This window comes from Paenibacillus naphthalenovorans, from assembly GCF_001465255.1.
Lineage (GTDB): Bacteria > Bacillota > Bacilli > Paenibacillales > NBRC-103111 > Paenibacillus_G > Paenibacillus_G naphthalenovorans.
On the sequence record NZ_CP013652.1, the window covers coordinates 2987665 to 3044963 of the forward strand.

60 protein-coding genes and 1 pseudogene (2 of these 61 only partly in view) are annotated in these 57299 nt (G+C 51.2%); 27 read left to right on the forward strand and 34 right to left on the reverse strand.

Annotated features, from left to right (window positions below):
• From IJ22_RS14660 to IJ22_RS14685, 6 genes are all read left to right on the forward strand, one after another.
• Positions 1–293: the 3' portion of a hypothetical protein gene (locus tag IJ22_RS14660; RefSeq protein WP_062409349.1), read on the forward strand. 61 nt of this gene lie to the left of the window's left edge; only the last 293 of its 354 coding nucleotides appear in the window; its start codon lies off the left edge, out of view; the stop codon is at positions 291–293.
• Positions 271–492, forward strand: a complete 222-nt coding sequence (locus tag IJ22_RS14665; protein ID WP_062409350.1) for a hypothetical protein — start codon at positions 271–273, stop codon at positions 490–492. The genes IJ22_RS14660 and IJ22_RS14665 overlap by 23 nt, the downstream gene beginning before the upstream one ends.
• Before the next feature lie 683 nt (positions 493–1175).
• On the forward strand, positions 1176–1394 hold the full coding sequence (locus IJ22_RS14670; RefSeq protein ID WP_062409351.1) for a DUF2188 domain-containing protein: 219 nt from the start codon (positions 1176–1178) through the stop codon (positions 1392–1394).
• A gap of 102 nt (positions 1395–1496) precedes the next feature.
• Positions 1497–2468 (forward strand): hypothetical protein, encoded by a 972-nt coding sequence (locus IJ22_RS14675; protein ID WP_062409352.1) that lies wholly within the window; start codon positions 1497–1499, stop codon positions 2466–2468.
• 156 nt (positions 2469–2624) lie between these two features.
• Positions 2625–3644: a tyrosine-type recombinase/integrase gene (locus IJ22_RS14680; RefSeq protein WP_062409353.1), complete on the forward strand. Its 1020-nt coding sequence runs from the start codon at positions 2625–2627 to the stop codon at positions 3642–3644.
• Between the two features lie 646 nt (positions 3645–4290).
• A complete protein-coding gene (locus IJ22_RS14685; RefSeq protein ID WP_145862538.1) occupies positions 4291–4593 on the forward strand; it encodes a hypothetical protein in 303 nt (100 codons plus the stop codon).
• A gap of 110 nt (positions 4594–4703) precedes the next feature.
• Here IJ22_RS14685 and IJ22_RS14690 read toward each other — a convergent pair whose 3' ends face one another.
• Complete coding sequence (locus IJ22_RS14690) at positions 4704–5912, reverse strand: ankyrin repeat domain-containing protein (protein WP_062409355.1); 1209 nt, start codon at positions 5910–5912, stop codon at positions 4704–4706.
• Between the two features lie 232 nt (positions 5913–6144).
• Here IJ22_RS14690 and IJ22_RS14695 point away from each other — a divergent pair, with 232 nt between their 5' ends.
• Both IJ22_RS14695 and IJ22_RS26075 read left to right on the forward strand, forming a co-directional pair.
• Positions 6145–6498: a helix-turn-helix domain-containing protein gene (locus IJ22_RS14695; RefSeq protein ID WP_062409356.1), complete on the forward strand. Its 354-nt coding sequence runs from the start codon at positions 6145–6147 to the stop codon at positions 6496–6498.
• A gap of 864 nt (positions 6499–7362) precedes the next feature.
• Positions 7363–7572: a hypothetical protein gene (locus IJ22_RS26075; RefSeq protein WP_145862539.1), complete on the forward strand. Its 210-nt coding sequence runs from the start codon at positions 7363–7365 to the stop codon at positions 7570–7572.
• A gap of 492 nt (positions 7573–8064) precedes the next feature.
• Here the strand turns inward: IJ22_RS26075 and IJ22_RS14700 are convergent, their stop codons facing one another.
• On the reverse strand, positions 8065–9297 hold the full coding sequence (locus tag IJ22_RS14700; RefSeq protein WP_145862540.1) for a hypothetical protein: 1233 nt from the start codon (positions 9295–9297) through the stop codon (positions 8065–8067).
• Between the two features lie 68 nt (positions 9298–9365).
• On the reverse strand, positions 9366–9956 hold the full coding sequence (locus tag IJ22_RS14705; RefSeq protein WP_062409358.1) for a hypothetical protein: 591 nt from the start codon (positions 9954–9956) through the stop codon (positions 9366–9368).
• A 791-nt stretch (positions 9957–10747) separates the two neighbouring features.
• Here IJ22_RS14705 and IJ22_RS14710 point away from each other — a divergent pair.
• Both IJ22_RS14710 and IJ22_RS14715 read left to right on the forward strand, forming a co-directional pair.
• Complete coding sequence (locus tag IJ22_RS14710) at positions 10748–11890, forward strand: site-specific integrase (protein ID WP_062409359.1); 1143 nt, start codon at positions 10748–10750, stop codon at positions 11888–11890.
• A gap of 127 nt (positions 11891–12017) precedes the next feature.
• Positions 12018–12905 (forward strand): hypothetical protein, encoded by an 888-nt coding sequence (locus IJ22_RS14715; RefSeq protein ID WP_062409360.1) that lies wholly within the window; start codon positions 12018–12020, stop codon positions 12903–12905.
• Between the two features lie 495 nt (positions 12906–13400).
• Here IJ22_RS14715 and IJ22_RS26080 read toward each other — a convergent pair whose 3' ends face one another.
• From IJ22_RS26080 to IJ22_RS14750, 8 genes are all read right to left on the reverse strand, one after another.
• Positions 13401–13610, reverse strand: a complete 210-nt coding sequence (locus tag IJ22_RS26080; RefSeq protein ID WP_145862539.1) for a hypothetical protein — start codon at positions 13608–13610, stop codon at positions 13401–13403.
• 245 nt (positions 13611–13855) lie between these two features.
• Complete coding sequence (locus IJ22_RS14720; RefSeq protein WP_062409361.1) at positions 13856–14698, reverse strand: sulfurtransferase; 843 nt, start codon at positions 14696–14698, stop codon at positions 13856–13858.
• A gap of 100 nt (positions 14699–14798) precedes the next feature.
• Positions 14799–15560, reverse strand: a complete 762-nt coding sequence (locus IJ22_RS14725; protein WP_062411002.1) for an amino acid ABC transporter ATP-binding protein — start codon at positions 15558–15560, stop codon at positions 14799–14801.
• A gap of 8 nt (positions 15561–15568) precedes the next feature.
• Positions 15569–16282: an amino acid ABC transporter permease gene (locus IJ22_RS14730; protein WP_062409362.1), complete on the reverse strand. Its 714-nt coding sequence runs from the start codon at positions 16280–16282 to the stop codon at positions 15569–15571.
• 23 nt (positions 16283–16305) lie between these two features.
• The gene (locus IJ22_RS14735; RefSeq protein ID WP_235594139.1) at positions 16306–16992 is read right to left on the reverse strand and encodes an amino acid ABC transporter permease; all 687 of its coding nucleotides are present in this window, start codon (positions 16990–16992) and stop codon (positions 16306–16308) included.
• A gap of 17 nt (positions 16993–17009) precedes the next feature.
• Entirely contained in the window at positions 17010–17909 is a 900-nt protein-coding gene (locus IJ22_RS14740; protein WP_062409363.1) for a transporter substrate-binding domain-containing protein, read from the reverse strand.
• Positions 17910–17935: 26 nt separating this feature from the next.
• Positions 17936–19297 (reverse strand): LLM class flavin-dependent oxidoreductase, encoded by a 1362-nt coding sequence (locus IJ22_RS14745; RefSeq protein WP_062409364.1) that lies wholly within the window; start codon positions 19295–19297, stop codon positions 17936–17938.
• Positions 19298–19299: 2 nt separating this feature from the next.
• Positions 19300–20613, reverse strand: coding sequence for an NtaA/DmoA family FMN-dependent monooxygenase (locus IJ22_RS14750; RefSeq protein WP_062409365.1), 1314 nt, complete (start codon positions 20611–20613; stop codon positions 19300–19302).
• 401 nt (positions 20614–21014) lie between these two features.
• Between IJ22_RS14750 and IJ22_RS14755 the strand changes: the two genes are divergently transcribed.
• Entirely contained in the window at positions 21015–22205 is a 1191-nt protein-coding gene (locus IJ22_RS14755) for a helix-turn-helix domain-containing protein (RefSeq protein WP_062409366.1), read from the forward strand.
• A 39-nt stretch (positions 22206–22244) separates the two neighbouring features.
• A complete protein-coding gene (locus IJ22_RS14760; RefSeq protein ID WP_062409367.1) occupies positions 22245–22541 on the forward strand; it encodes a hypothetical protein in 297 nt (98 codons plus the stop codon).
• A 234-nt stretch (positions 22542–22775) separates the two neighbouring features.
• On the opposite strand, the gene IJ22_RS14765 is transcribed toward IJ22_RS14760, so the two are convergent.
• The 5 genes and pseudogenes from IJ22_RS14765 to IJ22_RS27065 form a co-directional block, all read right to left on the reverse strand.
• On the reverse strand, positions 22776–23243 hold the full coding sequence (locus IJ22_RS14765) for an ABC transporter permease (protein ID WP_062409368.1): 468 nt from the start codon (positions 23241–23243) through the stop codon (positions 22776–22778).
• 59 nt (positions 23244–23302) lie between these two features.
• Positions 23303–23527: an ABC transporter substrate-binding protein gene (locus IJ22_RS14770; protein ID WP_054818904.1), complete on the reverse strand. Its 225-nt coding sequence runs from the start codon at positions 23525–23527 to the stop codon at positions 23303–23305.
• 74 nt (positions 23528–23601) lie between these two features.
• Positions 23602–23871 (reverse strand): annotated as a pseudogene (locus tag IJ22_RS14775) (IS3 family transposase); the annotation flags it as partial.
• 17 nt (positions 23872–23888) lie between these two features.
• A complete protein-coding gene (locus IJ22_RS14780; RefSeq protein WP_062409369.1) occupies positions 23889–24587 on the reverse strand; it encodes an FAD-dependent oxidoreductase in 699 nt (232 codons plus the stop codon).
• Positions 24545–24715, reverse strand: a complete 171-nt coding sequence (locus IJ22_RS27065) for an FAD-binding protein (RefSeq protein ID WP_307722574.1) — start codon at positions 24713–24715, stop codon at positions 24545–24547. The genes IJ22_RS14780 and IJ22_RS27065 overlap by 43 nt, the downstream gene beginning before the upstream one ends.
• Before the next feature lie 127 nt (positions 24716–24842).
• On the opposite strand from IJ22_RS27065, the gene glsA reads away from it, so the two are divergent.
• Positions 24843–25835 carry a glutaminase A gene (gene glsA, locus IJ22_RS14785; RefSeq protein WP_137670586.1) on the forward strand — a complete coding sequence of 331 codons (993 nt, stop codon included), beginning with the start codon at positions 24843–24845 and terminating at the stop codon, positions 25833–25835.
• A gap of 76 nt (positions 25836–25911) precedes the next feature.
• Here the strand turns inward: glsA and kduI are convergent, their stop codons facing one another.
• Entirely contained in the window at positions 25912–26745 is an 834-nt protein-coding gene (gene kduI / locus IJ22_RS14790; RefSeq protein ID WP_171005945.1) for a 5-dehydro-4-deoxy-D-glucuronate isomerase, read from the reverse strand.
• Positions 26746–26859: 114 nt separating this feature from the next.
• Positions 26860–27636 (reverse strand): DeoR/GlpR family DNA-binding transcription regulator, encoded by a 777-nt coding sequence (locus IJ22_RS14795; RefSeq protein WP_054820188.1) that lies wholly within the window; start codon positions 27634–27636, stop codon positions 26860–26862.
• A gap of 197 nt (positions 27637–27833) precedes the next feature.
• Between IJ22_RS14795 and IJ22_RS14800 the strand changes: the two genes are divergently transcribed.
• Positions 27834–29141: an aminotransferase class I/II-fold pyridoxal phosphate-dependent enzyme gene (locus IJ22_RS14800; RefSeq protein WP_062409371.1), complete on the forward strand. Its 1308-nt coding sequence runs from the start codon at positions 27834–27836 to the stop codon at positions 29139–29141.
• 73 nt (positions 29142–29214) lie between these two features.
• On the opposite strand, the gene ilvA is transcribed toward IJ22_RS14800, so the two are convergent.
• Positions 29215–30468 carry a threonine ammonia-lyase IlvA gene (gene ilvA / locus IJ22_RS14805; protein ID WP_062409372.1) on the reverse strand — a complete coding sequence of 418 codons (1254 nt, stop codon included), beginning with the start codon at positions 30466–30468 and terminating at the stop codon, positions 29215–29217.
• Positions 30469–30650: 182 nt separating this feature from the next.
• Positions 30651–31907 (reverse strand): S-layer homology domain-containing protein, encoded by a 1257-nt coding sequence (locus IJ22_RS14810; protein WP_062409373.1) that lies wholly within the window; start codon positions 31905–31907, stop codon positions 30651–30653.
• A gap of 331 nt (positions 31908–32238) precedes the next feature.
• On the opposite strand from IJ22_RS14810, the gene IJ22_RS14815 reads away from it, so the two are divergent.
• Complete coding sequence (locus tag IJ22_RS14815) at positions 32239–33864, forward strand: FAD-dependent oxidoreductase (protein ID WP_062409374.1); 1626 nt, start codon at positions 32239–32241, stop codon at positions 33862–33864.
• 74 nt (positions 33865–33938) lie between these two features.
• On the opposite strand, the gene IJ22_RS14820 is transcribed toward IJ22_RS14815, so the two are convergent.
• Together IJ22_RS14820 and IJ22_RS14825 are read right to left on the reverse strand one after the other, a co-directional pair.
• Positions 33939–34478 (reverse strand): hypothetical protein, encoded by a 540-nt coding sequence (locus IJ22_RS14820; protein ID WP_062409375.1) that lies wholly within the window; start codon positions 34476–34478, stop codon positions 33939–33941.
• Between the two features lie 25 nt (positions 34479–34503).
• Positions 34504–35871 (reverse strand): DEAD/DEAH box helicase, encoded by a 1368-nt coding sequence (locus IJ22_RS14825; protein ID WP_062409376.1) that lies wholly within the window; start codon positions 35869–35871, stop codon positions 34504–34506.
• A gap of 148 nt (positions 35872–36019) precedes the next feature.
• Here IJ22_RS14825 and IJ22_RS14830 point away from each other — a divergent pair, with 148 nt between their 5' ends.
• Positions 36020–36676: an MOSC domain-containing protein gene (locus IJ22_RS14830; protein WP_054819605.1), complete on the forward strand. Its 657-nt coding sequence runs from the start codon at positions 36020–36022 to the stop codon at positions 36674–36676.
• A gap of 92 nt (positions 36677–36768) precedes the next feature.
• Here the strand turns inward: IJ22_RS14830 and IJ22_RS14835 are convergent, their stop codons facing one another.
• A complete protein-coding gene (locus IJ22_RS14835) occupies positions 36769–37563 on the reverse strand; it encodes an alpha/beta hydrolase family protein (RefSeq protein WP_062411003.1) in 795 nt (264 codons plus the stop codon).
• Between the two features lie 187 nt (positions 37564–37750).
• Here IJ22_RS14835 and IJ22_RS14840 point away from each other — a divergent pair, with 187 nt between their 5' ends.
• Positions 37751–38008: a DUF2573 family protein gene (locus IJ22_RS14840; RefSeq protein ID WP_054819604.1), complete on the forward strand. Its 258-nt coding sequence runs from the start codon at positions 37751–37753 to the stop codon at positions 38006–38008.
• A gap of 39 nt (positions 38009–38047) precedes the next feature.
• Here IJ22_RS14840 and IJ22_RS14845 read toward each other — a convergent pair whose 3' ends face one another.
• The 3 genes from IJ22_RS14845 to IJ22_RS14855 form a co-directional block, all read right to left on the reverse strand.
• Positions 38048–38824 (reverse strand): SDR family NAD(P)-dependent oxidoreductase, encoded by a 777-nt coding sequence (locus tag IJ22_RS14845; protein ID WP_062409377.1) that lies wholly within the window; start codon positions 38822–38824, stop codon positions 38048–38050.
• A gap of 141 nt (positions 38825–38965) precedes the next feature.
• Positions 38966–39424 (reverse strand): chemotaxis protein CheX, encoded by a 459-nt coding sequence (locus tag IJ22_RS14850; RefSeq protein ID WP_054819602.1) that lies wholly within the window; start codon positions 39422–39424, stop codon positions 38966–38968.
• A 157-nt stretch (positions 39425–39581) separates the two neighbouring features.
• Positions 39582–40034, reverse strand: coding sequence for an NUDIX hydrolase (locus tag IJ22_RS14855; protein ID WP_062409378.1), 453 nt, complete (start codon positions 40032–40034; stop codon positions 39582–39584).
• A 233-nt stretch (positions 40035–40267) separates the two neighbouring features.
• Between IJ22_RS14855 and IJ22_RS14860 the strand changes: the two genes are divergently transcribed.
• On the forward strand, positions 40268–40774 hold the full coding sequence (locus IJ22_RS14860) for a metal-dependent hydrolase (protein WP_054819601.1): 507 nt from the start codon (positions 40268–40270) through the stop codon (positions 40772–40774).
• 61 nt (positions 40775–40835) lie between these two features.
• Here the strand turns inward: IJ22_RS14860 and IJ22_RS14865 are convergent, their stop codons facing one another.
• The 3 genes from IJ22_RS14865 to IJ22_RS14875 all read right to left on the reverse strand — a co-directional run bounded on the left by IJ22_RS14865 (position 40836) and on the right by IJ22_RS14875 (position 44113).
• On the reverse strand, positions 40836–41855 hold the full coding sequence (locus tag IJ22_RS14865; RefSeq protein WP_062409379.1) for an NADH:flavin oxidoreductase/NADH oxidase: 1020 nt from the start codon (positions 41853–41855) through the stop codon (positions 40836–40838).
• Positions 41856–41997: 142 nt separating this feature from the next.
• Positions 41998–42930: an LLM class flavin-dependent oxidoreductase gene (locus IJ22_RS14870; protein WP_062409380.1), complete on the reverse strand. Its 933-nt coding sequence runs from the start codon at positions 42928–42930 to the stop codon at positions 41998–42000.
• A gap of 205 nt (positions 42931–43135) precedes the next feature.
• A complete protein-coding gene (locus tag IJ22_RS14875) occupies positions 43136–44113 on the reverse strand; it encodes an aldo/keto reductase (RefSeq protein ID WP_062409381.1) in 978 nt (325 codons plus the stop codon).
• 274 nt (positions 44114–44387) lie between these two features.
• On the opposite strand from IJ22_RS14875, the gene IJ22_RS14880 reads away from it, so the two are divergent.
• The 7 genes from IJ22_RS14880 (at position 44388) to IJ22_RS14910 (ending at position 51798) form a co-directional block, all read left to right on the forward strand.
• Complete coding sequence (locus IJ22_RS14880; RefSeq protein ID WP_062409382.1) at positions 44388–45080, forward strand: response regulator transcription factor; 693 nt, start codon at positions 44388–44390, stop codon at positions 45078–45080.
• Positions 45073–46743 (forward strand): sensor histidine kinase, encoded by a 1671-nt coding sequence (locus tag IJ22_RS14885; protein WP_062409383.1) that lies wholly within the window; start codon positions 45073–45075, stop codon positions 46741–46743. Before IJ22_RS14880 ends, IJ22_RS14885 begins: the two co-directional genes overlap by 8 nt.
• Positions 46744–46778: 35 nt before the next feature.
• Positions 46779–47573 carry an HAD-IIA family hydrolase gene (locus tag IJ22_RS14890; RefSeq protein ID WP_062409384.1) on the forward strand — a complete coding sequence of 265 codons (795 nt, stop codon included), beginning with the start codon at positions 46779–46781 and terminating at the stop codon, positions 47571–47573.
• Positions 47574–47733: 160 nt separating this feature from the next.
• Positions 47734–48168 carry a MarR family winged helix-turn-helix transcriptional regulator gene (locus IJ22_RS14895; protein ID WP_062409385.1) on the forward strand — a complete coding sequence of 145 codons (435 nt, stop codon included), beginning with the start codon at positions 47734–47736 and terminating at the stop codon, positions 48166–48168.
• A gap of 21 nt (positions 48169–48189) precedes the next feature.
• On the forward strand, positions 48190–49818 hold the full coding sequence (locus tag IJ22_RS14900; protein WP_062409386.1) for an MDR family MFS transporter: 1629 nt from the start codon (positions 48190–48192) through the stop codon (positions 49816–49818).
• Positions 49819–50080: 262 nt separating this feature from the next.
• Positions 50081–50983 (forward strand): LysR family transcriptional regulator, encoded by a 903-nt coding sequence (locus IJ22_RS14905; RefSeq protein ID WP_062409387.1) that lies wholly within the window; start codon positions 50081–50083, stop codon positions 50981–50983.
• Between the two features lie 8 nt (positions 50984–50991).
• A complete protein-coding gene (locus IJ22_RS14910) occupies positions 50992–51798 on the forward strand; it encodes a histidinol-phosphatase (protein ID WP_062411004.1) in 807 nt (268 codons plus the stop codon).
• 95 nt (positions 51799–51893) lie between these two features.
• Here IJ22_RS14910 and IJ22_RS14915 read toward each other — a convergent pair whose 3' ends face one another.
• The 5 genes from IJ22_RS14915 to IJ22_RS14935 all read right to left on the reverse strand — a co-directional run bounded on the left by IJ22_RS14915 (position 51894) and on the right by IJ22_RS14935 (position 56198).
• The gene (locus IJ22_RS14915) at positions 51894–52532 is read right to left on the reverse strand and encodes a GDSL-type esterase/lipase family protein (protein ID WP_054819597.1); all 639 of its coding nucleotides are present in this window, start codon (positions 52530–52532) and stop codon (positions 51894–51896) included.
• 12 nt (positions 52533–52544) lie between these two features.
• Complete coding sequence (locus IJ22_RS14920) at positions 52545–53012, reverse strand: hypothetical protein (RefSeq protein WP_062409388.1); 468 nt, start codon at positions 53010–53012, stop codon at positions 52545–52547.
• 239 nt (positions 53013–53251) lie between these two features.
• Positions 53252–54136 (reverse strand): glycine betaine ABC transporter substrate-binding protein, encoded by an 885-nt coding sequence (locus IJ22_RS14925; RefSeq protein ID WP_367888805.1) that lies wholly within the window; start codon positions 54134–54136, stop codon positions 53252–53254.
• 30 nt (positions 54137–54166) lie between these two features.
• Positions 54167–55000, reverse strand: a complete 834-nt coding sequence (locus IJ22_RS14930; protein ID WP_062409389.1) for an ABC transporter permease — start codon at positions 54998–55000, stop codon at positions 54167–54169.
• Positions 54993–56198: a quaternary amine ABC transporter ATP-binding protein gene (locus IJ22_RS14935; protein WP_062409390.1), complete on the reverse strand. Its 1206-nt coding sequence runs from the start codon at positions 56196–56198 to the stop codon at positions 54993–54995. The genes IJ22_RS14930 and IJ22_RS14935 overlap by 8 nt, the downstream gene beginning before the upstream one ends.
• Before the next feature lie 293 nt (positions 56199–56491).
• Here IJ22_RS14935 and IJ22_RS14940 point away from each other — a divergent pair, with 293 nt between their 5' ends.
• Together IJ22_RS14940 and IJ22_RS14945 are read left to right on the forward strand one after the other, a co-directional pair.
• Positions 56492–57061 (forward strand): GbsR/MarR family transcriptional regulator, encoded by a 570-nt coding sequence (locus IJ22_RS14940; RefSeq protein WP_062409391.1) that lies wholly within the window; start codon positions 56492–56494, stop codon positions 57059–57061.
• Between the two features lie 90 nt (positions 57062–57151).
• Positions 57152–57299, forward strand: partial view of a MalY/PatB family protein gene (locus IJ22_RS14945; protein ID WP_062409392.1) — the beginning only. Its footprint extends 1028 nt past the window's final position; only the first 148 of its 1176 coding nucleotides appear in the window; its start codon is at positions 57152–57154; its stop codon lies beyond the right edge, outside the window.

Below are 57299 nucleotides of genomic sequence, written 5' to 3' on the forward strand. Positions count from 1 at the left end.
TGCTGGAGTTGGGCAAGAAGCTCACGAGAACCGGCGGCGGAATTCATTATATCGGCTATGATACAGGCGGGCCTACTGCGCTGATGAGAGATTTGGCGCTGCCGGTTCTCGATTCCGAGACGGGAGAGCCGCTATTGACGACGCGACCGGAATGGACCCGGATATTTCATTTCTTGCAGCAATCCTATCAGGTTCCGGGTTATATCGGTCCGAATAACGAGTATTCATACGGACGCGATGCATTCATCAAGGATAGGAAGCCCGCTCTTCGTGCAGCGGATTCTGGCCCGTAATGCGCGCGTTCCCGCCATTATCAACCCTGACCTGGAAAAGGAATTCGGAGCGGATATCTCGGTGCTCGCGGGGAAACATATCGAAAATGTCTTTGTCGGCGAGCAGCAGAAGAATCATAAAATTCACCGTTATGAGGATCAGGTGCTTACATTTGTGTCGGAAGCGGCCAAGCAGGTCGCTCTGGACGGATTGACGTAAATACGGGGCTGCGCAACGCGGAAATAGCGATCAAACGCGAAATCGAAACGCTGCGCAATATCGAACAGGAATAAGACAAGGACGCCATCCGCAAAATCGCTGTCAACAGCGGCTTTGCGGATTACTGCGTCGTTTAAATGAAGTCTATTGGAGACCGCAAGCGTTACTCGCTTCCCGTCGCAATCGGATTCTCGCCATAAGAAATCCAGTCGCTCCAGCTTCTTATCCCCCCAAGAACCCTATTCTTGAATAGTTCCAAAACCAAAAAATAGGGGTTCCGATCAGCGCGGCGGGAATGCCTCGGAGGATATGCCAACGCTCATGTGCAAAGACCTCCCTTGGCTACGTTTGGGAGGACTTGTAGAGCAAGAGGCCCGTGGAGGACGGGGTTTGAGCGGAAATCCGGTTTGAGCCGGGGCAAGTCATCCACCAGTGGCTGGGTCAAGCCGAAAGGAACGCCAACAAAAGGCCAAGTAAAGCAAGGTAGCACCCGGAGGGGTGAATGGGCTGGGTGTCTGCTTAGCCATATTTGTTTGCAGATTGTTGGTAGTTGTTTGCAAGGAAAATCAACATGTATGAATGTTCCCATAAATACGAACACAATATATTGATTTATTTAGTGTGTTATAGTAAAATCTTTCTAGGATCATTAATGGGTCCAAATTGTTCAAGGGGTCGATATTATGCCAAATCAGCACGTTGTACCCCACGGTGATAAGTGGGCGGTCAGAGGTGCAGGCAATGACAAGGTGACTCGGATTACAGATACCAAGAGAGAAGCCACCGGGATTGCTCGCCAGATTTCACAAAACCAAGGAACTGAATTGTTCATTCATGGCAGGAACGGAAGAATACAATCGCGTGATAGCCATGGGAACGACCCTTATCCTCCAAGAGGCTAAGTGAAACAGCGCCCCGCCGCTATTTGTGGCGGGTCTCTTTCTTCGGCGATATAAAATTGCAATTATTCTATAAATTAAGTACTATAAATAGTCCAAAAGGTCGTGATTATCATCAAATTTCCTTGGAAAAAGAATTTCCTTAAGACCCCTGATAGCATTTTGGTTAAATCAAAAGAACTGCAATCAGATACGCAGCTTGTAAGTAGTGTTAAAAAGGTCGCAATGGCTGATATTCAAAATAACTTATATCAGCATGTCGGTATAACAGTCTCAAATGATGAAATTAATATTGCATCACCAATACTTCCTAAACAATCTGTTGGAAGGTACTCAAACTACAATATTAATGGACGAACTATCATTCGCCGAGATCTCCCTAAAGTTGATAAATCCTATTCAGTTGAAGTGCCTAACTTTGGAGATTGGAGCAAGGGATCTCATGATATGTCGTGGACTCGCCCTGTATTTCAGCGGACGCATTGGTTCCCCCGAGAAATACACCTATTGGTTGAAATACTAGAAAGTGACGAGTCTTCTGCTACTGTCAAGTTTAGTCTAGATCAATATATTGACAGACACAGCTCTACTTACGAAGAGGATTTACTTTTCCACTGCAACCTTTTACAAGAGAATACTGGTGTGTGCAACATTTTTGAAGCAGATGCAACCAACGAAGATTATATAAATACCTTGCATGTAAACTGGGAGATATTCCCTCCTGGGGAGCAAAATATTGAACGAAACATTGCATATTTAATATCGAAATTCAGAGCTCCCTCTAAAGAACTTCAAGAGATTATTGCCGATAGGGTTAACTTTTTTGAATCCCTGAACCCGACTCAGTACATCGTTGGTGAAAGCAAGTTTAGCCAATACATTGGGGCTATGCTAAAAGAGGATCTCGTTCTGTTGGAAAATGTTCGATATGGAAATGCAATATATATTCTGTTTGAAAATTGGAAGGAATTAAGCAAGCTAAGTAGAACAGAGCTATTGAACAGCGCCCATAGGAATTTTGTTCGAATTACCCACCGTGGCAACTGGAAGAACAGAGTAATTAATACTATTCGATAACTTCTCTGTAATACTGATAAATATGATTGTGCCACTGTATATCATTTATGAAGAGAACGACTCTATTGTGTGTTTCAACAATCCGGTTTTATAATTTGCTAAGCCGCCAATGTTCTGGCGGCTTTTTTTGCATCCATTTTGAAGGGAGAGATTAATATGTCCGCAGTATCAGCGACACGCGAACGGTTGACTTCCGCCGCAATCACCTTGCACCACCCACTCGATTATTACTTCGACAAGTTTCTTTTTGCCAAGAAAACGGAAGGTTTGAAGCCTAGGACGTTGAATGACCACGAAAGCCACTATCGCTACCTACAACGTTGGTTGGTCGATCAGTATCCGACGCTCAAGCTGGATGAAATGACCGCTGACCACGTTCGCCAGTACGTCGGGCACATGCTGACGGAGCAAACCTTGTACACAGGACACCCGACGCTGCAAAGCCACAACACCGTTAAAGGTTTGTCCCCCGCAACAGTGAACATACGCACCCGGACGCTCAAGTGCTTCCTTCGGTTCCTCCACGACGAAGGATACCTGCAAGCCGACCTTGCTTCCCGTGTCAAGTTGCAAAAGGATGCAGAGGACACCATCGGAGCTTTCGAGAAGGAGCAAGTGTTGCAACTGCTTGCTGCACCGAATCAGCGAGAGTACCTTGGCTTTCGTGACTATGTTCTGCTCACCTTGCTTTTCGATACCGGACTTCGGATCAACGAAGCGCTGAACCTGACCGTGGACGACTTGAACATTGCCAACAAAACGATCACCGTCCGCGCCAGCGTTGCCAAGAATGGCAAGTCGCGGGTTGTACCGATGAGCAAGCGTACCGCCGAACTTCTCGCCACACTGATCGAAGAGAACCGGGAGCAGTTTGCTAGCCGCAGCCCCTCCGCGGTATTCCTTTTGAACAACGGCAAGCCTCTGACGTACAACCAAGCCTATGAACGTATTCGTTTGCACGGTGAAAAGGCAGGCATCACCGGCGTTCGCGTCTCTCCGCACACGTTCCGGCACACTTTTGCCACGCTGTATGTCATGAACGGCGGCGACCCGTTTTCGCTGCAAAAGATACTCGGCCACCACGACATGAGTATGGTTCGGAAATACGTCCTCCAGTTGAACCAACGCGACCTGCAAAAGCAACACGCGCAAAGCAGTCCGCTCGTCGGCGTGTAACCGGGACTGTCGCTGGAGCCGGGCAAGCAAGCCGAAGTATTCTCACTGCCAACCTATACTCGAACCATAAATAATCGCGATTCTTTGTATGGTATCTGGGAGGCTTTCGTAAAATCGCTTTTCTGATCGTGTTCCAAATATCTTCGGGGAGTAAGATGCGAGGCCGAAAGCCGATCTATTTGATAACTGTACGCGACAACACAAGCGATGCCGCTGAAACGTTGTCTGCGTTTCTGCACTCACAACAGGTCTTGTCCACACGAGTGAAGCCGTCGTGCCAGGTTTCCCAAACGATGTACAGCGACAAAATGAACTGACGCGATGGCTTCACTCTTTTTCGGAGCCAGTTTGTTGATGTCGCGTCAGTCTGCTGTAAGACCAAGAACCTTCTTCAAGCGTGTTGCCGATAAGCGCTCTCCGGTTTTCTTCTCTGCCGCTCCTTGCTTCGCGTCAACCTGAACCTATGGTATGGCGCGACAACTCCCTGTTTTTCTGCTCCGTTCCTCTGCCCACAGGTAATTGACAACCGAATTTTTGGCATGTTTTACTAGAGACAGCAGGAAAACAACTGAACGACCGGAACGTCAGCCATGCCCACGTGTTGGGAGTCGGCTGGCGTTTTTTTCACGGCAAGGGAGTGATTGAGTTGACCGAACGGACGAGAGAGGAACTGTTTGAGGAATATTCTCGGCTTGAGGAAGAAGAAACGAAGCTGTTCTTAAAAGTCCAAACGTTTGAGGAATGTGTAGGGGGCATCTTGGGACAATTGTATCGCCACGGTGACAAGATCGACTTGCTAACCGTTGAGGACGTTTTGACGCTCGTTCACAACAAGGAACTGGAGTTTCGGACGGAACTGCTTCACCTACAAATCCATAAAATGATGGTGTCCTTTCGGCACAGCAAGGCGACCGGGAAGAACCGACCGCTTGAAGATCGGGACGAGTAATAGTCTTCCGAAAAGCGGAAGAGGTACTTCGTTGGCTTCAAAACCCGGAGAGGGGCAGCAATAGCTACCCACGTCCTAAAGCCAAGAGAAGTACCTCGTCGGCGCTCAAATTATGGCAAGTAAATCGTCGGGTTTTGGACAGCCCCCTTCGACTCCACAACGCTAAAGAGCTTGTCTGCTTGCAGTCGGAAAGTCAGCTTTTGGATGCCTCCCACATCGAGATCAATGCTTTGCGGGGCTGATTTAATGCTAAGATAATCGCTCTCGTACAGCTTCTTTCCGTCTCCTTCGACAATCAGCTTTACGTTGTAGTCGGACTCGAAATCCTGCCGCCCGCTGGCGAACGCAGCCGTGAAAGACTTGGCATTCCCATCAAGGTTAAACGTTACTTGCGGGTCCGGGTGGTTTTGGTGAGCGCCGATGGTCAACGTGTTGTTTTCCAGCGTTTTGGGGAGGGTGATCCCTTCTGTTTTTGCACCGACTGTATATGTCAGCAGACTAACATCCTTTGCTCCTTTCGCTGCCAACGCTTCGGCAATGTCAGTGAAGCCGCTCGCTTTTGCCAATGTAAGCAGGCTAACCCCATTGGCGAGTTTGACTGTAACATCCGCGCCATGTTCGATGAGTTGTTTTGCGTTTTCTGGCTGGTTGTTCTTGATCGTATAGATCAGCAGACTCTCTCCGTCCGGCGTTTTCACGTTCGGGTCAGCCTTGGCATCCAGCAACAGTTTCACTGCATCGGACGAGCCTTCCTGCACAGCCTCTACGAGCGCCGAACTTCCGCCTTGTTGTTTGTTCGGATCGGCTCCCTTGTCCAAAAGTAACTTGATGATCTCGACGTTTCCGGAGCGAACGGCAAGCGTGAGTAAAGGAGTGTTACCAGCCATCAAGCTCGTGTCTGCCCCGTTTTCCAGTAGCTTCTGCACAACCGATAATTGCGAGGCTTCAACCGCGTAGCTCAAGGCTGTCTTTCCTCTGCTGTTCGCGGCGTTGACGTTGGCTTTTGCTTTGAGCAATAGATCAACCGCTTCGATATTCCCCTTTTGTGCAGCGATCATAAGCGCGGTTTCGTCCTCTACATCCTTTGTATCAGGTATCATTCCGGCATCCACAAATAGCTGCAATGCCTTTTGATCGTTGTTGGCGGCGGCTTGAACAAAGCTGTCAGGTGTATAGGATAATGATAACTTCGCAAGGTCATCCCGCGCTTTGTCCTCCTTCGACGCACATCCAGCCACAAGCAATGAGGTCGCCAAAAGTACCGTTGTTCCCAAAAGTATAAGGTGTTTCCTTGGTTTCCCTTCCATTCTGTCGTTCAATTGTACCCCTCCTGTTTTTGTCCTGATTTTCCCGTCCATTAAAACATGCGGGAAATTTATCTGACAATTATCTTTGTTTTCTTGCTTTTTCGTATTGTTTGGCAAGAACATTGTCGTAAAGTATTATACATTAAATATATGTATATTAGTATCATTAATAGTTTCGATATTTATATAGATATTACCCCTTTTCCGGCTGTTCACTACACTCGAAGTAATGGAGTGTGATGATATGTCGGATACCGTTTTGCAGTTGGTAGGTGGGAAGATTCGGGAGCTTCGCAAAGCTCGCGGCTGGTCACAGGATGAATTGGGGGAAAAGGCTGGTTTTCACTTTTCTTATATCGGAGGCTTGGAACGCGGAGAGCGAAACGCTTCGCTGGCGAATCTCGCTAAAGTAGCCGAAACGCTAGGCGTTGACATAGGAGAGTTGTTCGGGTACGTACGAGAGTATAACAAACCACTGACGGAGAAGGAAAAGACCCTGCAAGAAGCCTTTTTCCTGCTGCTGAACCGGGATGAGAAGGAAATCCAGATGGCGGTAAACGTTTTGTCAGAGATTTTCAAAACGTATGCGCCGAAGTAACCGTACGTAGCGAAAGCCGCCAATCCTGAGTGCAGGAAAGGCGGCTTTCTGTTGTTTTGTAGGAGGCTGCGATGATCCGTAAACTCAACCGAGAATACAGACAGCCTCCAGCGGGACAAACCCGTGAAAAGATAAAATCCAGGTGAACCATGCCCTTTAATTTTATAGGGCATTGTACGAGTTGCTTGGTCGGCCTGTCAAGATTGGGATGATCGACGTTTTCGGCGAGAGTCGGTAGAATTCAACCACAAGCCCCCATCCGTCCACAACCCAGCCCATTCACCCCTCCGGGTGCTACCTTGCTTTACTTGGCCTTTTGTTGGCGTTCCTTTCGGCTTGACCCAGCCACTGGTGGATGACTTGCCCCGGCTCAAACCGGATTTCCGCTCAAACCCCGTCCTCCACGGGCCTCTTGCTCTACAAGTCCTCCCAAACGTAGCCAAGGGAGGTCTTTGCACATGAGCGTTGGCATATCCTCCGAGGCATTCCCGCCGCGCTGATCGGAACCCCTATTTTTTGGTTTTGGAACTATTCAAGAATAGGGGTTCTTGGGGGGATAAGAAGCTGGAGCGATTGGATTTCGTATGGGGAGAATCCGGTGGCGATAGGGGAAGAGTAAACGCCGAGAGGCCGCGTCGGACACGGGTTTGGGGGTTGTGACAGGTTGCCGAGAGGCAGGCTGTTGCGACCCTCTCTGGGCTTTTCTGTCAACAGCTTGCAAACAAGAAGCCTACGAAAGCAATTGCAGGAACCCCGGAGCCAGCCACAGTCCGGCAGTCGGGTCAGGTTGTTGTTGAATGGCATCATGAGCCTTGTTTCCGGCCATCCACAAACAGGCGCGGCGCAACCTTTCGTGCGGAGCAAGTGGACGACCACCTTTGGGAGCAATTCGCTTGGCCTTTCTTGGCGCAACTGGTATCCCACGGCTCGGCAGTATTGGCATCAGGAACGGACAGGTTCGGGGAAGTAGTCGCATCGGAATCGAAGCCGTCCGACCGTGCAAACCATCACGACCGGGAGCTGTTCGGGGCGGCGAGGTTCAGAGAAGGTCTTGTTGTGGTTGGCAAGTGTTGAAGGGATGACTCAGCCACAACCCCGGAAGGGTCAAAAGCGGAGCGGCTCCAAGAGCTAACGCAGTCTTACGTTCCAACACTCTTGAGCGTAAGCTTAAACAAGCCCCGCAGGGAGCGGTTGTCCTGTAACTACAAAGGTTGAAGAACTTACACTTTTTCTTTTTAAGCGTAAGGTTTCCGGCAATCGCTCTCCACGGCTCCGACTCACCAAACCTTACGCTCCGGGACAAATTCGGTACTCCGACCTACTGTAGAATTTGGTCAGGGTAGTTGTATCATTCGAATGGCTCCGGAGCGTAAGGACAGCCCTCCCAACGCCGCTCACTCCGGGCTTCGTGAACCTTACGCTTGTTTGCTGGGAGCGTAAGAATCATAAGCCGCGAACCTGGCTCGGAACCGCTCTTTCCGGGCTTCGCGTCACTCTTACGGTACTCGTGAGAGCCATGTAAGGACAGCAAAGGGGAGCAGCCTGAAAGCTACTCCCCCGTGAAAACTAATCGTTGAAGAACCCGAGTTTCTGGAAGGCTTGAAGTTGCTCTTCATTCAGCCAAATCTTCATCTGTTCTAGCTTATCCAGTACCTCTTTCTTGCCTACCTCTATTCCTGATTGATGCTCCAGATGTCCCTTCAAATCTTCTGTCACGTGCTCCGCGCCTACACGTGAATTGGTCAAACGAATATCGTTCCACAGTTCTGCGCGAATCTCCGGTACTCGCTTTGCCAGCGCTTCAATGTCAATGCCAATCGCTCTGACAGTCTTGCCGTACATATGTTTTACTATGCCTTCCTTGCCGCCTTCAACAAACGGTTGTTCAGCCAAACTAGCGATCAGATCATCTTGCCCAGTCTCCTGTCCCTTGCTTTTCACATCTTCAAGAAACCTTTCCACCCAGTATGTCTTGTTCAGCCAAAACCGCTTGCCATCCAGTAGCGTCTGCTTCTCCTTTGACACGTTCTCGTCTGTGTGCTTGTCCTGCACAAATTTAAAAAAACGAATGTACGGTTCTTCGGGGTTGGATAGGCTCCGCTGCTCCATGATACTTTCGATGATCTTGTTGATCGTTTCCGGGCTGATTTTGTTTGCGCCAACATGCTCCGCCAAGTCGTTCATCATCAAGATGCCGAACACGACTGCACTCGCTGCGCTATACGCCCGTTGGTCTCCGTCGGTACGACCGACAATTTCCTCTGCCCGCGTGAACCATTCGTGCCACTTGTCTTGCTTCTCAATCAGGTACAACAGATATGGATACAGGAAGTGGCTGAAGTCTGTCCGCATAAGCTTCGCAACATCGGCCTGCTTCATGGAGCGGTCTGCTTTCCGGACGTGGACGGGGAGGCAACGGTCAGCTACCGCTTCGTTATCAATATAGGTGTTGCCCTGCAGAATCAACGGTGCACTCAACTGGCTCACGCTGTTTTGCTTGTTCGTCTCACCACGCTTCAGTTTGTCACGGTTATAAGTATGTTTGAGGATCGCTATCGTCTTTCCTTCTCTGTTCTTTAATAGAACAAACTCTTCCGATACGACAACAAAGGCATTAGTCGCAGCAAGCGCCATCTGAAATGGCTGATTTGTTGAAGAAAACGCGATGGCGTCGCTTGTCGATTTATACCCGAGTGCCGCAGCGATCATCTTGGCAACGGTAGATTTTCCGCCTTGTTTCTCTCCGTATAAGAAAAGAATCGGAAAGCTCAGTTTGTTCTCGTAGTACAGTTCGCTCAAGAGGCTTGCGAAGCTCCAAGCGAGTGTGATCGTTGACTTGTTATCTTTCAAAACTTTTGGCACTTCGTTTAGTAAGGTTCGTGCTGCCCCCTTAAACTTTTCCTTATCACTGTCGAGTCTGATGAAAGCTTTGGTTTCCGGCGCATATATCCCTTCACAGTAGACCGTTGAAGCAATTCCGCTGCCCGTCGTTGCAACTCTTCTTGCGTATCATAGATTAGGAAATAGTATTCGCCCGTCTTGGTATCTTTGTACAGTCCCGTTTGATCAATCATACTGACATGGGGCTGACTACGGGCAGGAGCTTTAAGGAACTTGACGAACTTAGCAAATTGTTTCTGGTCAACCAAGAGATCAGCTTCTGCCGGGAGCTTCTTACGAAAGGCATCTACAGTCGTCAAGCTCGTCTTATCGAAGAAGGCGCTCGATTTAACTAACTTGCCATTTACTCTGACATCAGCCAATAAGCCGCGATCACCGCTGACAAAGCGCGTGTTGTCAAACATAAAGTTGCTTATTGGGTGAAGGTCTACGCCTTTGCTGGTAAAGTCTACATACAAATATATGCCTTTGTTTGCAACAAATCGTTCTGCGCCAGCTTGTGCAACTAAAGCTGCTTCTTCTTGTTCAGCCTCGTTCAGTATGTCTTCTGCACTCATTCAGTCTCCCTGCTTTCTCTCGCGATTGTCTCCAACGGATTGTTTCCCGTCAGGCGCTGCTGTAAAATGACGGTATAAAACATTAAAGTTGCTTGTAGTTAGCGAGAGACGCACTGAATTCGCGGTTCGACGTGTCTCTCTGTGGCTTTCTAAGAGGTATCCATTGTTACCGCCTCCTTTCGGGAGTGCTAGGCTTGGCTAGCTAGGCACTCAAGTTTTACACACCCATTTTCTGGCACACCCAGACCGCTTGGCAATCATGTTGCTTAGCCTTTCGATGTTGGGCATGGAGCTATATAGGTTCCAAGCCGACCACCTCCTACGCGGCTGTATAGGTTGACAGAGTTCCGCCGTCTCACTATACAAAAACGGTATCGAGTGCGACTTTGTCAACTTCATGGGAACAGCGCCCGCGCCGCTCATCCACTCCCTCTTGACAAACTCGATTCCGATTCTTCTCCCACAAAAATCCCAATTTGATACTTAATATGGAAATTGACGACTGGATTATTTGCATGTTTTAATGGTTTTACAGGGGCAGACCGTTTAGGTTTGGATGCCACAGCAAGACAGGGTAGCCGCTTGGGTTTGAACCCAGCCACAGCCTGCGAGTGAGGCAATCATCGTAACGAAAACACATGAATTGTCTAGTTCTGACCTAAACGGTTGTTGGTGACCGCTTAGGTGAGCCAACAAGAACCGTAGCCAAAAGATATGAGCCTTTTCGCTTTTCACAAAGCGGAAGGCTCTTTTTTGCGGCCAAATTTGAGTATACGTAGGAGGTAGATGGAATGCGTGGTTGTGTAAGTAAGCGCGGCAACAAATGGTCGTGGGTGGTAGAAATGGGCAAGAACAGTGAAGGTAAGCGTCGACAAAAGAGTAAGGGAGGCTACGAATCTAAAGCCGATGCAGAGAAGGCGCTCCAGAAGGTTCTTCACGAGCTAAATACAGATACCTATATTGAGCCAACGAAAGATGATGTAGCGACATTCTTCACGTCATGGCTGGCGCAGAAGCAGATGAATATTCGCCCCGGTACATATAAAACTTATCGGTGGCTAGTTAACTATCATATCATTCCGCAGCTTGGGCAGCACAAGATGGTCAACCTATCGCCGCAACATTTGGTGAGTATGTACGAGCGGCTTGGAAGCGGAGAAAAGCGTCTGTCCCCGCAAACAATCACCCACGTTCATAAAGTCCTGCACGATGCGCTCGAAACTGCTGTGAAATGGGAGTTGCTGGTTAAGAACGTTACACAACTGGTGAAGCCTCCACAGATACCCAAGAGTGAAACAAAGACTTGGACGGATGAGGAATTGATGCAGTTTCTGGAGTTCACGAAGAACAGTCGCTATCACATTATCTTTTTACTGGCGGCAACAACCGGAATGCGTCGCGGCGAGGTGCTCGGTGTCAAATGGGAGGACATCGACCTGACAACAGGGAGGCTATCGGTACGGCGCTCATATACTCGCGGCGTTGTAGGCCATATTATGCAGGAGCCGAAGACCGCCGCTGGCATCCGAACGATCATTTTGCCGCAACAAACCGTGGAGGCGCTCAAGAAGCATCGCCTTGTGTTGGAGGAAGATAGGAAAAAAGCCGAGAAGAACGGAACGGAATACAACGATCAAGGCTTGGTTGTACAGACGCGGAACGGCTTCCCGGTTAGCCCGTACTTCTTGGAAGCTCGGTGGCTGGACCTGTTGCGGAAGTCTGGATTGCCCAAGATCAGGCTGCACGACCTTCGCCACACGCACGCCTCGTTGCTGCTCAAGGCCGGAATACATCCGAAAGCCGTCTCGGAACGGCTAGGACACTCGTCAATCATGATAACGCTCGATAGATACTCGCACTTGTTCCCAACGCTTCAGCAGGAGGCAGCGGAGAAGCTGGATGAATTACTCAATGCCAAAAGACATGGGTCATAAGGCATGATTTTTCGACTTAGTTTTATTGCAAGCGTCATTTGTATAGATTATTTTACAAATTTCTGAATTATGATATTATTTAATTGTAGCCACTTGAGGTAACAATTGCTAGAATTGAGGTGGAAATATGAAGATAGAATGGGCGCTCTATGTTGATGGTGATACGGAAGAAGAAGTCTATTATGAACAACTGGATGCTACATTGTATCAATCCCAATATGTCGATCATTTGTTCTGTATAACGGAGAATTGTGAAGTAGAAATGAAATTCACGGAGAGAAAGAATGGTACCAAATTCTTTAGTGCAATGAATGGACAAGGGGATAAGCACTTAGTTGATTGCCCTTATTATACTAATTACGAAGGTGAGGTTCCAAGAAAGAAACTTATTGGCGTTCCAACTGATGGCGAAGTTTCCGACGACTGGATTCTAAATACTCTTCTTAATAAAAGCCGTGATCTTAAGAATACGAATAATCCTCGACCCAAAAGGAAACGAGAACCTGGAACAACAAAACGAGTCGTGAACGCAGGCGAGCAAGAAGTTCCTGTACCGATAGACGGAGGACTGGCGGGCACTGGACAGACCGAATTAAACATTAGATATGGAAGTATAAATTCGAATTTTGTTACAAAAGATTTTCTTGGACAAAGAAAACGCGTGGTTGGTACGGCGCTCCACGCAGAAGTGGTAGAAGAGAATGATGAGGCTTATGGTTACATTCGTTTAAAAAATGATTCTTTGCAGATTGACGCATACTTCCCTCCTGCGTTTTATGCTGACAGTAGGTTAACAACGAGAGCTGCTATGGAGGCATTCTTAGGGGTACTAAATCGTGCAATTGTCAGTGGGCAAAAAATAACCGTGATCTGCTTAGGTTTGTTGGAAGAGAACAGAAACGGGAATGGCATAAACATAAATATTACAAACTATAAACATATTATAGCTAACGACGATCAGTACTATAAAATTATCAGAAACGGAACAGTTTCAGATAATCCATATCCAGATTAATAGTTTTCACGGGGGAGTAGCTTTCAGGCTGCTCCCCTTTGCTGTCCTTACATGGCTCTCACGAGTACCGTAAGAGTGACGCGAAGCCCGGAAAGAGCGGTTCCGAGCCAGGTTCGCGGCTTATGATTCTTACGCTCCCAGCAAACAAGCGTAAGGTTCACGAAGCCCGGAGTGAGCGGCGTTGGGAGGGCTGTCCTTACGCTCCGGAGCCATTCGAATGATACAACTACCCTGACCAAATTCTACAGTAGGTCGGAGTACCGAATTTGTCCCGGAGCGTAAGGTTTGGTGAGTCGGAGCCGTGGAGAGCGATTGCCGGAAACCTTACGCTTAAAAAGAAAAAGTGTAAGTTCTTCAACCTTTGTAGTTACAGGACAACCGCTCCCTGCGGGGCTTGTTTAAGCTTACGCTCAAGAGTGTTGGAACGTAAGACTGCGTTAGCTCTTGGAGCCGCTCCGCTTTTGACCCTTCCGGGGTTGTGGCTGAGTCATCCCTTCAACACTTGCCAACCACAACAAGACCTTCTCTGAACCTCGCCGCCCCGAACAGCTCCCGGTCGTGATGGTTTGCACGGTCGGACGGCTTCGATTCCGATGCGACTACTTCCCCGAACCTGTCCGTTCCTGATGCCAATACTGCCGAGCCGTGGGATACCAGTTGCGCCAAGAAAGGCCAAGCGAATTGCTCCCAAAGGTGGTCGTCCACTTGCTCCGCACGAAAGGTTGCGCCGCGCCTGTTTGTGGATGGCCGGAAACAAGGCTCATGATGCCATTCAACAACAACCTGACCCGACTGCCGGACTGTGGCTGGCTCCGGGGTTCCTGCAATTGCTTTCGTAGGCTTCTTGTTTGCAAGCTGTTGACAGAAAAGCCCAGAGAGGGTCGCAACAGCCTGCCTCTCGGCAACCTGTCACAACCCCCAAACCCGTGTCCGACGCGGCCTCTCGGCGTTTACTCTTCCCCTATCGCCACCGGATTCTCCCCATACGAAATCCAATCGCTCCAACTGCCGGCATACAGCTTTACATTGGCAAAGCCTGCCGATTTCAAAGCGAGTACATTGGGGCAAGCGGTTACACCTGAGCCGCAATATACGACGATTTCCCGGTCAGACGGAAGCTGAGCAAAATGACCTTTCAGATCCTCCTCATTTTTCCATAGGCCCTGAGTCGTCAACACCTCCTTCCAAAACAGGTTAACGGCTCCCGGTATATGTCCCGCCGCCTTATCGATCGGTTCTTCCAATCCTAAATAACGTTTTGGCTCGCGCGAGTCGACCAAAATCGTTCCTGGACGATGAAGTCTGGCTTTGACATCCTCCGCATGCAATAATAGTCCCTCCCGAATCTGGGGTACATAAGTGCGGGGCGTTGGGTCCGGTATCACCTTTGTGGTTTCATACCCGTCCTTCACCCATTGAGCAAAGCCGCCGTTTAACACGGACACCTTATCATGCCCGAGATAATGCAGTACCCACCATAGTCTGGAGGCCATGGCTCCGCCCTGGTCATCGTAAGCAACGACAGTGGAGGAAGAACGGATGCCAAGTTGACCCAGACGGTCAGCGAGCAGTTGCGGATCAGGCAGCGGATGCCGTCCTCCATGTTCCCCGACCGGAGCGGACAAATCCTTTTCCAGATCCACATAGATGGCACCGGGTAAATGACTTTCAGCATAAGCGTTTCTTCCCGATTCGGATTGGCCTAGAACAAAGCGGCAATCGGCAAGCACCAAATTCTCCCCCAGACGTTCGATCTGATCCTTTACCCAATGTGAATCTACAATATACGACATCTCGGTACGCTCCTTTTCTATCGTTCATATGTATCCCTTCGGTGATCAAAAGCCAGGTTCACTGCAAACCTGACTTTGCCCAGAATCCGGGAATGTCCTCTCAGATGGAATAGCTCAGCGCATTCAGTTCCGGATGCATCCGCTTGAGGAATTGCCTGGTACGTTCCTCTTTCGGATCGCTGAACAGCTCGCGCGGCTTTCCTTCCTCAACAATTACGCCCTGGTCCATAAAAATGACGTGATGGGCAACCTCTAACGCAAAGCCCATCTCATGGGTAACAATGATCATCGTAACTCCTTCCTTAGCGATTTTGCGAATGACCGACAGCACCTCACCGACCAGCTCCGGGTCCAGCGCAGAAGTCGGCTCGTCAAACAAAATCACGTCAGGATTAAGCGCCAGCGCCCGGGCGATGCCCACGCGCTGCTGCTGTCCGCCGGATAATTGTGAAGGGAACGCATCCAGCTTATTCGCAAGCCCTACCTTTTTCAACAGCTCGACGCTTCTTTCCCTGGCTTCTGCCTTTGGAAGCTTTTTAACTACCACAAGGCCTTCCATCACATTCTCCAGCGCGCTCTTATGCTTGAATAAATTGTACTGCTGAAACACCATAGCCGACTTTCGACGAAGCTGATAGATATCTTTTTTGCCCGCGTGCTTGCAGTCGATGGAAAAATCACCGATGGTGATGCTGCCCTCATCCGGCTTTTCCAGATAGTTCAAGCAGCGCAGCAGCGTCGTTTTGCCCGAACCGCTGGGACCAATAATCACGACAACTTCACCTTTGCTCACGTTTAAATCGATGCCTTTGAGCACCTGGTTATGGCCGAACGATTTTTTTATGTTGGATATGGTGATCATGTTCTTTTTCATACGGTTAACCTTCTTTCGTGGCGGCTATATTTATTTTCCAGCCATGCAAAAAGCCTCTCGCACGTCCAACAGATGACCCAATAAATGATCGATGCATCAAAATACATTTCCAGATACCGGTAGCTGTCGCCGGCCACAATTTTGGCATAGGCCATAATTTCGAGAACCTTTATGGCAAATGCGAGCGAGGTTCCTTTAATCAGATTGATAAAGATGTTTCCCAGATTGGGGAGAGCGACGACAAACGCCTGCGGAGCTATAATCCTTAATAATCCCTGCGTTGTCGTCATCCCTACGGAAAGCGCGGCCTCCATCTGCCCCGAATCCGTTGAAATCAGCGCACCGCGAATCACTTCAGACTGATATGCCGACGAGTTGATCGTAAATGCAATGAAGGCAAACGCAAGGGGAGACATGTCATGAATCGGCAAATGCCATCCCCATTCCCGGTTCAGTGTCTCGATCAAAAGCGGTGTACCATAAAAAACGACATAAATCTGCACGAGCAGCGGGGTTCCCCGGATAAAAGAAACATACAGCGCAGCCAGCTTATCCAGGATCGGCACTTTATACATTCTGCATAGGGCGATGACAAGTCCGAGGAGTGTGCCCATAAGCATGGAAATCACCGCCACCATCAGCGTTGCGGGGACACCCTTTAATACTTCAGGAAAATATTCAATGGCGTATTCCAAGCTGAAATTAGCCAATATTGCCCTCCTTCCTTTCCTCCCTATTTCGCAATGCTGACATGGCCCTTTTTATACTTCCTCTCCAATCTCCCGAAACCTTTCTCCAGGATAATGCTTATCACCCAATAAACCAATGCGACCAGAATATACATTTGAAAAATATGTTGGCCATAGCTGTTTCCGACCATGATCTGAACTTGTCCCATAATATCCGTAATCCCAATCGAGAAAGCCAGTGACGTTTCTTTTAATAAAATAATGACATTGTTGCCCAAATTCGGGATCGCGATGCCGAAGGCTTGCGGTAAAACGATGCGTCTAAGCGATTGGGCGTGGCTCATGCCAATACTGTATGCGGCCTCCAGTTGACCGATGCCTACCGCCAGGTAGGACGAGCGGATGACTTCGGAGAAGAAGGCCGCACTATGCAGCGAGAAAGCAATGACCGCGAAGATGATTTTGTCCCAATTGTTCACATCAAGCCCAAAAAGGATGAGCAGCTGGGGAAGCCCGTAATAGATCAGAAAAAGTTGGACAATTGTCGGAGTACACCGTATGAATGACAAGTAAAACGTAGCTATGGCATACGGAATTTTTCTTTTTTGAATTCGGACAAGGGCGATAATCAACCCAAGCAACAAACCGAACAGAACCGATAAAATCAACATCGTCAACGTAACAGGCAGCCTCCCGGCGATTTGAATGACCTGCTTCCATATGGCGTCCATACCGGTACCGTACATCCTTAATATTCTTTCCGGAACTTGTAGCCTTGCTGTACATATTCCAGGCTTTTAAAGACGTCCACTTTAAACCATTGCTCCGAATACTTTGAGAGTGTACCGTCCTCAATCAGCTCTACGGTTTTTGCATCCACCTTTTGAGCAAGCTCCGTCTGATTTTTGTTGAATATAAAATATACCGGTTCTTTCGAAATCACTCCGCCGATTTTCACGTTCAGATTGAGCTTCTTCATGACGTCTTCAAATTGATTAACGTTGATCAAGTGGGCATCGTACCTGCCGGAGTCAACAAGCTTCAAATCTTCAGCGTGCGTCGTTTTGTCCACATCCTCAATTTTGATCTCCTTGCCGGGGTGCCTGAGATTATAGTCCTTCAAAATGTATCGGAAGCCGGAAACCGGAGACATCGGCACTAATTTCTTGCCGACCAAATCATCCAAAGTTTTTATATCGTTGCGGTCCTGCCTCACAACCAAAGCTGTAATCGCGTATCCGAAAGCATGCTCCGGATACAAATATTTTTTCTCCCGCTCCGGATTCTTGAACCAGAAATTAGCCGCAAAAGCGTATTTGCCGGAGTCCGTGCCAATCAACTGGCCTTCATTATCTACGGATTCGTACTCGAATTTATATTCCGGCAGCTTCTTCTCGAGCTCTCTCAAGTAGTCAATAATAAAACCCGCCGGCTTATTGTTCTCGTCAAGAAAACTGAATAACGGTACTGGAACGGAATTTAAAGCCACTTTGACCACTTGTGGACCCGACTTAGGGGAGGATGAAGACGCGTTTGGGTCCGAGGCATTTCCCGGGCCGCCTTCCGAAACGGTCGCAGCTGTCCCGCAGCCTGCCAAGAATATAAGGAGCACCACGGCTAAAATAAGGTGAATACGAATGGTTTTCATGTTATTATTCCTCCCGAATTTACATATCAAATGAATGTGCTTTGTCGAAGCGCCGGCAAGCCATGGGGCGGTGGAGTCAAGCCCAGATGATCGCGCAGCGTGTTGCCGGTATAGTCCTTGCGGTACCGCCCCCTTTTTTGCAAGATCGGAACAACATGGTCGACAAACTCCTCCAGCCCGCGAAGATAGTGGGACGGCATAATGTTAAAACCGTCACACGCTCCCTGGTCCAGCCATTCCTCCATGAGATCAGCCAGCTGTTCCGGCGTTCCACAGAATGTATGATGCCCGCCTGCGGCTATCACGTGTTTGCTCATCTGCCTTATGGTCAACCCTTCGCGTTGGGCCAAATCCTTCAAAAGCTGCAATCGGCTTTTCTTGCTGTTATTGGCCTCCGGATCAATTTCCCAGTAGGGGAAGGGGCTGTCCAGCGGATACGACGACAGGTCCACGTCAACCGTTGCAGATAATATTTTTGCGGCGATCTCCGGCAAAATCAGCTCATTAAAATGCTCCATCCGTTTTTTTGCCTCATCTTCCGTAGATCCCAACATCGGAGCGAGGCCAGGCAAAATATGAAGCTGCTCCGGCCGGCGTCCAAAACGTTTCAGCCTTCCTTTCAAATCGGCATAATAGGCTTTGGCGTCTTGAAGGTTATCTTGAGCCGTGAAGACAACTTCGGCTTTTTGGGCGGCAAACTGCAGGCCGCTTCGCGAGGACCCTGCCTGAAAAAGAACAGGATGCCCCTGAACCGGACGCGGAATGTAAGAAGTGCCGCTTAGAGAGAAATAGGTCCCTGAATGATGGATATCGTGCACTTTATCGGGATCTATGTAAAGACCGCTGCTTCGCGCGGCGAGCAACGCGTTATCTTCCCAGCTGTCCCAGAACTTCATGGCGACCTCCACGAATTCGTTCGCACGCCGATACCGCAAGGTGTGGTCCATATGAGCATCCTTGCTGAATTGGAAAGCGATCAGAGGATCCTGCGATGTCACCATATTCCAACCCGCCCTGCCGCCGCTTAAGTGATCCAGAGTTGCCAATCTGGCAGCGACATGGAAAGGATCGTTGTAAGTCGTGGATACCGTCCCCGTTAAGCCGATTTTTTCTGTTGCGGACGCCATAACGGACAATAAGGTCACCGTATCCGGCGTGGGGATTGGCCTTTCCTCGACGACTTTGCCGTTCCGTTCACCGATAGCGATTTGCTCCAGCACCAGGATGGTATCGAACCTCCCTTTCTCCGCCAGCTTCGCGAATTCTTGATAGAAGGATAGATCAAGCATCCGATCGGCCATCGTTTCCGGATGCCGCCAGCCTCCCATATGCTGGCCGGTATTTAAAAGAAAGACTCCCAGGTGCAGTTGTTTTTTGGCAGTTCCCATCGTTACCCCTCCTTTCTTAATCTCCCATTCTTCGGAATCGGAAGCCCCAGATGGTCCCGCAGCGTTTTCCCGGTATATTCGGTGCGGAAAAGGCCTCTATGCTGCAGGATCGGAATCACCTGCTCGACAAACTCCTCAAGTCCACTCGGCAGAACGGAAGGCTGAATATGAAATCCGTCGCTGCCGTAATCGTGATACCACGCCTCCATCCAATCTGCCAGCTGCTCCGGAGTGCCGACAAACACCTTTGTCCCTTTTAGTTCCAGGATCCGGCGGCTGAGCTCGCGGAGGCTCAATCCCTCAAGTCCCGCAGCTTTGATCGCCTTGCTCAAACCGGGAATATCCGGCAGCGGACCGTCAACAGGATAACCCGTCAAATCGGAATTCAGCAGATCGGATAAGATGGCAAGCCCAGCCTCCGGTTCGATAAGCTCCCGGAACTCGGAGGCTATTTTTCCGGCTTTTTCTTCGGTTTCCCCCAATATCGGCAACACCGTTGTCAACACCTTCAATTTATCCGGGGATCGCCCCAGCAAGGAGCTGCGTTTCTTTACCCTCGCATAAGCATGGGCTGCGTCCCCGATGAAAGACTGTGAACTGAACAGGATATCGATGCTGTCGAAATCCGGCTCCTGCCAATTATCCGAGGTGGAGCACAAGCCGATCCGAACAGGATGGCCCTGAGGCGGACGAGGTATACTTAAAGGGCCCCGTACGCTAAAATGCTTCCCAACGTGATGGATCAAGTGCACTTTGTCGGAGTCGATATAGCGCCCCTGCTCCCTGTCTATAACAACAGCCCCTTCTTCCCAACTATCCCAAAGGCGTCCTGCCACTTCGACAAACTCTTGCTGCCGTTCGATCAGCTCCCTGCCGGATAATTCGGGAGGTCCCCCGAGACGCCGCTTCGGCCCGAGGTGTTCTACCGTACTCGCCAGCCAGGCCGTTCTTCCCCCGCTGAGATGATCCAAGACAGCCAGTTGTCTTGCAGCAGCGAAGGGTTCCATAACGGATGTCGATATCGCAGCACCCAGTCCGATGTGCTTTGTGATCGAAGCCAGCGCTCCCAGCAAAGTGAACGGCTCCAGGAGCAGCCCGGGCTCTCTGCCCGCAGCGCGTAAATGCTCGCCGATGGATGTGTGGTCCAGGAAGAGCAGATCGAATTTTCCGCGCTCGGCCGTTTGTGCCAATCTGTAGAAATAAGCCGATTCATGCAATTTCTCGGCTTCCGCTTTAGGATGACGCCAGCTCCCCGGATGATAGCCGGCACCCTGCACGGATACCGTGAGATGCAGCTGACTTTTTCTCTTGTTCATGTCATTGTCGATTCCTTTCCTAAATGGGGTTGCAAAATAGAAGGCTAAGACATCCACGACCTCCACTGATATGGCACGCAGCGATAATCTTAGCCTCCGGTTTTCCAGTCAGCTATTATTGGATGATTTTATTTTCACACGGTCGATCGGATGAATAAGGAGTGAGATCAAATAAACGAGCCCCCGTTTTTTGACCATTCAACCATTTGTGAAGCCGTTCTGCATGATCCGTATTCGGCCAGCGGCACCCCCTTCCTTCCAAAACAAGATTGAAATACATGCATTCATATCGTTATACTAGGATTCAAACTTCATTGTGTCAATCATTTGACAAATATCAAAGAACATTGACCAAAATTGAAGAAAATTGCCATTATATTACAGGTAAGAGGTGTTGTCAGATGCTTAAAGAGCAATTCAATTTAATTCATATCCTGGAGGTTATGGAACTATTGGATGTTAGCCGCTCGACCATTGACCGCTGGCGCAAATTTAAGCAGCTGCCAAGCGTAAAAATCGGCAAAGAAATATATTTCGATAGAAATGAGGTACTGCGCTGGTACAGGGAGCTAAGCCAAATGCGGTACTCGACTCCCCCTTCCTCGGAAGACGAATCCTTAACCATCGGCTATACCACTGCGTCAACACATATGTGGAGCCCATTAATCATAAAGGAATTCCGACTGCTTGAAGGCGAACTCAAGCGCATCCGTCCCCATAACCGGATCGAGATCAAGTGGCACAAAGCCAAGGATGGGATGGAATTGGTTAAAGGAATGGTCGCGGGCCAAATACAGCTTGCTACCTTCGGGGATTACGCCCTTGCAGTCAGCCATACCATCAGCAAATTATTGCCGGACTTCCGTCCGGTTCTGCTTGCTGCTGGCGGGAAATCCGAAGACGGCAAAGGATTCGGGATGGTGGTGCCAACCTATTTGACGCTGCAGAGCATATCCGAGCTTGCCGCTCTGCCCATAGCGACGACATTCCGCACCAATGCAGAGTACCGGTTAAGAAAAATGCTGGAAGCCCACAGTATGCATGAGTGGAAGATCATTCACCGTTCTATCGAGGACAGCATCGAAAGCTTGCGCCAAGGGAGGATCAGCGCATCGATCATGTGGGAGCCCTTCTTAAGCCTCGTTCATCACCAAAACATCGGAAAATCGATCTTCAATTATGAGCTGGGCTTAGGGTTCAGAGCCTTTGTGGTGGCGGACGAACGTTGGTCACTGGACCACGAGGATTTGACCATCGCTTATTTAAAGGCGCATCTGCATGCCCACCGGTTGATCCGGGAGCAACCGAATAAGGCAGTACAAATTTTCGCGGCCGAAACCGGTTTCCCTTCCGATGTGATCCGCCTGTCCATTTCAAAAATCCGATGGGATGCAGCCCTGTACCAACACGATCTGAACATGATGAATTACTTCGACCCCACAGCGCATCTGGGTCAAAACGCATCCCCAGAAAGCCAAATGGAGATTTCATATAATATCAGATATCTGAGCATCGCTGCACAGGAGTTACAGCTGCCGGCACTTCCTTTATCTCCGATGAAAGGCGCCTGGCAGAAGGAGGTTCTTTATTGAAGTTACTGCTAAGGATAAAGAAGGCAAGGGAATGTTGAATTGAAAGCGATCACTCTGCGGCTGTACCAAATCGATGATAAACAGGGACATGGGTCCTTTACCCATCCGCCCAAATACGTGATGTCGATCCCCAGACCCGACTTTGTCGGTCAATGGTTAAGCAAACGAAGCCAGATAGGAACGGGTGTTCTAGTCGTGGATACAAGTCATTTTGGGGGCTGTCCAGTCCTCTACAAAAGCAAAGATCTCTTTAGGCATGGCGGGAGTGCCGCCCCTGTCCTCGGCGGTATTCTCGCGGACTACAGTTCTTACAGCTTCGCTGTGTACGTCAAATAACCCCCACCTAGCAACAGTGGGAGTGAGTGTATGATGGAAAAAGATTAGGTGAAACGACAAGAGTCCGGATGTGACGTGACTATGGCATAAAGGGCTCCAATAAACAGCCTGTTCGCCTTTGCCGCGACAACGTAATATCCCACACGGGCGAACTGCTGCTCCTGCCTGTGCAGCGGCAAGCTATCTGCGTATTTCTGGCACATCACATGCACCATCGAGAAAAGAAAGGTCAAACTATCCGGATAAACCGGTTTGGGCATCGAGGCGGTGACAACTATGAAATGCTGCTTTGAGGCAACCCTGTCGAATTCGATTGCGCCAAGCCGTGAGTCGTACCCCGTTCATCAGATGAGGAAAAGACGCGGGTACAAGCACCTGATAAAACAAACGGAAACCTTTCCCGGTACCTAGAGTTTGGGCATCCCGCAAATATAAAGGCGAAATGATAAATCCGGTTCGACTGGATAACGCCATCGTCCAGGTTGCACCGATACCAGTAATAAAAATAACCGAAGTATCATTAAGTCCAAACCAAATGATTGCAAACGGCAGCCAAACGATACTGGGGACTGTCTGAAGAGCTGCGACAATAAATCCTAAGGTTTCGTCCAAGAAACGGTAGCGGGAAAACAAGAAACCCAACATCGTACCGACCGAAATCGCAATCAGGTACGCAATTAATAATCGGCGTACGCTTTCCAATGTCGCTTCTAGAAGTTGCCCTGATGATATCCCCTCATAAAACGAACAAATTCCTTTTCCTAAAGTTTGTTGCGGGCAATGATTTGTACTCCCGTTTCATCGTTTGTAACAGCCAAGCCCTCCTGTTTTAAAAGCATGCGAAGTTGGGTTTCCACGGTACTGCCTTTGGTTGTGATGGAAACGGTTTTCCCGACTAAATCTTTTAAATTATTGATTCCGGAGTCTTTTCCTACTATATAATAAAGAGCCCCCGTTAATTGAACCGCTAATAACTCGGATATCATTACTTTTTAAATATTGAATGGTCAGAGGATTTACTTTTTTCAACTTTTTATAATGCTGGATTGTCAACAGTAAATCAGACAATTTTTTTAAGGGCTTCTTGGCGATACTGAACAGGCGTCATATAGCCTAAGGTTCCATGAATGCGATACTTGTTAAACCAGTTCACGTAATCGTATAATTCCAACTCCAGATGACGAAGACTCTGGAAATTCATCTGATTCACAAACTCTGTTTTCATGATCTTGTAGGTGGCTTCAGCGACAGCGTTGTCGTACGGACAGCCTTTCATACTCAGCGATCGGCCACGGAGTGTAATCGGAAATCGCTCTTGAAACGGATCAATACCCAACCGATCAAAGGCTAAAAAAAGTTTGGCTGTGCATATCTCATCGCAACCTTAATATCTTCTGTCGCTTTGTCCAATTTGGCATAAATCGGATTTACCTGCAAAATTTTCGACAGCGATCGTTTATCTCTTTTCTCTATGATAGAACCGTCCTCATTGTAAAAAGTCGCCCAGTGATACAGAAGATTTTTGGTACATGAAGAAAAATCGGTTGAAAATCCATAGGCATTGGAAAATTCCATTCCTGATAGATCCGCTCCAGCTTCTACAGCCATCAAATAGCCATCGCCCGTCAGTACATTGCATCCAAGTGCGTTGCTTAAAAATGCGCATCCCCCTGTGGCTATGACAACTGATTTTGCTTTTACTATCCAATCTTCTCCAGTATCCAAATTCACGCCGATTGCCCCGCCAACTCCAGAAAAATCTGCTAGCAGTTCCAAAGCCGGAGAACGATCAAATATTTTAACCCCTGCTTTTTGGATGGTTCTTCTCATAAGACGCATATACTCTGGCCCTTGCAAATTTCTGCAAATTGGAATTCCAGGTTCATCAGTTGGGAATGGATAGCCGAATTGGACTAACTTTTGAGTTCCTGTTTTTGTCTGATCATATAATGTTTCAAGCCAATTGCGCTTCGCGAGAGAATTCCCTCTTGCGATAAATTTCTCTATATCTTCTTCTCTTTTTTTAGGTCTGATCGGACATTCCAAAGACTTGTTCCAGAGGGGGCGGTTGCTCCGCTGCTGCCACAATAACCTTTATCTACGAGTACAACTTTTACGCCTAGTGATGCAGCCGTATAGGCAGCCCACGTACCTGCAGGACCACCGCCAAGCACTAGTACATCCGCTTCATAAATCAAATGATTATCAGAATTGATGAAGAATGGATCCCAAATCCTGTATATTAACAACTTTTAATCCACAACCAGCCTGCGCCGCTGCTCCCATGGAAGCTTTTCTTTCATGTGCAAAAAAGCTATTCTATTGATAAAGGAGGTTTTTGGTTTGAGCAACGAATCCGAATTAAACCAGCTTGCACAGAAGCTGCCCGAATGGTTGGAAGCGAGCCGGAGCGTAACGTCTCAAGGCCGGCCGGCTTCCTATATTCCCGAGCTGGGTCACGCTCCTGCCGATGCGCTCGGGATTACAGTGATGGACGGCAGCGGCCGGGTGGTGACCTCGGGCGACTGCGGCTTGCGCTTTACCATGCAGAGTATTTCCAAAGTGTTCACACTAATCCTTGCACTAATGGATCGGGGCGAGGAAGGCGTATTCCAGAAGGTCGGGATGGAGCCGACGGGCGACGATTTCAACTCCATGCTCAAGCTGGAGCTGGTGGAGCCGGGCAAACCGTTCAATCCCTTGATCAATGCCGGGGCTATTGCCGTTTCCTCTTTGATCCACGGAGTCACACCGGCGGAAAAAACGGAACGCATACTCGCTTTTTTCCGGGAGCTTGCCGACGACGCGTCGCTCACATACAACGAAGCCGTGTATCGTTCAGAGTCGTCTACCGCCCACCGCAACCGGTCGCTGGCCTATTTCCTTAAGGATAACCAGGTGCTTACCGAGGCCGACGAGGTAGAGGAAATCCTCGACGTTTACTTTAAGCACTGCTCGATCGAGGTTACCTGCCGTCACGTGGCCCGAATGGCTCTGGTGCTGGCGATGAACGGCACGGACCCGCTGACCGGACGCACATTGATCCCCCGGCGTTACGTGCAGATCGCCAAAACCTTCATGGTTTCCTGCGGCATGTACAATGCTTCCGGGGAATTCGCCATCCGTGTCGGCCTGCCGGCCAAGAGCGGCGTTTCGGGGGGCATTATGACGCTGGTTCCCGGCCGTTACGGCATCGGCGTCATCGGTCCGGCGCTCAACGACAAAGGCAACAGCATCGCCGGCGTACATCTGCTGCAGTCGCTTTCGGTGCATTTCGATTGGAGCATGTTTTAAGCCGCCGGAAGCAAACAAAACACAAGACTCGTCCGCCAAAGCGGTTGAGGCTTGTGTTTTGTTGGTTCATGACGGCTTATCTCAGGTCCTGCATCGCGATCATATCCATATCGGCGAATTCCTGATTTTCTCCGGCCATTGCCCAAATAAACGTATAATGGCATGTGCCGACGCCGCTGTGGATCGACCAGCTCGGACTGATGACCGCCTGCTCATTGCGCACTACGAGATGACGCGTTTCGCTTGGCTCCCCCATCATATGGAACACAACGCCGTCCTCCGGCATATCGAAATAGAGATACGTTTCCGAACGGCGGCTATGCGTATGGCTGGGCATGGTATTCCACATGCTGCCCGGCTTCAGCAGCGTCATGCCCATCACGAGCTGGCAGCTTTGCACGCCGTTCGGATGGAAGTATTTATAGATCGTGCGCTCGTTGGATTGGGCGAGGGATCCCAAATACGCCGGTTCCGCCCGGCCGATCGCTACTTTTTCGGTCGGGTAATGTTGGTGCGCAGGTGCGGAGCTCAGGTAGAAGCGTGCCGGATTCAATGCGTCGGCGCTTTTGAACCATACTTCCCTGTTGCCGAGACCGACATACAAGCCGTCCTTGTTGTCCAGCTCGTACCCGGTTCCGTCCACGATTACGCTTCCCTTGGCACCGATATTGACGATCCCGATCTCGCGGCGCTCCAGAAAATAATCCGCGCCGATATCATGCTTGTCGGCCTCCAGCTTGACCGGCTCTTTTAGCGGGATTACGCCGCCCGTAATCAAGCGGTCTACATGACTATAGACCATGTTCAGCTGTCCGGGAACAAACAAACCCTCCATCAAAAATTGTTTGCGCAAGCGTTCCGTATCGTACGATTTCGTATCTGTCGGATGGGTGGCATAACGGTTTTCCATCATGATATGAATTCCTCCCGATAACGTATTCACTTGCTATTATAATACGAACGTTCATTTCAGTACATATAAATTATTTTTGAACTAAAATGAACCAATTTGAACATATTTTTATTATCCCTTCGTACCCCGGGAACCTCCCTGTTCAATGCGAACGCCTGCCTCCTCATATTTAATCGCCGTTGCTTCAGGCAAACCGCTGTCCGTAATGATGACCGGAATGTCTGAAAGCTTGGCGAACGTAATAAGCGCGCACTTATCGAATTTGCTGTTGTCGGCAACGCAAAACACCTGCTTGGCTGAATGGATCAACGCCTGCTTCTGCTCCATATGCATATACGTAAAGATCGTAAAGCCGTACTCGGGATGGATCCCGGTGGTCGACAGGAAAGCCTTCTGCACGTTCAGCTTCTGCAAAAAACGTCCCGCATCCTCGCTGACCAGCAGATTCCGGCTCCGGAAGCCTCCGGGAACGACAAGCCGGATCTGATCCTTCCTGATCAGCTCGCTAATGATGTAAAGATCGTTCGTGATGACCGTGAGCGGTTCATTGTCCAAAAGACGGGCGATTTGCAGCGTGGTGCTGCCGCTGTCCAGGGCGATAATATCGTTAGGCTCTATGAAGGATAATGCGCACATGGCGGCCTCGTATTTTTCATTCGTCTGTTTGCCGTTCGGCGTCTTGTCCGGGAACAAACCGGAATATCCCTCGTTTGCCAGGATCGCACCGCCATGGGTTCGCAGCAGCAGTCCCTTGGCCTCCAGCTTCTCCAGATCCTGACGAATCGTTTTACCCGTTACCCCAAGCCGGGCGGCCAGATCGGCAACGGTCACTTCTCCTTTGGCTATCAGCTGCTCCATTATGCTTTCGTAACGTTTGATGGCTGACATCGGATGCCTCCGCTCCTGCAAATATCGTTTCACCCATCGTAACACAGCTTTCCCGGCAAAACCAAGATGTCTCCGCTTGAAAAAAAACGAAACGTACGCTCCGGCATCCGCGCTTGTAAAAAGCATCGTGACGCTCCCGGGCTAAAATGATATAATATGGGCTAATGCCAAAGAAGAACATGGAAGGAAGAATTAGAATGAACCCACTTGCACGCCAGCTGAACGAAACGATCGCGAAAGAAAACCAGCATGTATACGACATGCTTTCCGATCTTGGCAAGCAAATCTATTTCCCCAAGGTAGGCATTCTCAGCCAATCCGCAGAAGCTAAGGCAAAAGCCAAGAAATTCAACGCTACCATCGGTACGGCGCTGGAGAAAGGCCAGCCGATGCATCTGAAGGTGATTCAAGATACGCTGTCCGCATATAATCCCAAGGACATTTACGAATATGCGCCGCCTGCCGGCAAACCGGAGCTGCGTGCCGCTTGGCGCAGCAAAATGCTCGAAGAAAACCCGTCTCTTCAGGGCAAAAGCCTGGGCAATCCGATTGCAACCAATGCGCTGACGCACGGGCTGAGCATCGTGGCCGATTTGTTCGCCGGACCGGGAGACGCTGTAGTCATCCCCGACAAGAATTGGGAAAACTACGAGCTGACCTTCGGCATTCGCCGCGGAGCCGAGCTCGTATACTATCCGCTGTACAACAGCGAGCGCAAATTTAACGCGGACGGACTCCGTGACGCCCTGCTGGCGCAGAAGGACAAAGGCAAGGCGATCGTCCTGCTGAACTTCCCGAACAATCCGACGGGCTACACGCCGGGACCGGAAGAAGGGCGTACCATCGTAGCGGCCATCAAGGACGCCGCGGAAGCCGGCATCAACGTGGTTGCCGTGACCGATGACGCCTACTTCGGACTATTCTTCGAGGATTCCTTGCATCAATCGCTGGCTGGAGACTTGGCGGATCTGCATCCTCGCGTCCTGTCGATCAAAATCGACGGCGCCACCAAAGAAGAATACGTATGGGGCTTCCGGGTCGGCTTCATCACCTATGCTGGCCAAAGCGACGCCATGCTGGCCGCGCTTGAGCAAAAAACGATGGGCATCATCCGCGCGACGATCTCCAGCGGTCCGCATCCGTCCCAAACGTTCGTGCTGCGCGCGCTGCAATCTCCGGATTTCGATGCGCAGAAGCGGGAGAAATTCGAGATCATGAAGGGCCGTGCCAACCGCACCAAAGCGCTGCTCGACAGCGGCAAATTCGACGACGCCTGGGAATACTACCCGTTCAATTCCGGCTATTTCATGTGCCTGAAGCTGAAGACCGTCGATGCCGAAACGCTGCGCGTCCATCTCTTGGAGCAGTACGGCATTGGCACCATCGCTCTTGGCGAAACGGACCTGCGGGTTGCTTTCTCCTGCATCGAGGAAGAGAATATCGAAGAGCTGTTCGAAACGATCTACCAAGGTGTGCTGGATATTGAGAAGCGCTCCTCCAAATAAAATTCATGAGAAAAAGCCAAGTCCCCCGCTCCGTATGAGCCGGAGGACTTGGCTTTTTTATGCGGGGCGCGGGTCAGATCAGCAAGCTGAACAAATTCGGATCTTTGTTGATTTCGCTGAAACCGAGGCCTCTTTGCTTCATCCTCTCGATCAGAGGACCGTAATCCTCCTTATGCTTCAGCTCGATACCGACCAGAGCCGGTCCGTTTTCTTTGCTCGTTTTCTTTGTATACTCAAATCGGGTAATATCGTCGTTTGGCCCCAGCACATACTCCAGAAACTCCCGCAGGGCACCGGCGCGCTGCGGAAAGTTGACGATGAAGTAATGCTTCAAGCCCTCATAGATAAGCGACCGCTCCTTAATTTCCTGCATCCGGTCGATGTCGTTGTTGCCACCGCTGATGACGCACACCACGTTCTTGCCCGCAATCTGTTCGCGGTAGAACTCCAGCGCCGCAACCGGGAGCGCACCCGCAGGCTCCGCTATGATCGCGTTCTCGTTATACAGCTCGAGAATCGTCGTGCAGACTTTGCCTTCCGGCACTACGACAATATCGTCGACGACCTCGCGGGCGATGTCGAAGTTGATCTCGCCGACCCGCTTGACGGCTGTGCCGTCTACGAACTTGTCGATCTCGCCCAACGTCACGATCTCCCCCGTATCGATCGACTGCCGCATCGAGGGCGCACCGGTGGCTTCGACACCGATGACCTGCGTTGCAGGGCTGATGCTTTTGATATACAAGCCCAATCCTGCAATCAGACCGCCGCCGCCAATGCCGGCAAACACGTAATCGGCCTGCTCCCGCATGTCGTTCATCAGCTCCAGACCTATAGTTCCCTGTCCCGCCACTACCTTAGGGTCGTCGAACGGGTGAATAAAGGACATATCTTCCCGGTCGCAGTAGGCCAAAGCCTCCCTCAGCGAATCGTCAAACGTATCGCCGATCAGCAGAACTTCTACGAACGGGCCTCCGAACAGCTTCACTTGTGAAATCTTCTGCCGCGGTGTCGTTGTCGGCATGAAAATTTTTCCCGGTATTTGCAGCGCCTTGCAGGAATAGGCGACACCCTGCGCATGATTGCCGGCGCTGGCGCACACCACGCCTTTTTGCAGCTTCTCTTCGGGAAGACTGCGGATCATATTATAGGCACCGCGTATTTTGAACGAACGGACGACCTGAAGATCCTCCCGTTTCAAATAAACGTTACAGCCGTATTTCTCGGACAGGATGAAATTTTTTTGCAGTGGGGTGTGTTGGACAACATCCTTCAGCACGTGGCTGGCAACGATAATGTCCTCGAGCTTGATGTGTTGTGCAGTCATTTGGGCGCTTCCTCCAACGTTTATCACCATATTTTCCTACTAATTATACACCTAAAGAAGATCGTGTCCACCCTCGCGTCTTTACCGGCAAAAAAAGAAGAGCCCTTCACCAAGCGCCGGGCGCTGAATGAAGGACTGCAGTTTCATGTAATTCTAACCTTTTTTCTGATCTGATCTGTCATCTATCGAATAATGATGGTGTGTACGATTTGGTTTTTGCCTCTCAGCTCGAGCGAGCGGCCTGCAGTCAGCAAGCTGAGGTCACCGGAAATGTACAGCTCGGGAGATACGCCGTATACCGCAGACTGAACTCCGCCGTTTACCGACTGATTAATGGAAATGGTGGCAAGCTGTCCTTTGGAATTCAGCGTGTAGTTGTTCAGCGTGCCGGTTACCGTGAAGTCCACGCGCTGCTCGGAGTCATTCGTTTGGTTCAAAACCTCAACATAAATGGCTTTCCCGTTATAGGTGCGGATCAGCACTTGATCTCCCGCGCGCAGTTCCGTCGCCGCTACTTTGGCGCCATTGCGGAAAATAAAGGCGTTTGCGTCGAGTTCAACATTCACCGTTGTGTTGTTTTGCAATTTGACCGGGAGCAGGTTGTTGCTTACTGCCGCATTGACCGTTCCTTTTACGGAAGTACGATCCGGCAGTTGGGTTCCCGTACGGTCAAGCAGCGCTGCGAGCTCGGCGCGGGTTACGGGCTTGTAAGGACGGAACGTATTGTCTTCATAGCCGTCAATGAGATTTCTCTCCAATGCAACCGCTACGTAACCGACCGCTCCGGCAGGGATTTGCTTAGCGTCCTTGAAAGGCAGCTGCGCGTTCATTTTCGCCTTGGCTTCATCCTGGAGCTTCAGCGCTTTGACAAGCAGCATCGTTGCCCAGAGACGATCCGCTTCTTTCTCCGGCTGCACCTTGTCGTCCGTCTCCAGGAACAGGTCGTTTTGCAGCGCTACCGAAACATAGCCAGTCGCCCAAGGGTAGTCTTTTTTAATTTTGTCGGCATCTTTGAAGTTCAGGTTGGCTTGCTTCGCCGCATCGGATTCGGCTTGATCTCTGAGACCCATCAAACGGACTGCCGCTGTAATCGCTTCAATGCGGGAAATCGTTTTGCGCGGCTGGAAGGTGCCGTCCTCATATCCTTCAAATACGCGCTTGGATGCCAAACTTGCTATGTATCGTGCCGCCCACTCGACGTCTTTTCCTTTCAAGTCGTCAAAGCTCAGTTTAATATTGACATTGATGTCTTTACCGGCATATTTTTTATCATCATCTTTCTTATTATCATAACGGAACTCATAACGATCTTTCCAATCGTCGTTCTTGGCCTTATCGCGTTCTTTACCTTTACCGTCGGCAAACGCGGCGGTAGAACCACCCAGCACCATAGCCAGAGTCAATGCGGAAATAACCGTCTTTTTAAATGTTGTGTTCATCGTCATTCTCCTTTGAAGGTTTTGTTTTGTCGACAGGCGCAAGCCACACCGTTCAGACAAAAGACCGGCGAACGGCGGCATCCCGTAACGCTGGATAACGCTTGTCCGGACGCCACTTCGTAAAGCGGGTGCACGCATGTCATGTAGTCTTGTGTAGAGGATGATCTCAGAACCTTCGCGAAGAGTTCCTTGCTTCACCAAATCATTTCGCCGCCTCAAAAATGTTTGTGGGGGTGCTTTTGCCCAACCTTGCCAAAAATGATAAACTTAACAGAGCAGAAACGATAGAAATATGGAGCTTGAACCCCATCGATTAAAGGAGCGAATGTGTTTGAGGAGGAATGCCGAAGAAAGAAACATAACCGCCCTGCTGGCGGTTCTGGCACTGGCCATCCTTGCGGCGGTTTATGCTTTGGCCATGGGCGGCGGCACGGGCCCGCCGAATATGGCGGCAACATTACCTGAGAGCGTGACCCCTGTTAACGGGCCGATACCACCCCCTTCGAAACCGGACCCGAATTCCTCCCTCACAAGTGAACAGGCGGACGTCGTCATTATCGGCAGTGAGTTGGAGGGCCTCTATTTGGCCCGTGCCGCCGCGGACGAAGGGCTTAAAGTAAAAGTTCTCGATACCCGCGACGCCTTCGGCGGACAAGTGCTGCAGGGAGAAATGCTCTTTTTGGACGAGACCCGCGACGACGCGCGCCGTCTGCTGGTTCAGGGACGAGCCAAGGAGCTGTTCGACGGCTTTCGTAACGGAAAAATCCGCAAGCTCAATGAATTCCAGCAATATTTTGATAAGCTTATTCAAGGCATTCCTGTAGAGCAGGGCATCCGTATCGACAGCATCGAACAGCTTCAGGGACAGTTCGGCACCCATAGGGTGGGAGCGCTTCAATACACCGACAGGGAAGGCCAAAAGAAACGGATTGAGTCTTCTTATTGGGTGGAGAATACCGATTACGCCGCGATGGCGAGCAGGCTTGAGGTGTCCCGTCTGCCGGGACTGGAACAGTTCTACGGACAAAGCCGGATCGAATATATGAGCTCCGGCATGATGATGAAGTTTAAAAACGTCGACTGGACGAAATTCCAGCAGCATTTTAACCGTTTGACCCCGCAGGAACGCAGCCAAAAGTACGGTTACGGTCAAGTCGATCACAGCTATGCGATCGGACTCACGGGGATGACCAACAGATACAAGCCGACCAACGATCGCGTCTTTCTTCGCGGACTGAATGCGGTTCATCAGCGGGATGGCGAAGTGATCATTAATGCGTTCCTGATTTATACCGTCGACCCCTCCGACGACAAGTCGGTCGCCGAAGCGATGGAGCTCGGCAAAAGGGAAATTCCGCTGATTCTGGACCATTTCCGCAAAAACATCGTGGGCTGGGAACATGCGGAGCTGAACGGCTTCCCGAACTACTTGTATATTCGTGAGTATAATCACTACGAAACCGATTATGTGCTCAAGCCTTCGGACATGCTGGGGGCCAACATGTTCTGGGATAATGTCAGCATCGGAGGCTATCCGCTTGATCTGCAGGGCACCAGTGCGAATAAATGGGGCATCGAGATGGGCCGTCCCGACAAATACGGAATGCCGCTGCGCAGCTTTCTGCTCAAGGATTACGATAACGTGATCATGGCCGGCAAAAATGTCGGAGCCTCCGCCATCGCTTTCGGCAGCGCGCGTATTCAGCCGAACACCAGTCTCGCGGCGGAATCGATCGGCGTCATCCTAGGCCAAATTCAAGGCAAAAAGAAGCTGCGCGAAGTGAATGAAGCCGACATGTCAGCGCTTCATGACTATCTTGCAAGCAAATATGCGATCAAGCTGGCCGGTGTGACCGGCAACAACAAGATCGCCGGTTGGACGGCGGATGAAATCGCCAAGCTGGATACGGGCGAAATCGTCTACGCCCAGTATGTAAAAAAGCGAAAGCAGCCATAAATGGCTGCAGCATAAAAAACGGACCTTGACGGGTCCGTTTTTTATTCACCTGGCGTGGGTTGTTATATTTTGCGCTAACGTATATTAAAACTTAACCTGACCGTAGAACCCTCAAAAGCTACCTCATGAATCCTCAACTGCTTCGGCAAATCGGCGTTCAAGTCCAGCTGCAGCGGATCGAGCCGAAACCATTCAAGCGGAACGGATATTCCGCGAATCTCGGTGCCGGTATGGACCGCCGTCAAATAGGGCTCCGTCCAGCTCAGCTTAAACCACAACCTGGCTCCCGCCTCAAGCCGCTGCCTCACAAGCAGATTCACGTCAGCGGATAACCGCTCGTCTTGCAGCGCAAACGCAGCTCCCGTCACCAGTACACCCGGATGCAGCTCAGGTCTTGCCGAGAGCGCCTGCTTCAGCAGATCGTTTACCTCACGCCCGGTCAGGACCATCTCCGGCCTTCGGGTCGACAGCATCGCCGTCAGCTTACCCCGTAAATCCGGCTGTACGTAAGACAGGTCGAGCGGCTTGGCCGGACGAACGTACCATGCCGCACCCGCTGCTAGAAGCGCAAGTATGACGGCCAAGGCCGCGAGCCGTTTGATGAACACGATCACTTGAACATCCCACCCCGGTCTTTCGTTACGGCTTCCGGTTCTCCTGCTGCTTCTCCTTCAGCCACCTCGGAGCGCCCTTGTTTTTGCGGTCGCGCTCCCTCTCCGGCTTCCGTTTATCAGGCGCCTTCCGCCCGGCCGGCGCGCCCTTGGCGCTCACCCTGGCAGACTTGCCCTGACCCGGACCCGCCGGCGCAGCTTCGCCGCCCGGCCCTTTGCGCTCTGCGGGCTTATTTCCCGCCCGGCGCGGTCCTCTCTCCGGCCTTGGATCGATTACTTTGCCTTGATACATCGCTTTCTGTTTAATTTCAATACCGAGCGCCCGGGCAAATTTGTCCATGATAAACTGCTCCCGCGGCGTAACGATCGACAAAGCCAGTCCCTTCCGCCCCATCCGGCCCGTGCGGCCCACGCGATGCACATAATGGTCCGCATCCACCGGCGGGTCCAGGTTGATGACATGCGTTACCTGCGGCAGATCCAGACCGCGTGCGGCAACGTCGGTAGCCAGCAGCAGCTGGAATTTGCCCGCCCGAAACGCCTGCATGACATTGGCCCGGTCCTGTTTGGACGCTTCGCCGTACAGACCTTCCACGGACAAGCCGACATACTGCAGCTTGGCCACCGCCTCACCGATATTGTCCGTTTCGTTGATAAACACGATCGCGGCCTTCGGGTTATACAACCGGACAAGCCTGCGCAGCGTGTCAATCTTATCCCGCTCCTCACAGACGAAATACAGATGCTCCAGCATCTCCGACGTACGCTGCGCCGGATTGACGCGCACATAGGCCGGATCATTCATCCAGCGGTCGATCACGTTCTGAAGCGGGGCCGGGAGCGTCGCCGAGAAGAACATAAGCTGCCGGTCGCGGAGCATGCCTTTGAACAGCGCCTCGACCTCCTGCATCGAACCGAGCTCAAACACCTGGTCCACTTCGTCGACAACCACCGTGCGAATCCCGTGAAGCTTCAATTTTTTCAGCTTGACGAGCTCATATACGCGGCCGGGGGTACCGACCACGATCTGGGGCTTCAGCTTGAGCTTGTCGATTTGCCGTTCGATGGAAGCTCCGCCGATCAGCTGCTGTACCCGAATCCCGCTGTCCTTCGTTAAATCCCCCAGCGTTGCGACGATCTGCATGCCAAGCTCCCGGGTCGGTACCAGCACCAGCGCCTGTACCTCCCGCACCGACTCCTCCACTTTGTGCAGCAGCGGCAGGGAATAGGCAAGCGTCTTTCCCGTTCCCGTCTGCGACTGGGCAACAATATCCCTTCCTTGCAACGCGATCGGTATCGCCTCCGCCTGAATCGGCGAAGGCTCGGTGATGTCCAGCTCCTGCAGCCGTTTGACATACGCCGGAGCAATAGGTAAAGAAGCAAAGCCCGTATTCATTCCATCATCCCTTCTGCATCTCTCGTTTTCCTAGTATACCAAATTGCAGCTTTAATTTCTCTTGTGTATCTTCCGGCCGGGAAAAATGAATTGATCCATACCGGACAAGCGCGATATAATACCCCTAATCAAAGAAAGGAAGGTATCTATGAGCATCGATATCGTGTCCATTAACACAGGACTGCCAAAGACCGTTTCCTATCATCAGAAAGATCTTCTTACGGGGATCTATAAATATCCTGTCTCAGGCCCGGTTTTTTTGACCCGATTGCATTTTGAGGGAGACGGACAAGCGGACCTTGTCCATCATGGAGGAGCGGACAAGGCCGTTTGCGTATATCCGCATGAACATTATGCTTACTGGGAGTCCGTCATGGGCCAGCCTTTGCCGCCGGCAGCCTTCGGAGAAAATTTGACGATCCGCGGGTTGACGGAGGAGCAGGTTTGTATCGGGGATACGTTCCGTTTAGGCGAGGCGGTCGTTCAAGTCAGCCAGCCGCGTCAGCCGTGCTTTAAACTTTCGGTCAAACTGGGCAGACCCGATATGCCTCTGCAGGTTCAGAACACCGGATATACGGGGTATTACTTCCGCGTTCTGAAAGAGGGCCGGGTGAGTAAAGAAAACGGGCTTATTCCCGTCGGCCGGCTTTCCAAGCCAATCACCATCGCATACGCCAACCGTATCATGCATCAGGAGAAAACGAATTGGAAGGCCATGGAGGAGCTGCTTCAGGCGGAAGAGCTGTCGGCCAGCTGGAAGGAGACGTTTCGTGCAAGACTCGAGGGCAAAAGCGGCGGCTCCTGAGAAAATCAGCGGTCGCAAGCCCTGGAGCCCATAAAAAAAACACCTGCACCGATCACCGAAGCTGTGCAGGTGATGTATGTCATCTTGACTCCCTATGCCCTGAAACGGTTCATCTCCTCCTGTTTTCGTTTAATCCAGGCGAATACGGCATCCAGCGCACGCTTATCGTCCTCTTTCGGAAACCGGTGCTCCAAGCCTTCGTACAGCTCCATTGCGTAGTCCTTGCCCGCCCGCTCCAGCGCCGCGGCGAGCTTGCGCGCATGGGATACGCTGACCTGCGTGTCGTTTGTCCCGTGGACGATCATCACAGGCACCTTCACCTGCTCGGTCCAATATACCGGCGAACGCCGCTCATACGCTTCCGCCTGTTTCCTCGGGTGCCCCACGACTCTTTTGAGCATCCGCCTGAGATCCACACGCTCTTCGTAGGTGTCGAACAAGTCGCTCACGCCGCCCCAGACGACAACCGGACCGACGTCCGGACATTCCTTGGCCGCCTGCATCGCCATGATCGCTCCTCTGGAGAAGCCGATCAGCGGAACCGGACCGGGCACCGTTTCCGGCAGAGACTGCATGAGCTTCACCGCATGGTATACGTCGAACCGGTCCTCTCCGCCGAAGTCCTCCCGGCCTTCCCCGCCTTCATTGCCGCGATAAAAGGGGGCGAACACCACATACCCCCGTCTGGCCAAATCGAAAATACGCCGTTTGCGCACCATTCCGACCTTGCGGATTCCGCCGCGGCAGTAAAGCAGTCCCGGTCCCGGGACCCCTTCTTCCGGAACGGCCAAATAGCCCTTGACCTTCAAGCCCTGACTGATATAGGTCAGCAGATACAGCTTGATCCCTTTGACCAGGCTTCTCAGGGGTTCACGCTCCACCAGCATGCCATCCTCCGGGACGCCGGCACATGCGCCTTCCGCAGGCAGCGCCGTTTTCCGCCCGGCAGGCTTGTCCTCTCCGCATTCCGTACTCCCTTGCGTTTTCGTTTGCATGCTTCTTCACTCCGTTTTTGACACTATGGTAACTTCAGGATAAACTATGATGTAGTATGACCGGAAAGGTGGGTTTTCAATGAATTCACGATTTACGGAAGAGTTCGACGGGCTCGTGGAGAAGTTCTCCGAGCTTGTCACAGGCGATGCCTCTCCCGAAATGGTAGAGAAAATAAAAGTATGGTCGATTTACAACCACATACATAAAACCATGCCTGCTCTGACCAGCCACTGGAATCAGCTGCATCCCGAAGGCAAAGCCGAGATACGCAAGCTGTTCGAGGAAGTGCGCAGCCTTCATCTCAAGCTGAAAGACGAGAATCAGAAACAGGAATAGTCGGGCTTAGGCCTCGCTGGAATAGACGGCCTCTTCCTCCTATTTTTTATTCAACAGCCGATAGGCGATCTTATCGAACAACCGCGGGAACAGCTGGTACAGCTTCACTCCGAAGGCCGCCATAAACGGTATGTTCACTTCCGGCGTCCGGCGTTTGATCGCCGTGAGCACTCTCTGAACCACCTGCTCCGGCTTTAGCATAAACCATCTGACGTTATTCACGTATTGTCCGGTAGGGTCGGCCCGGTCGAAGAACGGTGTGTCAACCGGTCCCGGATTGATCGCGGTCAGATGAACGCCGGTACCGACAAGCTCCTGCCGCAGACAGTTAGTGAAGCCCAGCACCGCATGCTTTGAGGCCGAATATCCGCTGGATTTGGCCGATCCGATCTTACCGGCCATAGAAGCAATATTCACGATATGTCCGCTGCCCTGCTTCAGCATGTGCGGCAGCACGGCCTTCGTACAGCGGACGACCCCCATGTAGTTGACGTCCATCATGCTCTCGATCTCGGACAAATCCGCATGAATAAAGGCTTCGAACACGCCGTATCCGGCATTATTGATCAGAATGTCGATACGTCCGTGCTCGGCGATCACCCGTTCCATCGTCCCGGCCACCTGTTCCCAGGAAGTCACGTCAAGCACATAAACGCTGTGCGAACCGTTGATGTGAGAGGCGATTTCCGCCAGCTTTTTCTCCGAACGCGCCATCAGAACCGGAATTGCGCCCAGAGCGGCCAGCCTCTGCGCCATCATAGCCCCTATACCGCTCGAAGCGCCGGTAATCACCACGATTTTGCCTTGAAAGTCCATTGTATGTATGCCCCCTTAGCACACCTGCTTGACATTGAAAGAAAGAAAAAAGCGAAAGCTCTTCACGGCCCGTACGGTCCGGAATGAAGCCTTCGCTATCAGCTTACACGTAATTTAGCTATCATTTCAACTGCATGATCATTAAGCAATCAGCACTTGAATGTCCAATTCCCCGATCCCATCCATAATAAGCGGAATGGTGAGCGCTCTCTTTGCATCAAAGCCTGCCGCGTTCGCGGATTGCATCAGCTTTGGCGGCGTAATGTCTACGCGTACCCCTTGATTGTATAACATCGTACTGGCATTGCCGCTGATCATATTGCCGAGCTCCGATATGGCACTTTTGCTCATATCATCCATCTCGGTAATGAGAAAGCCTCCCATCATTGCGGAAACGACTTTCAACGCCACTTCTTCGTGAAGCCCGAATACGATGTCTCCTTCCATCTGCCCGGTCATCCCGATTTGAATCCAGATGTAGTTTTCAACAAGTTTCACTTCCTTGATGCCGAGCTGACCGGTGGACGGCCGGATATTGGCGACTTGCTCAATAACGATTCTAGCCGATTCCAAGAACGGATTGATGAGCTCTGCCTTCATAACATTAATGGTCTCCTTTTTTCGGCAATTTTCTTCGAAATCATAGGACTTTTTTCGTTACTTCATTATACCCAAAGCAGTACGATAAGTATAGAATAATGTCCTGTTTCGTGTGAAAATTCACAGTTTATAGACGATTAGACTCAGGAATTTAGTTTCATTCCACGATTTCATCCCATCCGTAGCTGTCATAGAAGACACCATCAAGCACATTGCGGATCGCCTTACGCACATGAGGGATCGTGTCATCCGGCAGCCGATCCAATGGAAACCATCCCATTTCGGAGCATTTATCCGGCTCCTTGTTCACCGGTTCCCCTTCCCACCGGTTCACCTTAAGAAAGAAATCGATCCACTCTCCCTTATCCGACAGCCGATGCATGACGCAGGCTACCTCCAAATCCTCCGGGCTTAGTTTTATGCCGCTTTCTTCCTCCGCTTCCCGCACCGCCGCACGCTTGACTTCCTCGTTTCCGTCCAGCTTCCCGGCAACCAGACTGAGTTTTCCGTCCTCATACCCTGTATTGGACCGTCTCAGCATCAGAATTTTCCCATTCCGTATGAATAACATATATACTGCACTGTTGACTTGAAACCATGGTTTGCTCATAAGCTGCCTCCACACCGATGTTCATTGCCATTACCGAACAGGACCTGCCGAACATCCATTTTTATCTCGAATCGCTTGATCCAATCCTTCCGCGTTCTACAGTGTATGATGACCTCGCTTGGTCGTCCAGCCCAAATCGTTTGAACCCTACCGCCCCTATTTCATTCCATCGTCCGAATGCTATAAGGTTCCCCAAAATTCACTTCATGTCATGCTTGAACGGGAGGATTGGTATGCTGCAAAAAACACATAGCGCGGCCGGACTTGTAGCCGCTGAGCTTGTGATCGTTTATCATGGGGGTTCCTTTTGGTCCTGGGAAGCCGCAGGAGCTCTACTGCTGGGCTGTTTGGCCGGCCCTTTGGCTGATGTCGACAAGCAGGGATCGACGATGGCCAAGCTGCTTTTCCCCGTGTCCGCTCTGCTGCGGCTTCTCAACGTGCGCCATCGGACAATGACGCATTCCATTGTCTTTATTTTGACATTAATGGTGCTTTCTCTTCCTTTATCACCATTATATCATGCCGTTTTCATCGCCGCCTATTTATCGCACCCGCTCATCGACTTGTTCAATGAACAGGGAGTTCATTTATTTTGGCCGCTCAAAGCGAGGGTCCGCCTGCTTCCAAAATTTTTGGCAGTTGATACGGGCTCGACCAGCGAAACGGTATTTCGGTGGATGCTTCTTGCCGTCGGGATATGGCTTCCGGTTTCTGCGATCGGCTTTCCCCGCCTATTTTAGCGTGAAATGAAAAATAGCTGCCCGTGGGCTTTAACACCCGCATGGCAGCTATTTTCAGTTTTTAATACGCTCTTTCGTACTGCTTTGGCAGCTCCGGCTGGCCGGATACGGCCTGAATCGCATGAATCGCCCAATAAGGATCGCGCAGCATGCCGCGGGCTACCGCGATCAAATCGGCATCGCCGTTAGCGACGGTCGCTTCCGCCAGCTTCGGATCTTCCAACAGACCGACCGCGATGACCGGAAGGCCAAGCGCTTGCTTGAAGGCGCGCGCCATCGGAACTTGATAACCCGGATAATTTCCCGGCTTTCTTTGGCCTGCAGGCCCTTCCCCGCCGCTCGTAATATGGAACACATCCACTCCGGCTTCTTTGTACCTTTGGCCGATCTCAAGGCTGTGATCCAGATCGTAGCCTCCATCGATGTATTCGATTGCCGAGATTCTCATAATAAGCGGCATATGCTCCGGAATGACGCTTCTGATCGCTTGAACGACTTCCACACCGAACTTCGCCAAATCACGGCCGTACTCATCACTGCGGTTGTTGATGGCCGGAGAATGAAACTGATGGATCAAATACCCGTGGGCACCATGGATTTCGATCGTGTCCACCCCGGCTTCAACGGCCCGTCTGGCGGCTTCCCGGAATTTCACGACCATTTCCTTGACTTCCCCGGTTGACAGAGCCCTCGGCTTCTTAAATCGGGGACTCACCGGAATGTCGGAAGGTCCTACCGGTACCTCCGCATCCTCCGCTTTGCGCCCGGCATGGGCGATTTGAATTCCTATTTTGGCGTTATATTTATGTACTTCGTCAATAATTCTTCTGAACGCAGGAATCTGGTCGTCGGACCATAATCCGAGGTCATAGTCTGTAATGCGGCCATCCGGCTCCACATCGGTCATCTCCATGATGAGAAGCCCCGCTCCTCCAACGGCTCTGGAAACGTAGTGGACAAAGTGCCAGTCGTTCGGGGCACCGTCTTTTGCGGTAACGGAGTATTGACACATCGGCGGCATGACGATTCTGTTTTTTAATTCCAGGCTCTTTACGGTAAAAGGAGTTGATAACACAGCCATAAATGATTGCTCCTTTGCACAATGTGGTTTTATGACAATAGTACCCCAAATGGATATTATTTACAACTCTTGGGACCGTTTGGGATTCGGTTGAACAAGGTTGAACGATATAAGTAGGCCGTATTGGACATTCCTCACACTTTTATGGTGTGAATACCACATCGGCAAGCAGCTCGTAGGAACGCAGCCGCTTGCGATAATCGGGTACCATGGTGACGATGAGAAACTCATCCGCGTCGTACATACTGCTGAATTGTTCCAGCTTCGCTTTCACTTGCCCGGGAGTTCCCGCGAGCAGCTTTCGTTCGAAGTGTGCACTCTCCTCTTCTGCAGGGCCTTCCGGTCTAAACCATGCATTCGCCTTGACCGCTAGGCTTTGGGCCTCCTCTTCCGTGTCGGCGCAAATAACGCCCACGGCCACGATGATCCGGGGTTCCTGGGAAAGATGCGAAGGCTTGAACTCCCGTCTGTAAGCCGATAGCACCTCCACTCCATCCTGGTCGCTCATGAACTGTCCGAAAACATAACCTGTACCGAATTCGGCCGCATACGAGGCGCTTTTGCGGTTCGTGCCGAGCATCCAGACTTCCGGCGGGAGGGGCGGAGTCGGCCGTGCCTTAACAGAATGGCCTTCAAGCTGATAATGGCCGGCCAGCAATTCCGACAAAGCCTGAATTGTTTCCGGAAGAACGCTGACATTTTCCAAAAAATTGCCGCTCAATGCGATACTGACGTGCGCTGAGCCGCCGGGAGCCCGCCCGATGCCCAAATCCATTCGTCCGGGATACAGGACAGCCAGCATATGAAAAAGTTCCGCCACTTTGATCGGCTTGTAATGAGGAAGCAGCAGCGCTCCCGAGCCTAACCGGATCCGCTGTGTGCGGGCGCCGATATGGGCTAACAGCACCTCCGGCGCAGTGCACGCGAGCCCCTCCATATCATGATGCTCGGCTGCCCAATAACGGCAGTAGCCCAGCCTTTCCGCCGTACGAGCAAGCAGCGCCGCCTGTTCCAAAGCTTGTACAGAGTCGGCACCCGGAAAGACGGGAACAAGATCCAACACGCTAAGCTTCATGAAATCCACTTCTCTCTATGTGTATTGCTTACACTTCATCATATCAAAAACAGCCCTAAACCGGAAAACCATGTTTTGCAGGTTTCCAATAGGATTAATCTGTATGAATAACGCCGGGTTTATACAGAAGCGGTACAGACCATAAAGACCCCGTACCGCTCCGCCTGACGGCGTTGCAAGCGCGAGGTCTTACTCTTCAAGCCGATTACGGCATTTTTCGTCCTCTGGAGCTCACATACAGAGAATACCATTCTTCCCGGGACAGGCTTACCTGTAAGGCTTCGGCGCTGGCCTGAATGCGCTCGGGCCGGATCGTGCCCAGTACAGGCTGGATGCCTGCCGGATGGCGCATCAGCCATGCCAATACGATGGCTTCCGGAGCAGTCCCTTTCCGTTCTGCCATTTCCCGGACAAGGGCGGCGGTCAGACGAACCGATTCCGGTTGATTCTCCGGCTCCCGGCCGGTGAATACCCCCTTGGCCAACGGACTCCAGGCTTGAATTTGAATTTGCTCCATCCAGCAAAACTCGATCGTCCCTTCAGGAAACGATACTTCGGCGCCCTCCTGCTGGTTCACCAGCACACCAGCTTCAAGCCAATCCAGCTTGGCCAGGTTCAATTCCAATTGGTTCACAAGCAGCGGCGCATCCAGATGCGACTGGAGAAACCGGATTTGCGCCGGGCTCATGTTCGATACGCCAAAGCCTTTCACCTTCCCGGCCTGCTTTAGCTTGCTGAAAGCGTCGGCCACTTCTTCCGGTTCCATTAAAGGGTCCGGCCGGTGCAGCAGCAGAATGTCGAGCGACTCGACGCCAAGCCTGCTTAAGATCCCGTCCACGCTGGAGAGGATGTGCTCCGCAGAGAAATCGTATCTTGCCGGGCGGCCGGTGCCTTCATCGAACCGGATACCGCATTTGGATTGCAGCACCATTTGCTCCCGAAGCCCGGGACGTTCCCGAAGCACCTGGCCGAATACCTGCTCCGCTTTACCATAGGCGTAAATATCGGCATGATCGAACATGGTGATGCCGGCGGCAAGAGCCGTTTCCACCGCAGCGTGTGCCTGCTTCAAATCGTCCGCGGTAACCGGATTGCGGTTCCAGCCTCCGCCAAATCCCATACATCCCAGCACCAGACGGCTGGCGGGAATGCCCCGTTTTTGCAATGGAATGGTTTTCTTCATATCTAATGTCGTCCTCCCTGAGTTCCGTCCACTTTCACTTTCAATTTCATCATCAGCGCAGTCATCAACTCTAAAAGGATGGTACCAAGATGAAATCAGGTCTGTCAACCGTTGGAACAAGCGGTACATCCTGCTTTAACTCCGCTTTGGATTAAGAATGATTTAAGATTTTAACCAAAGGACCGTTAAGATTTATCGGGTAGAATGAAACATGTTATGATGATCTCGGAATCACGCCTGACAAAACTTTGGATATAAAGGAGGCCTCTTAACCATGGCTCAACATACGATTCTTCTGGTCGATGATGAAAAAGAAATTATAGATCTGCTGGAAATTTACTTGAAAAATGAAGGCTTCCGTCTTCTCCGGGCTGCGAACGGATTAGAGGCTTTGAGCATCCTGCAGAAGGAAGAGGTCGACCTTGTCGTGCTTGACATTATGATGCCGAAGATGGACGGAATCGAGGCCTGCCTCAAAATACGTGAGCAAAAAAACATGCCTATCATCATGCTCTCCGCCAAGAGTCAGGATATGGACAAAATTCTCGGCCTCAGCACAGGGGCCGACGATTATGTATCGAAACCCTTTAACCCGCTGGAGCTGATCGCCCGAATCAAATCCCAGCTTCGCCGGTATACGCGGCTGAACGTGGCGCTGCCCAACAAAGACCATGAAATCGAGGTGGACGAGCTGACGATCAATACGTTGACCCATGAAGTGAAGGTGGACGGAAGAGAGGTTCGGCTGACGCCGCGTGAATTCGCCATACTTGAGCTGCTTGCCCGTCATCGGGGTACCGTATGGAGCATCGAAAAAATCTATGAATCCGTTTGGAAGGAAGCCTATCTCGATTCAGACAACACCGTCATGGTCCATATCCGCAAAATCCGCGAAAAGATCGAGGTCAACCCGAGAAAGCCCAAATTCATTAAAACCGTGTGGGGAGTGGGATATAAAGTTGAGTAACGCAGATAAAATGAAGCAGTCCCGCAAGCCGATCCTGGAGCGCTTTCCATTCACCTGGTTTCCGTTTACGCTGCTGCGCGGTCTGATTTTGTTCATCCTGGATTTGTTCCGGATGAGCCGAGAGCATGTCGAACGCAGCATACGGCTTCAGCTCGTACTGACCTTTGCGATTTGTCTTGGCGTAAGCACCCTTTTCTATGGCATCAGCTCCGCCTTGTTCGGACAAATCAACAAAGGCACTGTCATCGACTACTCCCAAGGCATCAGACAAATCGATAGCGCAGCCCGCTCGCTGGTTCGCCTGCTGGAGCCGTCCTTTTCGGATGATGAACAGATCGAAATGAGCAGCTTGCCGAGTCGCTCGAACGCTGCTGTGGAAATGACCGATCAGGAATCTGCGCAACCTGTTTCTGACGCCGATAACGAGAAGCAGCAGCAGAAAAAGCAGCAGGAGGAACGGCGCAAACGCAAGTTTATGGAAGATGTCCAGCATCTTTCTACCTATGAAAATTACAAAATCGTCATTACCGATCTGGAAGGAAAGGTTATATTCCGCAGCGAGAACGCTCCTGAAACGTATATCGACGTTCACAAAGTGATTCGCAATGCCATGGAAACCCGCAACGAAGTCTCTCACAGACGTTCGGAAGTATCCAGCTTTTATCCGGTTACCTATGATAATCAAAAATCCTACTTGATCGTCTCCGGCATTCCGCAGCCGTCGATCAGCTACATCAAAGGACAGAGCCCGCTTTCGCTGTTGAGCGCCATCGCCGTATTCATCTTTCTTTTTTACTATTTGACACGAAAAAAAATGAGATACATCGAGGAGCTGGCCACCGGGCTGCGAATTATCGCGACGGGCAACCTGGATCACCGGGTGATCGAGCGTACGCGCGATGAACTCGGCTCGCTCGCCAAAGACATGAACTTGATGGTAGCCGATCTGCAGCATACAATAGAAGAGGAACGGCGGGCCGAGCGGTTGAAAAACGAGCTGGTGACGAATGTATCCCACGATTTGCGCACACCGCTGACCTTGATCATCGGTTACCTGCGGCTTCTGCATGACAAGAATTACGAAACGCCCGAGCAAGCTGCAGGTTATGTCGCCATTGCTTACAGCAAAGCGGAGAAGCTGCAAGGACTGATCGAGGACTTATTCGAGTATACCAAGCTTACCCACCAGGACGTTCCCATGCATAAGCGGGAAGTCGCCATCAATGAGGTGCTGGAGCAGCTGCTGGAGGAGTATGTAACCCTCAGTGAGGAACAGCAGTTGACCCTCATCCGCAGCATTCCGCAGGAAAGACTCTCCGTGCGGATCGACGTGGACAAGATGATCCGCGTGTTCGAGAATCTGCTCGGCAACGCCATCAAGTACAGTCCCAAGCCGGGGACCATTACGGTCGGAATGGCGAGGGAGCGGGATCATGTGCTGATTCGAATCAGCAACAAAGCGGACGCCCTTACCCGTGAGGAGCTGGAGCAGCTGTTCGACCGCTTCTACCGCGTCGACAAGGCCCGGACCTCCGATACTGGAGGCTCCGGTTTAGGCCTTGCGATCGCCAGGAGCATCGTCGAATCGCATGACGGAACGATCTGGGCCGAATCGTCCGGCGGCAGCATTCATTTTTATGTCAAACTAAAGCTGGAAACTTAAGAAAAACCGGCTACACGATGCTCAGGAGGTTCAGAATGCCTGGATTTTTACTCGATTTGGATGGAACGCTGTACAACGGCGACCGCCCTATTCCCTATGCCGCGGAGTTTATCGGCTGGCTTCGGGAACGGGGCTACCCGTTTCTTTACTTAACCAACAATTCGTCCCGGACGCCGGAGCAAGTGGCTTTACACCTCACAGCCACGGGCATAGAGGCGTCCGCGCACGAAGTGCTGACTTCAGCCCAAGCGGCGGCAATGTATTTGAAGGATGCGGGACTTGATAGCGGTCCGGTCATGTGCATTGGCGAGACCGGGCTGCAGCAGGCGCTGCAAGAGATGGGATTGGAGCTGGTTGGAGAGGAAGCGGAGCAACGCGGGGTGACGGTCGTAGTCCAGGGAATTGACCGGACCTTCAGTTACGAGAAGATGTTTAAGGCCGTACGCTATATCAGAGCCGGTGCGAAATATGTCCTGACGAACCCCGATCACCTGCTTCCGTGGAACGGCGAGCTTTCGCCGGGGGCAGGCTCCATTTCCGCCTCCATCGAACGCGCAAGCGAGACGGCGCCTGTCATCATCGGCAAACCCTCTCCGATCATTATGCGCTATGCCACCGCCAGGCTCGGGCTTGCCCCAGAGGAAATTTGGGCGGTCGGCGACAATATAAACACCGATATCCGCGGCGGAGCAGAGGCAAAGTGCCGCACGGCCCTGGTGCTTACAGGGCTGGCGAACGAATCCAATGTAGAGGAGCAAATCGCAAGAGCCGGCGTCCGGCCGGAGCTCGTTTGCCTCCATCTCATGGAGCTCGCCGGGCAGATCGGGTAAAGAAGCTTACGATAATTCTATGAACCCCTCCAAAGGAGAGGGTTCTTTTTATTTCCATTTGACATTTATATTGGCTGGTGCTATGATTTTTGATTATTAAATTATTTACTTTTAAACTATTTTATTATTAAATATTATTTTCAGATTAGGATGGTTGCTTATGAAAATCCCCTTGGATCCTGCTGTCCGTCGCTTTGAGGCCGCCTTCTTCACGCTGTTTCGCAAGCTGGGACCTGAGCTCGGCATACCGGCCGACCTGTCGTTAACAGGACCTCAAATGATGATACTGTTTACCATTTCCAGCAGCGGGCGCTGCCCTGTCGGACAGCTGGCGCAAAAAATGGAGGTTACTCCCGGCGCCATTTCCGTGATGATTGACCGGCTGGTGAACAACGGTTTTGTCGTTCGGAAGTACGACCCAAAGGATCGGCGGGTTGTGCTTCTTGAAATTACCGGGCAAGGACGCGAAGCGCTAGAGAAAATAAGAGAGGTGCGCACAGCCCAGATCAAGCAGTATTTAGCTTACCTTGAGCCGGACGAGCTGGATTTATTCCTGCATTCGTTCGAGAAAATCGCCGCTCACATTAAACAATAATAAAGATAAACGGGAGGAATAATGGTGTCGCAAACCTTAGAACTCAATTCATCGGAAAATAGCCAAATTGCCGGCCGCGGTCTGCTGATCACCGGTTTGATCATAGCCATGCTGTTCTCCGCTTTAGACAACACCATCGTCGGAACGGCCATGCCGCGTATTGTCGGAGACCTCGGAGGTTTCAGTTTAATGACGTGGTTGACGACGGCTTATATGCTTACATCTACCACCGTCGTCCCGATTGCCGGCAAACTCGCTGACCTGTTGGGCCGCAGAACGGTATACTTGGCAGGTTTATTGATTTTTATTCTGAGTTCCATGCTCTGCGGGCTTGCCCAGACGATGGAACAGCTGATTTGGTTTCGTGCGCTGCAGGGTATCGGGGGCGGGATCATGATGCCGATGGCCATGATTATTATCGGGGATATGTTTACCGGAAAGCAGCGGGCCAAATGGCAGGGAGTATTCGGAGGAATTTTCGGCCTTTCCTCCGTTATCGGTCCGCAGGTCGGCGGTTGGATCGTCGATTCGATGAACTGGCACTGGATCTTTTTTATCAATTTGCCAGTCGGCATTCTGGCAACGATTTTTATCGCGATGGGTTTAAGGGGCCAGCGGGCACAAGGACCGGTCAAATTCGATATGGCTGGCATGATTACGATGATTATCGGTATCGTCACGCTGCTGCTGGCCCTGACGTTCGGCGGCAAAGAATACGCTTGGGGATCCTGGCAGATCATCGGGATGTTCGCGGTTTCTGCCGTTTCGCTGCTGGCCTTCGTACTGATCGAAGCCAGAACCAGCGAGCCCATATTGCCTGTGCGTCTGTTTAAAAACAGGACTTTCACCGTGGTTAATTCCATCGGGTTTCTGATGAGCGTGGGCATGTTCGGAGCCATTATGTTCGTACCTCTGTTTATGCAGGGGATTGTGGGGATCAGCGCTTCAGCCTCCGGCACCGTCATGACTCCGCTTATGATCACGATGATTGCGGCAAGCATGATCGGCGGGCAGCTGGTGCACAAAATCGGTGTAAAAATACAAATGGTTATCGGTATGATCGTCATGGCCGCAGGCTTCCTTCTGCTTACGACAATGAATATCGATACAACCAAACTGACCGCCAGCGGGATCATGGTGGTACTCGGCCTCGGCATGGGTCTGGTGATGCCTCTGCTGACGCTTACGCTGCAGGAAACGTTTCCCAAATCGGAGCTTGGGGTGGTCACGTCCTCCAGCCAGTTTTTCCGCCAAATCGGCGGTACCTTCGGCATGACCATTCTCGGCGTGGTTATGAACAGCAAGTCGGATGAGCTGCTCTCATTGCAATTGGTGCCCAAGCTGAAGCAGCTGCCTGATCAAGCTGCCGGCATAGCCGATCAACTTGCCGAAACGATCCATACGAATCCGCAGGGCTTGTATTCAACGCTTTTGAATCCGGAGACGCTGGCCCAATTTCCCAAAACGCTGGCGGATCAAATCGTTCCAATCGTTAAGAACGCATTGATCGAATCGCTGCATTCCGTCTTCTGGTTCGGACTCGTTTTCGTGCTCCTCGGTGTCCTCTTAACGCTGACTCTCGGTAAAATCAAATTGGAAAGCCGCAGCGGCAAAGAAGAAGCCACGGCCCCGGAAGGGGCCATGGAGTAATCCTTATAAGTCCCTTTAGAAAAGGAAACATCTTTTAAGCGCGGTTACCATTGTTCTTTCAACGGGGGGCTCCCTTTCGCATCCGAACCGGTCATCAACATTTAAATATTGGTTGGCTGCTTAGTTTGCCCTAATGCCGCAAGTATCATATAATGGTATTAGTCGAGAAACCGGATTTATGTATTTTACTCATTTGATAAAAATTAATTATTCTGCGCACAGTAGAGTTGCGCAGGTTCACGCTTGGGAGAGGAGGGATACCGTGAACCTCAACCAACTGGAAACGCTTATCACGATATCCAAAACGATGAGCTTCCGTAAAGCCGGCGAGCTTCTCAATTTAACCCAGCCTGCCGTGTCGGCGCAAATCAAGAGCCTGGAGGACGAGTTCAAAACGGTACTTATTGACCGGAATCAGCCCGTGACGTTGACTGACAGCGGCAAGGTATTTTTGGATCATGCCGAAAAAATTCTGCAGACGGTAGAGGATTTGAAACAGCGGCTTGCTGATTTGAACCAAACGCCCCAGGGACACATTCACCTCGGAACGACGACGTCCATCGCCATTCAAATTTTGCCAAGAGTTTTGTCGTATTTCCAAAACCAATTTCCGCTAATCAAAACAACGATTCATTCCATGACGACTTCGCAGATTATGCAAAACGTCGAGAACGGAACGATCGACATCGGCATTACGTATTTGTTCGACAAGCACCCGGCGCTGGAAAGCTCCGTACTGTATTACGACACGTTCGAGCTTGTCGTGTCCCCTGACCACCCGCTGGCTCAATACAGCCATATCCCCATCGAACGGCTGCATGAGCTGCCTCTCATTATGCTGTCTCCCGAAACGGCCGGACGCCGGTTCGTCGATCAAATTTTCAAGCAGCTTCATATCGTTCCGCAAGTGGTCATGGAGCTGTCCAGCAGCGAGGAAGTGAAGCGGATGGTGGAGCTGAATTTGGGAGCGGCAATCATCTCCAAGCTGTCGATTCAAAGCGAGCTTCGTCTTGGCACGTTGAAAATGATTAACGTCAACGAGTTGGAAATCAGCCATCCGGTCGGCGTGGTATACAAATCCGGACGTTATTTGAGCTCGGCGCTGCATCAATTCTTAATGGATCTCAAAGGCATGGAAGAAATTCAATTTATCGGTTCGGAGTGATGAAAAATATGAAATTCGATTTGCATACCCATCACGAGCGCTGCGGGCATGCCGTAGGTACGATCCGCGATTACATTGAAGCAGGTATTGCCCGCGGCCTTCAGGTCATCGGGATTTCCGACCATTCGCCTTACTTCGCAAGCGAGTCCGACCGGGAACAGCCGGGTATTGCCATGGCGAAGAGCGAATTTAAACGCTATGTAGATGAAGTTCTCAAGCTGAAAGAAGAATACCGGGGACGCATTGAGGTGCTGCTCGGTGTGGAATCCGACTTTTTCCCGGAGCATGCGGACGTATACCGTAAGGTATATGAACAATATCCGTTCGATTATATCATCGGCTCTGTCCATTTGTCCGGCGGGGTCAGCATTTTCAACAAAAAACGCTGGAACGGACTGACCGACCGTCAGAAGGTCGAGCAAAAAGAGCTGTATTACGATCTGATCGAGCAATCCGCGCGCAGCGGCATGTTTCAAATTCTCGGTCACATTGACGCGATGCGGGGCTTCTACCCTGCCTTTTCAGACATCCAAACGGATGCGGTGGACCGGACGTTAAAAACGATCGGCGAAATCGGCATCGCCATCGAGATCAATACTTCCGGCAAAACGAAGGATTGCGGCGGCTGGTACCCGATCGATCCGATTCTGGAGCGGGCGCTGCATTACGGGGTGAACGTTACTTTCGGCTCGGATGCCCATGTGCCCGGGCGGGTCGGTGACGATTGGGAGGAAGTAGCCGTGCGGCTCAAAGAGATCGGGTTTCGCGAATGGGTGTATTTCAAAGAAAAGCAAATGCATAAGGTACCTTTATAACCTGTTTGCAGCGGATGTCGGGGGCTCCCCGGCATCCGCTTTTTATACCAGCCAATCCGGTCAACCCGCTGTTCGGAGCCGGGGGCTGACCGGATTTAACCAAGCGGCCTGTAGCCAAGCTGACTCATTTGCTGCGCCATGACACGATATCCCGCCGCATTCGGATGAATCTTGTCGGAAGACAGCAGTTCTTTTTCCCTTCCGGCAAACAGGCTGTAAATCCGTGCCACCTGAAAATTGGCGCACTCCAGGCTCTCAATGTGCTGGCCCAGGCGCTGTACCCATCCGGCCGCCGCGGGAACTTGCGGAAGAGGATTGTACAAATCGACGGCACGGATGATATAAGGCCTTGAACGATTCGCTTTCAGCTTCCGGATGGAATCCACGATCTTTCCATAGTTCTCCCGGCACTGCACCAGCGCTTGCTGAAGCACCTCGGGATTGGTTTGCATCGCGTAACGCTGAGCAGCGCGAATTAAATCGTTGCCTCCCGCCGTAATCGTAATGATATCCGCACGGGCCAGAATATGACGAATTTCGGGGCTTCCGTGCACCACCCGAAGCAAGTCACCTGTCGTCGCCCCGGATATTCCCAAATTGATGCTGTACACACATTGTCCCAGCCGCTTCTCTGTCATAGACCGATACTGCGGCACCAACCCGCCGCCGGGACATGCGCCTGTTCCGACGGTTATCGAATCTCCAAGTGCAGCATAGGTGAGCACGATCTTCACCCCTTTCTTCCATTATCTCTGTTTTTGGCGTACAACGGCTTTCTTGGGTTTTGCAGCATGTTTGCCTTGCAGAGGGACCGCCTTGACGTTGGCCGTTCCCAAACCGCCGATCCCGGTTCCAAATCCGCCAAAGCTGCCCATCAGCTTAAATATCGGCCCCATCTGTTTCATGATCGTAAACAGCTTCTGGAATTTTCCCATAGTGGACACAATACCGTCCAATCCGCCGATTCGATCATACATAGAGAGAAAACCTCCGCCCGATCCGACCGCTCTGGCTGCGTCACCCGCGCCTGTTCCCCCCGCGCCATCCGGAATGCCGGTCGCTCCTCCACCGCCGAAAGGACTGAACAATCCTTTTACATTGGCTGTATGCATGTGAGGACGACTTGTACCGTCAGAGCGGCGACGTTCGGGTTTAGAGCCTTTCGACGCACGCGGGACGGATTTACGGACTTGCGATTGCTTTGTCTTCTTCATGCTCGTTCCCTTCCCTCTTCACGTGTTGGCATACTCTGACTTGTCTACTTAATCCAGATTATGTGAATGCGCTCCGTATGGCTTGGGTAAGTGGAATGCTTGCGGTAAAATGGGCGGATACCTGTGCCTGACTGTCTCAACGAAAACTATCCGATAAAGCAAAAAAAGAAGCCGGCCTCATTTATCCGACACTTGCGTCACGGAATGATGAGTAGTCCAGCTTCTTTCCTACACCAGTTTTATTCGGTTTTTTTCAAATCTTCTATCGAATTGATTTCCATATACTTCGGCACGACCAGGCCGATCTTGGTACCGTTCAAGTTCGGACCAAGGTCTTCAATTTTGTCCTTGAACTTATCAAAGTAGTCTTTGTGCGTAGTCGGCAGCCATGCGGCTACGATGCCGTCCGCATCGCCTTCGGCCACTCCGGCCCACATCGGTCCGGCTTCGACCTGCAGCAGGTCGACTTTATATCCAAGTCTCGTTTCCAGCACCTGCTTTACGACATAGGTGCTGGCGATTTCGGAATCCCAGGCCACGTAAGCAAGCTTCAGGGTCTTGCCTTCTTGTTTGGGCAGATCCTTCACCCATTCGTCCGCCTTGTCGGCATTGTCGCCGAGCCATGCAGCCGCGGCTTCTTCAGGCTTCTTGCCTTCCTGCACCTCCACCATCACCTTCGCCATATCGTCCGGTGTCCATTCAAACCGGTCCAGCATAGCGTAAGCGGCCGGATGTTCCTCTTTCAGTCCTTTTCTGACGATCGTATGAATTTGCTCATCCCCGCCATACACGTTTTTCGGATCTTCCAGATATTTAAGGTCATATTTGGCGAACTTCCAATGCGGGGTCCATCCCGTCACAATAATGGGTTTTTGGTCTTTATAGGCTTTATCCAGCGCAGCCGTCATGGCGGCCCCGGAGCCCTCCACCAGCTTCCAGTCCGTGAGTCCGTACTCCTCTAACGCTTTGCTCGTGGCCTGCATCAAACCTGCACCGGGATCAATCCCGATAATTTGATAATTGACCTGTTCCCCGACAGAAGCGGAACCGGAGTCAGAGCCGGAATCCTTCTGTCCGCAGCCGGCGGCCAGTACCGTTATTCCCAATACACATGCCGCCATCATCATCAGGTTACGAGTTCTTTTTTTCAATGCCTACCCTCTCCTTTTTTTCTTTTTGACTATATTTTGAGTTAAGCGGTCCAGAAGGATCGCCAAAATCACAACGGCAATGCCTGCTTCAAAGCCTTCGCCTATCTTGAGCTGGGTCACCGCGCGATAAACGTCCGCACCGATTCCCTGGGCTCCGATCATGGATGCAATAACGACCATGGATAAGGACAGCATAATTGTCTGGTTGATTCCTGCCATCAGTGTAGGCAGGGCCAGCGGGAGCTGAACCTTCCACAGCTTCTGGCCTGGAGTCGAACCGAACGAATCCGCAGCCTCAATCAAATCGAACGGAATCTGGCGGATACCCAGGTTCGTCAACCGTATCGTAGGCGGCACGGCAAAAATGACCGAAGCGATAACGCCGGGCACCACGCCTAAACCAAAAAAGAAAACGGCGGGAATCAAGTAAACGAATGCGGGCATGGTCTGCATAAAGTCCAGAAGCGGCGTCACCGCATTCTGGACCGAGTTATTCCTCGCGCACCATATGCCAAGCGGCAGCCCTATAATGACCGAAACCAGCGCGCTCGTCATCACCAAAGCCAGCGTGTCCATCGTGTGGTCCCAAAATCCGAGATTATCAATCAACAGCAAGCCGACCAGAGAAAACAGCCCCAGCACCCAGCCCGCTGAGCGGTAGGACCAGAAAGTTACCAACAGAATAAAAACGAAAGCCGGCGGCCAATGAAACAGCCACGAGAAAACATCCACCGTGCCACCGATGATGGTGGAGATGAAATCAAATATGAAATCAAAGGTCGAGCCGACCCAATCAACAAAACGCTCTATTCCAGGAGCAATCGGCAGCTTAGGCATCTTCGCTCACCGCCTTTCGCACCCGGTCTTGATTTCCTGCCAAAGCCCCAAGCACGGCGCCGCGGATAATTACACCAAGCAGTCTCCCGCTTTCCGAGGTTACGGCTACGGGCACACGACTGACACTGACAAGCTCGAACAAGTCGTTCAGCAGCGTATTCTCCGACACCGTCGGCACATCTTTGACGATAATTTCGTCAAGCCCTTTATTCTCTTTAATGGCCTGCGCCGTATCCTCCGCCGTCAATACGCCGATCAGACGTTTTGAATTGTCGACGACAAACAGATTGGAGATGCCGTTCTCCCGCATCAGCTCAAGCGCTACTCTCGGGCCTCCGCGGTCGTAGACCATCGTCTCCGGTCTGCGCATGACGTGCGATGCCGTCAGTACCCGGGACAAATCCACGTCCTCGATAAACCGTTCCACATATTCGTTGGCAGGCGAAATCATGATTTCCTCCGGCGTGCCGATCTGTACGATCGAGCCGTCCTTCATCAGAGCAATGCGGTCTCCGATCCGAAGCGCCTCATTCAAGTCGTGCGTAATGAATATGATGGTTTTCTTCAGCTTCTCCTGAAGCTCCCTCAGCTCCTCCTGCATGTCTTTGCGGATGAGCGGATCCAACGCGCTGAACGCTTCGTCCATCAGCAGCACCTGCGGCGAGTTGGCCAGCGCCCTGGCCAGTCCGACGCGCTGCTGCATTCCCCCGCTAAGCTGGTCTGGGTAACTGTTCTCCCATTCCTCAAGGCCGACCAAAGCCAATGCTTCCCGCGCTTTCTCTCGGCGGATTTTGGCAGGAATCTTCTGTATCTCAAGACCGAACTCTACATTCTGCGCCACCGTGCGATGCGGGAATAAAGCGAATTTTTGGAACACCATACTCATCGCCGTTCTTCTGAACTCTCTGAGTCTTCCCTCCGACATCTCGACGATATTTTCACCTTGAAACGTAATGCTTCCGAACGTCGGTTCGATCAGGCGGTTTATAAGACGGATCAACGTCGATTTACCGCTGCCCGACAACCCCATGATAACGAAAATTTCCCCTTCTTTTACTGTAAAGTTGGCGCGGTTCACGCCCACGGTCAGCTTTGTCTCGGCAAAAATGCGTTTCTTGCTCCAGCCTTGCTCCAGGAGGCTCAAGGCTTTTTCCGGCGACTGCCCAAATATTTTAGTCAGGTTTTTCACCTCAATCAACCTGTATCACCCCATTCTTTGATGTGCTTAAGTTTACAGGTTTTGGTGTAAAATGGTCAAAACCCAAATAAGTTTGTTTCGTACGTACAGAAAAAACTTTATATACGTATTATACAGAATACTCCTTATTCCTCCAAATTCCTGTCCATGTAACTTCTTTACTTTCAAAACCAACTTCAATACAATGTAACTATTCTAGTAAGAGCGTTCCGGCGGCTGCCGGTCCGCAGTTATGAACAACATACGAATAACATCTGAACAGGCAACCGGCTTCGTCCGGAGGAGGCAGAACGATGAACAACTGGGTTGGCATGTCGGAGGAACAAGTCGGCATCATTCAAAAAGCCCGCAAACGCGTGATTGAATCAATCGGTAAAAACATGGACTTATACGGAGTTACATTATCGTCCGGACATTTATACGGTATGATGTTTTTTCAGGACAAACCCATGACGCTCGACGAAATGGGCGAAGGCATGGGGATGAGCAAGACCAGCATGAGCACAGGCGTGCGCACGCTCACGGATCTGAAGATGGTTCATAAGGTATGGGAACCGGGGTCACGCAAGGATCTGTATGAAGTGGAGCCGGACTGGTACCAGACGTTTGCGGATTACTTCGCTATCAAGTGGAGGAAGCAAACGGAGATGAATCTTCAGGCGGTGCGCAAGTCACTCAGCGAGCTGAAGCGGTTGAAGGAAGCGTACCAAGACAATGAACAGCTGCAGAAGATCGTTAACACGGATATCAATAAGCTGGAGGAAGCCGTCCGCTATTACATGTGGCTGGGCCGTTTGATCGATACCTTCGAGAGCGGGGAAATCTTCTCGCTGGTACCGAAGGAGGAGCCCGTAAAACCATAATGCAGGAGAGCCGATTAAGGCTCTTTTTCCTGTTCAATCGTCTTTATGATAGAATAGAGTAATACTAACCGTTGTGATGAGGTGAAGCTTTTGAAAACCGATTTTGACCGTATCATCAATCGACGCCATACGCATTCCTACAAATGGGATCAATCCCTAAAGCTGTTCGGGGATCAGGACATCCTCCCCCTTTGGGTGGCCGATATGGATTTTGAAAGTCCTCCTGCCGTAAGGAAAG

Excerpts from the sequence above, each read along its gene's own strand:
- IJ22_RS14845 (WP_062409377.1), bottom strand. The coding sequence starts at position 38,824 with ATGGACTTTCAAGGCAAAATCGTGGTGATTACCGGCGCTTCGAGCGGT.
- IJ22_RS14695 (WP_062409356.1), top strand. The coding sequence starts at position 6,145 with ATGTCGGATACCGTTTTGCAGTTGGTAGGTGGGAAGATTCGGGAGCTT.
- IJ22_RS14855 (WP_062409378.1), bottom strand. The coding sequence starts at position 40,034 with ATGAGCAAACCATGGTTTCAAGTCAACAGTGCAGTATATATGTTATTC.
- IJ22_RS14890 (WP_062409384.1), top strand. The coding sequence starts at position 46,779 with ATGCCTGGATTTTTACTCGATTTGGATGGAACGCTGTACAACGGCGAC.
- IJ22_RS14770 (WP_054818904.1), bottom strand. The coding sequence starts at position 23,527 with ATGATATCCGAGTTATTAGCGGTTCAATTAACGGGGGCTCTTTATTAT.
- IJ22_RS14735 (WP_235594139.1), bottom strand. The coding sequence starts at position 16,992 with ATGGACGCCATATGGAAGCAGGTCATTCAAATCGCCGGGAGGCTGCCT.
- IJ22_RS14830 (WP_054819605.1), top strand. The coding sequence starts at position 36,020 with ATGAGCATCGATATCGTGTCCATTAACACAGGACTGCCAAAGACCGTT.
- IJ22_RS14880 (WP_062409382.1), top strand. The coding sequence starts at position 44,388 with ATGGCTCAACATACGATTCTTCTGGTCGATGATGAAAAAGAAATTATA.
- IJ22_RS14810 (WP_062409373.1), bottom strand. The coding sequence starts at position 31,907 with ATGAACACAACATTTAAAAAGACGGTTATTTCCGCATTGACTCTGGCT.
- IJ22_RS14850 (WP_054819602.1), bottom strand. The coding sequence starts at position 39,424 with ATGAAGGCAGAGCTCATCAATCCGTTCTTGGAATCGGCTAGAATCGTT.
- IJ22_RS14680 (WP_062409353.1), top strand. The coding sequence starts at position 2,625 with ATGTCCGCAGTATCAGCGACACGCGAACGGTTGACTTCCGCCGCAATC.
- IJ22_RS14710 (WP_062409359.1), top strand. The coding sequence starts at position 10,748 with ATGCGTGGTTGTGTAAGTAAGCGCGGCAACAAATGGTCGTGGGTGGTA.
- IJ22_RS14705 (WP_062409358.1), bottom strand. The coding sequence starts at position 9,956 with ATGAGTGCAGAAGACATACTGAACGAGGCTGAACAAGAAGAAGCAGCT.
- IJ22_RS14800 (WP_062409371.1), top strand. The coding sequence starts at position 27,834 with ATGAACCCACTTGCACGCCAGCTGAACGAAACGATCGCGAAAGAAAAC.
- IJ22_RS14750 (WP_062409365.1), bottom strand. The coding sequence starts at position 20,613 with ATGAACAAGAGAAAAAGTCAGCTGCATCTCACGGTATCCGTGCAGGGT.
- IJ22_RS14895 (WP_062409385.1), top strand. The coding sequence starts at position 47,734 with ATGAAAATCCCCTTGGATCCTGCTGTCCGTCGCTTTGAGGCCGCCTTC.
- IJ22_RS14925 (WP_367888805.1), bottom strand. The coding sequence starts at position 54,136 with ATGATGGCGGCATGTGTATTGGGAATAACGGTACTGGCCGCCGGCTGC.
- IJ22_RS14720 (WP_062409361.1), bottom strand. The coding sequence starts at position 14,698 with ATGTCGTATATTGTAGATTCACATTGGGTAAAGGATCAGATCGAACGT.
- IJ22_RS14835 (WP_062411003.1), bottom strand. The coding sequence starts at position 37,563 with ATGCTGGTGGAGCGTGAACCCCTGAGAAGCCTGGTCAAAGGGATCAAG.
- IJ22_RS14930 (WP_062409389.1), bottom strand. The coding sequence starts at position 55,000 with ATGCCTAAGCTGCCGATTGCTCCTGGAATAGAGCGTTTTGTTGATTGG.
- IJ22_RS14920 (WP_062409388.1), bottom strand. The coding sequence starts at position 53,012 with ATGAAGAAGACAAAGCAATCGCAAGTCCGTAAATCCGTCCCGCGTGCG.
- IJ22_RS14795 (WP_054820188.1), bottom strand. The coding sequence starts at position 27,636 with ATGTCAGCCATCAAACGTTACGAAAGCATAATGGAGCAGCTGATAGCC.
- IJ22_RS14825 (WP_062409376.1), bottom strand. The coding sequence starts at position 35,871 with ATGAATACGGGCTTTGCTTCTTTACCTATTGCTCCGGCGTATGTCAAA.
- IJ22_RS14900 (WP_062409386.1), top strand. The coding sequence starts at position 48,190 with ATGGTGTCGCAAACCTTAGAACTCAATTCATCGGAAAATAGCCAAATT.
- IJ22_RS14910 (WP_062411004.1), top strand. The coding sequence starts at position 50,992 with ATGAAATTCGATTTGCATACCCATCACGAGCGCTGCGGGCATGCCGTA.
- IJ22_RS14940 (WP_062409391.1), top strand. The coding sequence starts at position 56,492 with ATGAACAACTGGGTTGGCATGTCGGAGGAACAAGTCGGCATCATTCAA.
- IJ22_RS14670 (WP_062409351.1), top strand. The coding sequence starts at position 1,176 with ATGCCAAATCAGCACGTTGTACCCCACGGTGATAAGTGGGCGGTCAGA.
- IJ22_RS14870 (WP_062409380.1), bottom strand. The coding sequence starts at position 42,930 with ATGAAGCTTAGCGTGTTGGATCTTGTTCCCGTCTTTCCGGGTGCCGAC.
- IJ22_RS14745 (WP_062409364.1), bottom strand. The coding sequence starts at position 19,297 with ATGGGAACTGCCAAAAAACAACTGCACCTGGGAGTCTTTCTTTTAAAT.
- IJ22_RS14860 (WP_054819601.1), top strand. The coding sequence starts at position 40,268 with ATGCTGCAAAAAACACATAGCGCGGCCGGACTTGTAGCCGCTGAGCTT.
- IJ22_RS14840 (WP_054819604.1), top strand. The coding sequence starts at position 37,751 with ATGAATTCACGATTTACGGAAGAGTTCGACGGGCTCGTGGAGAAGTTC.
- ilvA (WP_062409372.1), bottom strand. The coding sequence starts at position 30,468 with ATGACTGCACAACACATCAAGCTCGAGGACATTATCGTTGCCAGCCAC.
- IJ22_RS14755 (WP_062409366.1), top strand. The coding sequence starts at position 21,015 with ATGCTTAAAGAGCAATTCAATTTAATTCATATCCTGGAGGTTATGGAA.
- IJ22_RS14865 (WP_062409379.1), bottom strand. The coding sequence starts at position 41,855 with ATGGCTGTGTTATCAACTCCTTTTACCGTAAAGAGCCTGGAATTAAAA.
- glsA (WP_137670586.1), top strand. The coding sequence starts at position 24,843 with ATGTGCAAAAAAGCTATTCTATTGATAAAGGAGGTTTTTGGTTTGAGC.
- IJ22_RS14740 (WP_062409363.1), bottom strand. The coding sequence starts at position 17,909 with ATGAAAACCATTCGTATTCACCTTATTTTAGCCGTGGTGCTCCTTATA.
- IJ22_RS14725 (WP_062411002.1), bottom strand. The coding sequence starts at position 15,560 with ATGATCACCATATCCAACATAAAAAAATCGTTCGGCCATAACCAGGTG.
- IJ22_RS14715 (WP_062409360.1), top strand. The coding sequence starts at position 12,018 with ATGAAGATAGAATGGGCGCTCTATGTTGATGGTGATACGGAAGAAGAA.
- IJ22_RS14875 (WP_062409381.1), bottom strand. The coding sequence starts at position 44,113 with ATGAAGAAAACCATTCCATTGCAAAAACGGGGCATTCCCGCCAGCCGT.
- kduI (WP_171005945.1), bottom strand. The coding sequence starts at position 26,745 with ATGGAAAACCGTTATGCCACCCATCCGACAGATACGAAATCGTACGAT.